General features: G+C 61.3%; 44 protein-coding genes and 1 pseudogene. 24 read left to right on the top strand and 21 right to left on the bottom strand.

The annotated features are described in order from the left end of the window. Window positions 1-127: 127 nt before the first annotated feature. Together OXR00_RS19040 and OXR00_RS19035 are read right to left on the bottom strand one after the other, a co-directional pair. A pseudogene (locus OXR00_RS19040) lies at window positions 128-421 on the bottom strand (Tn3 family transposase); the annotation flags it as partial. Continuing rightward, on the bottom strand, window positions 405-959 hold the full coding sequence (locus tag OXR00_RS19035; RefSeq protein ID WP_267389802.1) for a hypothetical protein: 555 nt from the start codon (window positions 957-959) through the stop codon (window positions 405-407). The pseudogene OXR00_RS19040 and the gene OXR00_RS19035, both read right to left, overlap by 17 nt. A 137-nt stretch (window positions 960-1,096) precedes the next feature. Between OXR00_RS19035 and OXR00_RS19030 the strand changes: the two genes are divergently transcribed. The 3 genes from OXR00_RS19030 to OXR00_RS19020 are packed head-to-tail and all read left to right on the top strand — an operon-like array spanning window position 1,097 to window position 3,434. After that, window positions 1,097-1,729 carry a recombinase family protein gene (locus OXR00_RS19030; protein WP_267389801.1) on the top strand — a complete coding sequence of 211 codons (633 nt, stop codon included), beginning with the start codon at window positions 1,097-1,099 and terminating at the stop codon, window positions 1,727-1,729. Continuing rightward, window positions 1,726-2,709: a hypothetical protein gene (locus tag OXR00_RS19025; protein ID WP_267389800.1), complete on the top strand. Its 984-nt coding sequence runs from the start codon at window positions 1,726-1,728 to the stop codon at window positions 2,707-2,709. The genes OXR00_RS19030 and OXR00_RS19025 overlap by 4 nt, the downstream gene beginning before the upstream one ends. After that, window positions 2,706-3,434, top strand: coding sequence for an ABC transporter ATP-binding protein (locus tag OXR00_RS19020; protein WP_267389799.1), 729 nt, complete (start codon window positions 2,706-2,708; stop codon window positions 3,432-3,434). The genes OXR00_RS19025 and OXR00_RS19020 overlap by 4 nt, the downstream gene beginning before the upstream one ends. Window positions 3,435-3,449: 15 nt before the next feature. Here the strand turns inward: OXR00_RS19020 and OXR00_RS19015 are convergent, their stop codons facing one another. Next, window positions 3,450-4,268, bottom strand: a complete 819-nt coding sequence (locus OXR00_RS19015) for an AAA family ATPase (RefSeq protein WP_267389798.1) — start codon at window positions 4,266-4,268, stop codon at window positions 3,450-3,452. Between the two features lie 112 nt (window positions 4,269-4,380). Here OXR00_RS19015 and OXR00_RS19010 point away from each other — a divergent pair, with 112 nt between their 5' ends. From OXR00_RS19010 to OXR00_RS19000, 3 genes are all read left to right on the top strand, one after another. After that, entirely contained in the window at window positions 4,381-5,577 is a 1,197-nt protein-coding gene (locus tag OXR00_RS19010) for an AAA family ATPase (RefSeq protein ID WP_267389797.1), read from the top strand. Between the two features lie 62 nt (window positions 5,578-5,639). Then, window positions 5,640-6,680, top strand: a complete 1,041-nt coding sequence (locus OXR00_RS19005) for a ParB/RepB/Spo0J family partition protein (RefSeq protein WP_267389796.1) — start codon at window positions 5,640-5,642, stop codon at window positions 6,678-6,680. 37 nt (window positions 6,681-6,717) lie between these two features. Further along, window positions 6,718-7,917: a replication initiator protein A gene (locus OXR00_RS19000; RefSeq protein WP_267389795.1), complete on the top strand. Its 1,200-nt coding sequence runs from the start codon at window positions 6,718-6,720 to the stop codon at window positions 7,915-7,917. Between the two features lie 1,258 nt (window positions 7,918-9,175). Here OXR00_RS19000 and OXR00_RS18995 read toward each other — a convergent pair. Both OXR00_RS18995 and OXR00_RS18990 read right to left on the bottom strand, forming a co-directional pair. Then, window positions 9,176-9,415: a hypothetical protein gene (locus OXR00_RS18995; protein ID WP_267389794.1), complete on the bottom strand. Its 240-nt coding sequence runs from the start codon at window positions 9,413-9,415 to the stop codon at window positions 9,176-9,178. 57 nt (window positions 9,416-9,472) lie between these two features. Beyond that, complete coding sequence (locus OXR00_RS18990; RefSeq protein ID WP_267389793.1) at window positions 9,473-9,739, bottom strand: mobilization protein; 267 nt, start codon at window positions 9,737-9,739, stop codon at window positions 9,473-9,475. 217 nt (window positions 9,740-9,956) lie between these two features. On the opposite strand from OXR00_RS18990, the gene mobQ reads away from it, so the two are divergent. After that, window positions 9,957-11,105 (top strand): MobQ family relaxase, encoded by a 1,149-nt coding sequence (mobQ, locus tag OXR00_RS18985; RefSeq protein ID WP_346732017.1) that lies wholly within the window; start codon window positions 9,957-9,959, stop codon window positions 11,103-11,105. Window positions 11,106-11,109: 4 nt separating this feature from the next. Next, window positions 11,110-12,762, top strand: coding sequence for a type IV secretion system DNA-binding domain-containing protein (locus OXR00_RS18980; protein WP_267389792.1), 1,653 nt, complete (start codon window positions 11,110-11,112; stop codon window positions 12,760-12,762). A 92-nt stretch (window positions 12,763-12,854) separates the two neighbouring features. On the opposite strand, the gene OXR00_RS18975 is transcribed toward OXR00_RS18980, so the two are convergent. The 5 genes from OXR00_RS18975 to OXR00_RS19860 all read right to left on the bottom strand — a co-directional run bounded on the left by OXR00_RS18975 (window position 12,855) and on the right by OXR00_RS19860 (window position 18,709). Further along, window positions 12,855-13,760: a hypothetical protein gene (locus OXR00_RS18975; protein WP_267389791.1), complete on the bottom strand. Its 906-nt coding sequence runs from the start codon at window positions 13,758-13,760 to the stop codon at window positions 12,855-12,857. Next, the gene (locus tag OXR00_RS18970) at window positions 13,702-14,052 is read right to left on the bottom strand and encodes a hypothetical protein (protein WP_267389790.1); all 351 of its coding nucleotides are present in this window, start codon (window positions 14,050-14,052) and stop codon (window positions 13,702-13,704) included. The genes OXR00_RS18975 and OXR00_RS18970 overlap by 59 nt, the downstream gene beginning before the upstream one ends. A 437-nt stretch (window positions 14,053-14,489) precedes the next feature. Continuing rightward, window positions 14,490-16,079 carry an anti-phage dCTP deaminase gene (locus OXR00_RS18965; protein WP_267389789.1) on the bottom strand — a complete coding sequence of 530 codons (1,590 nt, stop codon included), beginning with the start codon at window positions 16,077-16,079 and terminating at the stop codon, window positions 14,490-14,492. Between the two features lie 381 nt (window positions 16,080-16,460). Beyond that, the gene (locus OXR00_RS18960) at window positions 16,461-16,952 is read right to left on the bottom strand and encodes a Mov34/MPN/PAD-1 family protein (protein WP_267389788.1); all 492 of its coding nucleotides are present in this window, start codon (window positions 16,950-16,952) and stop codon (window positions 16,461-16,463) included. Continuing rightward, window positions 16,949-18,709 (bottom strand): ThiF family adenylyltransferase, encoded by a 1,761-nt coding sequence (locus OXR00_RS19860; RefSeq protein ID WP_267389787.1) that lies wholly within the window; start codon window positions 18,707-18,709, stop codon window positions 16,949-16,951. Before OXR00_RS19860 ends, OXR00_RS18960 begins: the two co-directional genes overlap by 4 nt. Window positions 18,710-18,768: 59 nt before the next feature. Here OXR00_RS19860 and OXR00_RS18950 point away from each other — a divergent pair, with 59 nt between their 5' ends. Together OXR00_RS18950 and OXR00_RS18945 are read left to right on the top strand one after the other, a co-directional pair. Beyond that, window positions 18,769-19,086 carry a hypothetical protein gene (locus OXR00_RS18950; protein WP_267389786.1) on the top strand — a complete coding sequence of 106 codons (318 nt, stop codon included), beginning with the start codon at window positions 18,769-18,771 and terminating at the stop codon, window positions 19,084-19,086. Window positions 19,087-19,561: 475 nt separating this feature from the next. Continuing rightward, complete coding sequence (locus OXR00_RS18945; RefSeq protein ID WP_267389785.1) at window positions 19,562-20,092, top strand: ImmA/IrrE family metallo-endopeptidase; 531 nt, start codon at window positions 19,562-19,564, stop codon at window positions 20,090-20,092. A gap of 48 nt (window positions 20,093-20,140) precedes the next feature. On the opposite strand, the gene OXR00_RS18940 is transcribed toward OXR00_RS18945, so the two are convergent. Then, window positions 20,141-20,695 carry a GNAT family N-acetyltransferase gene (locus OXR00_RS18940; RefSeq protein ID WP_267389784.1) on the bottom strand — a complete coding sequence of 185 codons (555 nt, stop codon included), beginning with the start codon at window positions 20,693-20,695 and terminating at the stop codon, window positions 20,141-20,143. Then, entirely contained in the window at window positions 20,692-21,105 is a 414-nt protein-coding gene (locus OXR00_RS18935) for a DUF1778 domain-containing protein (protein WP_267389782.1), read from the bottom strand. The genes OXR00_RS18940 and OXR00_RS18935 overlap by 4 nt, the downstream gene beginning before the upstream one ends. Window positions 21,106-21,226: 121 nt before the next feature. Between OXR00_RS18935 and OXR00_RS18930 the strand changes: the two genes are divergently transcribed. The 4 genes from OXR00_RS18930 (at window position 21,227) to OXR00_RS18915 (ending at window position 25,901) form a co-directional block, all read left to right on the top strand. Then, window positions 21,227-22,123 carry a S1/P1 nuclease gene (locus OXR00_RS18930; RefSeq protein WP_267389781.1) on the top strand — a complete coding sequence of 299 codons (897 nt, stop codon included), beginning with the start codon at window positions 21,227-21,229 and terminating at the stop codon, window positions 22,121-22,123. A gap of 281 nt (window positions 22,124-22,404) precedes the next feature. Further along, window positions 22,405-24,321 carry a S53 family peptidase gene (locus tag OXR00_RS18925; RefSeq protein ID WP_267389780.1) on the top strand — a complete coding sequence of 639 codons (1,917 nt, stop codon included), beginning with the start codon at window positions 22,405-22,407 and terminating at the stop codon, window positions 24,319-24,321. Between the two features lie 19 nt (window positions 24,322-24,340). After that, complete coding sequence (locus OXR00_RS18920) at window positions 24,341-24,643, top strand: hypothetical protein (RefSeq protein WP_267389779.1); 303 nt, start codon at window positions 24,341-24,343, stop codon at window positions 24,641-24,643. Window positions 24,644-25,034: 391 nt separating this feature from the next. Continuing rightward, a complete protein-coding gene (locus OXR00_RS18915; protein WP_267389778.1) occupies window positions 25,035-25,901 on the top strand; it encodes a sterol desaturase family protein in 867 nt (288 codons plus the stop codon). 525 nt (window positions 25,902-26,426) lie between these two features. On the opposite strand, the gene OXR00_RS18910 is transcribed toward OXR00_RS18915, so the two are convergent. The 8 genes from OXR00_RS18910 to OXR00_RS18875 form a co-directional block, all read right to left on the bottom strand. Next, window positions 26,427-27,716 carry a HAMP domain-containing sensor histidine kinase gene (locus tag OXR00_RS18910; protein ID WP_267389777.1) on the bottom strand — a complete coding sequence of 430 codons (1,290 nt, stop codon included), beginning with the start codon at window positions 27,714-27,716 and terminating at the stop codon, window positions 26,427-26,429. A gap of 2 nt (window positions 27,717-27,718) precedes the next feature. After that, complete coding sequence (locus OXR00_RS18905; RefSeq protein WP_267389776.1) at window positions 27,719-28,459, bottom strand: response regulator transcription factor; 741 nt, start codon at window positions 28,457-28,459, stop codon at window positions 27,719-27,721. A 240-nt stretch (window positions 28,460-28,699) separates the two neighbouring features. Continuing rightward, window positions 28,700-30,511, bottom strand: coding sequence for a DUF6065 family protein (locus OXR00_RS18900; RefSeq protein ID WP_267389775.1), 1,812 nt, complete (start codon window positions 30,509-30,511; stop codon window positions 28,700-28,702). Window positions 30,512-30,514: 3 nt separating this feature from the next. Further along, complete coding sequence (locus OXR00_RS18895; RefSeq protein WP_267389774.1) at window positions 30,515-32,581, bottom strand: TonB-dependent receptor; 2,067 nt, start codon at window positions 32,579-32,581, stop codon at window positions 30,515-30,517. Continuing rightward, complete coding sequence (locus OXR00_RS18890; protein WP_267389773.1) at window positions 32,578-33,723, bottom strand: HupE/UreJ family protein; 1,146 nt, start codon at window positions 33,721-33,723, stop codon at window positions 32,578-32,580. Before OXR00_RS18890 ends, OXR00_RS18895 begins: the two co-directional genes overlap by 4 nt. Before the next feature lie 132 nt (window positions 33,724-33,855). Beyond that, entirely contained in the window at window positions 33,856-35,151 is a 1,296-nt protein-coding gene (locus tag OXR00_RS18885) for a DUF3500 domain-containing protein (protein WP_267389772.1), read from the bottom strand. Between the two features lie 121 nt (window positions 35,152-35,272). Further along, on the bottom strand, window positions 35,273-35,995 hold the full coding sequence (locus OXR00_RS18880) for a response regulator (protein ID WP_267389771.1): 723 nt from the start codon (window positions 35,993-35,995) through the stop codon (window positions 35,273-35,275). 71 nt (window positions 35,996-36,066) lie between these two features. After that, window positions 36,067-37,464: a HAMP domain-containing sensor histidine kinase gene (locus OXR00_RS18875; protein ID WP_267389770.1), complete on the bottom strand. Its 1,398-nt coding sequence runs from the start codon at window positions 37,462-37,464 to the stop codon at window positions 36,067-36,069. Window positions 37,465-37,786: 322 nt separating this feature from the next. Here OXR00_RS18875 and OXR00_RS18870 point away from each other — a divergent pair, with 322 nt between their 5' ends. Continuing rightward, window positions 37,787-38,716 carry an intradiol ring-cleavage dioxygenase gene (locus OXR00_RS18870; protein WP_267389769.1) on the top strand — a complete coding sequence of 310 codons (930 nt, stop codon included), beginning with the start codon at window positions 37,787-37,789 and terminating at the stop codon, window positions 38,714-38,716. A 446-nt stretch (window positions 38,717-39,162) separates the two neighbouring features. Here the strand turns inward: OXR00_RS18870 and OXR00_RS18865 are convergent, their stop codons facing one another. Next, window positions 39,163-39,924 (bottom strand): response regulator, encoded by a 762-nt coding sequence (locus OXR00_RS18865; RefSeq protein ID WP_267389768.1) that lies wholly within the window; start codon window positions 39,922-39,924, stop codon window positions 39,163-39,165. Between the two features lie 164 nt (window positions 39,925-40,088). On the opposite strand from OXR00_RS18865, the gene OXR00_RS18860 reads away from it, so the two are divergent. The 9 genes from OXR00_RS18860 to OXR00_RS19855 all read left to right on the top strand — a co-directional run bounded on the left by OXR00_RS18860 (window position 40,089) and on the right by OXR00_RS19855 (window position 50,337). Next, complete coding sequence (locus OXR00_RS18860; protein ID WP_267389767.1) at window positions 40,089-40,703, top strand: lytic transglycosylase domain-containing protein; 615 nt, start codon at window positions 40,089-40,091, stop codon at window positions 40,701-40,703. Next, the gene (locus OXR00_RS18855; RefSeq protein ID WP_267389766.1) at window positions 40,700-41,014 is read left to right on the top strand and encodes a TrbC/VirB2 family protein; all 315 of its coding nucleotides are present in this window, start codon (window positions 40,700-40,702) and stop codon (window positions 41,012-41,014) included. Before OXR00_RS18860 ends, OXR00_RS18855 begins: the two co-directional genes overlap by 4 nt. Before the next feature lie 3 nt (window positions 41,015-41,017). Further along, the gene (locus OXR00_RS18850) at window positions 41,018-41,302 is read left to right on the top strand and encodes a type IV secretion system protein VirB3 (RefSeq protein WP_267389765.1); all 285 of its coding nucleotides are present in this window, start codon (window positions 41,018-41,020) and stop codon (window positions 41,300-41,302) included. 12 nt (window positions 41,303-41,314) lie between these two features. Next, window positions 41,315-43,720, top strand: a complete 2,406-nt coding sequence (locus tag OXR00_RS18845) for a VirB4 family type IV secretion/conjugal transfer ATPase (RefSeq protein WP_267389764.1) — start codon at window positions 41,315-41,317, stop codon at window positions 43,718-43,720. Next, window positions 43,717-44,883 carry a type IV secretion system protein gene (locus OXR00_RS18840; protein WP_267389763.1) on the top strand — a complete coding sequence of 389 codons (1,167 nt, stop codon included), beginning with the start codon at window positions 43,717-43,719 and terminating at the stop codon, window positions 44,881-44,883. The genes OXR00_RS18845 and OXR00_RS18840 overlap by 4 nt, the downstream gene beginning before the upstream one ends. A gap of 195 nt (window positions 44,884-45,078) precedes the next feature. Next, on the top strand, window positions 45,079-45,828 hold the full coding sequence (locus OXR00_RS18835; RefSeq protein WP_267389762.1) for a TrbG/VirB9 family P-type conjugative transfer protein: 750 nt from the start codon (window positions 45,079-45,081) through the stop codon (window positions 45,826-45,828). Between the two features lie 2 nt (window positions 45,829-45,830). Continuing rightward, window positions 45,831-46,949 carry a TrbI/VirB10 family protein gene (locus OXR00_RS18830; protein WP_267389761.1) on the top strand — a complete coding sequence of 373 codons (1,119 nt, stop codon included), beginning with the start codon at window positions 45,831-45,833 and terminating at the stop codon, window positions 46,947-46,949. Then, entirely contained in the window at window positions 46,946-47,956 is a 1,011-nt protein-coding gene (virB11, locus tag OXR00_RS18825; protein ID WP_267389760.1) for a P-type DNA transfer ATPase VirB11, read from the top strand. Before OXR00_RS18830 ends, virB11 begins: the two co-directional genes overlap by 4 nt. Window positions 47,957-49,479: 1,523 nt before the next feature. Further along, window positions 49,480-50,337 (top strand): ATP-binding protein, encoded by an 858-nt coding sequence (locus OXR00_RS19855; RefSeq protein ID WP_267389759.1) that lies wholly within the window; start codon window positions 49,480-49,482, stop codon window positions 50,335-50,337. The last annotated feature ends 1,140 nt before the right edge of the window (window positions 50,338-51,477 follow it).

Here is a 51,477-nt window from a genome sequence, read left to right as displayed (position 1 = left end):
TGTCCAAAACTCAACTTTCTAGGGGAAGTTTCGGACAGTGCTCATCGCGTTTGCCCGCGTTGCTACCCACGTCCAGGACCCCCGCCTTCAGGTTGGGGTCATCACAGAATGTCTTTCCGAGCGTACGTTAAGGGCAATTGGCTGATCCCGTGGTTCGCAGCGGCCTGAACCGCTCGCGGGGTTTGTCAATCTCGCTCCACAGATAGTCGCCGGTGAGGCTGATATGCTCCCAGGCCAACGGCGCGACATGGGCAAGCAGGGTGTCGGGCACGCCGAAGCCGCGGTCGCGTAGGTGACGGACGGCGCGATCCAGATAGACGGTGTTCCACAGAATGATGGCCGACACGATGAGGTTGAGACCGGAGGCGCGGTGCCGCTGGTTCTCGAAGGTGCGGTCGCGCAACTCACCAAGCCGGTTGAACGGGCGCTTTGCGTGGCAGGATGGTGCGACCTTTCGCGTAGAACGAGCGCAGCAACTCGACGGCGCCGAGCAGCGGATCACCCGCGCGTGCGGTCCGGAAGCGGAACGCCGCGACGAAGGTCGGCAGGAAGCGGCGGACCGCCGGATAGCGCTCCAGCACCTCGTCCAGACCGTCCTCACCAGGGCGGGTCAGTTCCTCCGCCGCGCGCACGCTCTGTTCGAGTGCCGGCCACCCGATCAGCTCATCGACCAGCGTCAGTGCATTGCTGCCTGAGCTCCGCGCATCGAGCAACGTCCGCCCGAGGCAGATATGCAGGCGGGCGGTGTCACGGAACAGCCGCGCCTGGTCGATCAGTCGTTCCGACCGGGTGCGATCGGCGCGCCGGAACATCGCGCCTACCAGTTTCTCGACCATCAGGATGGCGGCATCGGTCAGCGCCACCTCCATCTCGATCGCGAAGGCGACCAGCGTGGCGGGGTCCGATGGCGGGTGGAACAGCGCGGCGCGTTGCACTGGCGACAGGATAGGCACGACCATCTTGACCCTGTTCCTCCTTGCGTCACATAACGGCGCCAAGATGACGTTGATGCGACATAGCCGGAGTGACCGGTTAAGTGACATGAAGGAGCTGCTTTGCGGCGCTGCCGTCATCTGTCACGTGAACGCTCGTTAAAGTGACGGCGCTGATCGGCTATGTGCGGGTGTCGAAGGCGGACGGCAGCCAGGTCATCGATCTCCAGCGCGATGCCTTGGCGAAGGCCGGCGTCGATCTGGAACATCACCTTTATACCGATGCGGCATCGGGCAAGCGCGACGACCGGCCGGGACTGGAGGCGTGCATCAAGGCGCTGCGCCACGGCGATACGTTGGTGGTGTGGAAGCTCGACCGCCTGGGGCGCGACCTGCGCCATCTTGTCAATCTGGTCGGCGACCTGACTAGGCGCGATATCGGGCTGAAGGTGCTCGCCGGCGAGGGCGCTTCGATCGACACTACCACCGCCAACGGTCGGCTCGTCTTTGCGATCTTCGCAGGGCTCGCCGAGTTCGAGCGTGAGCTGATCGTCGAGCGTACCAAAGCCGGCCTTGCCGCGGCCCGTGCCCGCGGGCGGACCGGCGGTCGCCCGTTCAAGATGACGCCCGCCAAACTGCGCCTTGCCCAGGCCGCGATGGGCAAACCAGAAACCAAGGTCGCCGAGCTGTGCGTCGAACTCGGGATCACCCGCCAGACGCTCTATCGCTTCGTCGGGCCGAAGGGCGAACTGCGCAGTGACGGACAACGGCTTCTTGATCGGCAAAAGGCAAAATGAACCGACTGTTCCGCCAAGATCAGCTGATCGCCTGGAATACGATCCGCGCGACGTTCGCGAGTTGGCACGACCGCGCGATCGCCGCGCTGATGGTGCTTGCGGCGTTGGCGGTCGCCCGCGCGTGGTTCGTCGACCACCCTTGGACGGTTGCGGCATGGGCGGCGCTCGCTGCGGGCACGGTGATCGGCATCGGGGCGGAACGCCTCGTCCGGGCGCGCCTCGCCTTCCATGCTTTCGACGGATTGCTCGCGGCCGATGCCCTGCATCCGCAAATGCGCAGCCGCTACATGGCAGCATGGCATGGCGTCGGACTGGCGCTGCTGGCCGTAGTGTCCCTGATCGCCCGCCCTTCGCTGCTGGTCGTCAGCGTGCCTGCCTATCTCGCCGGCGTGCTGGTCGCCGGACTGACGGGTGGCGTCAGGATGCCGAAGCGGATCGCTGGTACGGCGCGACCGGGATGGACGCTTCGGGCATGGTCGCACCGCCCGATCGCCGGGGTGGCGGCCGCGACGGTGCTGCTACTGGCGCTGTTGCCGGCACGCACGCTGGGCACGAATGCGCTGATGGCGGTCGTCGGCATCGGGACGGTGTTGCTCGCACTGATCCTGACCAGCGTCGATGACGCTATCGTCCGCTTCATGACCATCGCCGGACAAGGATCACGGCACATCATCGCTCGCCACATCAGGGGATTGGCGTCATTCCTAGCCGTGGCGGTGTCGGCATGCTGGGTCATGCTCGGCCCGATCGCGGCTGGCATCGTTGCTGCCGTGTGCGCCGCGATGATGCTGCTCGTGAGCCTGCGCGTACTTGCCTACCGGCTGCACGCCAAGCGGTTCGCAGATCTCCTCGTCTCCCTTCTCGCAGGACTGCTCATGCTGGTCGCATACTCGATGCCCGTGGTTTTGCCCGTCATCGCTCTCGCCATGTTCTGGCAGTTGCAACGCCGGGGGCGGGCAAAAACGTGGCTGCTAACATGAACCCCGACGTCGATCTCGCGGGGGCAGCCGTCGAGCGAAGTGGACAGCGCGTCGTGCAGGATGTCGATCTGACGATCTCGCGCGGATCGTGGTTCGGCCTGATCGGCGCCAACGGATCGGGCAAGACCAGCCTGCTGAGAGCGCTTGCCGGTAGACTGCCCTTCGCGGGCGGATCGTGCCGCGTGGACGGCGAGGAATTGGCCGGGGATCGCGTCGGGCGGGCACTGCGCTTTGGCTTCTCTCCTCCCGCCGACAAGCTGCCGGATGCGCTGCGTGGATGCGACGTCCTCAAACTCGTCGGCGGGAGCATCGACGATGTCCGCTCGCGTTTGGGTAAACTGCATGAAGCGCTGGGTCTGGCTTCACTGCTCGACCGCTGGATCGGTGACTGCTCAGCCGGGCTGCGACAGCGGATCGCGGTCGCCGCAGCATTTGCGGGCGGTCACCCGCTCGTGATCCTCGACGAACCGTTTAACTGGCTCGATCCCGTCGCGATCTTCGATCTGCGCGAGGCCTTGCGAGACATGGTCGCTGGCGGCCTGACGCTTATCACCGCCCTCCATGACCTCGGTACGCTCGCGTCCGCATGCGACGCCGGTCTCATGCTCGCTGGTGGCGAGGTCGCGCTAGCCCTGGACGAGGACATGTTGCGGGCAGCCGCCCAGAACCCGCAGGCGTTCGAACGGCAGACAATCGACCGCCTGCGATCCGGGTCAGCCACATAGCTTGACGCTCAGGCCTTATCGTACGCTCCAGAAGAGATTCTGCGATGACCCCAACTCGGCGCGAATGGCGTCCGTCAGCCGCTGCCGCCCCTCGCGGGTCGGGTCGAGCACAAGGGTCCCGGCGCGTTCTTCGGGTGACAGCTTCGCGAAATCCCGTGCGATGGCGGTAACGCGGGCGTCGGGATCAGGCTGCTCGACGACGCGCCCGCCTCCGCGATCGAGCGCGTCGAACGCAGCGGCTGCGTCGCCTGTGAGCATCGCCTCGACCGCCTCGCGGGTGTGGGCGTTGGTCTGGCGGACGATCTGGTCGAGGACGAATGTCGGCATGCCCGCGTCCTGCAACTGGCCGAACGCCCTTCCGGCTTGGACCGAGCCGAGCTGAGCCACGTCGCCGACCAGCACGACCCGCGCCCCGGTTTCTTGGGCCTGGGCGAACAGCCGGTCGGTGTCGCGCGCGGACATCATGCTGGCCTCGTCCACGATCCAGGCCTCGCGGCCGTGCTTGATATCGGGGTTGGTGCCCATCAGCATCAGCGCGACGGTCATCGGCTTGGCGTCGATCGCGTCGGCCAGCGTGGCGGCTGCAGTCGCGGTCGGCGCGATAGCGCGGACGGTCAGTCCCCGCGCCCGCGCCGCGCGCGCATACTCCTTTAGAACGGTTGTGATCTTGGCGGTGCCGGCCGATCCCTGCACGCCGATCGTCGCGGCGCTCGACATCAACAGGCTCTTGGTGGCGGCGCGCTGACCTTCGGTCCACGCATGACCGTGCTCGGCCGATCGCAGCTCGGCCGTAATCGACATGGAAGCGAACGGCTTGCTCGCGACCGTCGACACGCTGGCACCCTTTAGCGGGTCGCTCTGACGAGGTTTGCTAATCCCTTTCAGTTTGAAGCTAAAGCGCCTATAAAGCAGACACCAAGCTTCAATCACGCGATCGGACCAGGTGATGAATGCAATTGTCAATCATGTCGGCGAGCTTGCGGATGCGGGCGAACGGATGATCGAACGCCTGCGGCGTAAGGCGTTCCTCCCCGAAAGCCGCAAGGGACTCAACGTCCGCTTCGGGATCGCCGAGGCCGCGCAATTGCTCGGCTGCTCGACCAACCGGATCCGCATGGCGGAAGGCGACGGTCGCCTGCGCCCTGCCCCGGCGGGCGAAAACGGGCGCCGGCTCGGCTATTCCGTCAAGGACATGCTCCAGATGCGCGAAGTGCTCGGTGCCTCCCCGCAACGCGCACCGCTCGATATCCCTGCGATCATCGCGGTGCAGAATTTCAAGGGCGGGGTCGGCAAATCAACCGTCACCTGCCACCTCGCGCATTATTTCGCGGTGCAAGGGTACCGCGTGCTGGTCGTCGATTGCGACAGCCAGGCGACTACGACGACGCTGTTCGGGTTTAACCCGCATTTTAACATCACGCGCGAAGAGACGCTCTACCCCTATCTGTCGATCGACCCGACTCAGGCCGACCTGCTCTATGCGGTCAAATCGACCCCCTGGCCCAACGTCGATTTGATCCCCTCCAACCTCGAACTGTTCGACGTCGAATATGAATTGGCCGCAGCGGGATCGGACGGGCAGTCGGTGCTCGCCGCTCGGTTCCGCAAGCTGAAACAGGGACTTGCCGATCTTGCGCGGAATTATGACGTTGTGCTGCTCGATCCACCGCCCGCATTGGGCACGATTAGCCTCGCGGTGATGCAGGCTGCAAATGCGCTGCTGGTCCCGCTCGCTGCGACTACTCCCGATTTCTGCTCGACCGTGCAATTTCTGTCGATGATGAACCAGGTGCTCCAGCAGCTCAGCCAGGCTGGAATCGAGGTCGAATACAGCTTCCTGCGGCTGATTTGCTCAAAGTTCGACGGCAACGATCCGAGCCACGCGATGGTCCGCACGATCATGGAACAGAGCTTTGGTCCTGCGCTGCTCCCGGTCCCGATTCTCGAATCCGCCGAAATCAGCCACGCCGCGATGCGGATGATGACGATCTACGAACTCGAGCGCCCGATCGGCACGCCCAAAACGCACAAACGCTGCCGCGCCAATCTCGACGAGGCGATGGGGCAGATCGAGCAGCTCGTTCGCCAGGGCTGGGGCCGGGTCGAGCCCGCGCGCGAGGAGGATGTGCTGCATGTCGCCTGAGCCAAAATTCTCGCTGTCCAACATGCCAGAGTTCCTGGTATGTACCGTTCGGGAGGTGCCACATGGCGCGTAGGCAGTCCGATTACCTTGCGGCCTTGCTGGCCGGGGACCCGGCCGAGACCGATGCGGGCGCGCCCCCTGCCCCACCCGCACCCGAACGGACGCGCGGCTCGACACTGCTCAACCGCGAGACCGCGCTGGCGCGCGTGACCAGTGGTGAAGTCCGGCAGGTCACGCAGTTGCTGCTCGACCCCGCGCGCGTGCGGGTCTGGCCGGGGAATGCGCGCAGCTACCGGCATCTCACCGAAGAGGGCTGCCGCGAGCTGATCGATTCAATTATTGCCGAGGGCGGGCAGAAGGTCCCTGCCGTGGTGCGCCGCGTGGATGGCGATCCGGCGCATGATTTCGAAGTAATCGCGGGCACCAGGCGGCACTGGTCGATCAGCTGGCTGCGCGCGCATTCGTATCCCGAAATGCAATTCGTCGCCCAGATCGCCAATCTCGACGACGAGGCGGCGTTCCGGCTGGCGGATCTCGAGAACCGCGCGCGCAAGGACGTGTCCGATCTAGAGCGCGCGCGCAATTATGCCGAGGCGCTTAAGACGCATTACGGCAACCATCTGACGCGAATGGCGGAGCGACTCAAAGTTTCGAAGGGCTGGCTGTCGAAGATGGTGAAGGTTGCACAGATCCCCGATGCGGTGATCGCCGCCTTCTCCTCACCCGCCGATGTCCAGCTCAAGCCCGCTTATACGCTGGCGCAGGCACTCGACGACAAGACTGCGGCCAAGGCGATCCAGGGTGCAGCGCGCGAACTCGCGCGCGAACAAGGCGCGCGTCGCGATCGGGATGCGGCTCCCTACCCTGCCGCGGACGTATTGCGGCGGTTGCTCAACGCGCCGAACGATCCCGCCGACAGCGCGCCTCCGTTCACCTGGGCTACGCCGCATGGCCGCCCCGGGCTCAGCGTCCAGTCGAGCAACCGGCAGGGCGTGACGATCCGGCTCCACGCCGGGTCGGGTGCCGGGACGGACGAGCTGGTCGACGCGCTGCGCCAGGCGCTCGCCCATCTGGAGGCGCAAGGCCGCGGGCTAAAACGGTGAGCGTGTTTCCCCGGGGAAACACCCGGAGTGTGTCGGCTTGACCCGCGGCGACCGTCAGAGCGTGTCCGGGCAGTTCGACCTTTTTCTCCCCTATCTCGTCGACCTGCCGCTACGAGACCAGCGCGAGATGATGGAGCGCCCGTTCTTCAGCCTCGCCAAGTCGAAGCGGGTTAAGCCGATCGATTACCGGAGCCCCGACGGCAAGCTGTGGGTCCATGTCTCGGGCAATCCCGACTACGGGATGGCGACAATCTGGGATGCCGATATCCTGATCTATTGCGCGAGCGTGCTCGCCGACATGGCGCGGCGCGGCGTCAACGACGTCCCGCACAGGCTCCATCTGATGCCCTACGACTTGCTCCGCGCGATCGGACGCCCGACGACCGGCCGCGCCTATGAGCTGCTCGGGCAAGCGCTCGACCGATTGGTGTCGACCACGATCAAGACCAACATCCGCGCCGAGAACCGCCGCGAGGCGACCTTTAGTTGGCTCGACGGCTGGACCCAGCTGGTCGACGAGAAAACCGAGCGGTCGCGCGGGATGACTATCGAGGTGTCGAACTGGTTCTGGGAGGGCGTGATGATGCAAGGCGGGGTGCTGTCGATCGATCGCGCCTATTTCGACCTTACCGGTGGGCGCGAGCGCTGGCTCTACCGCGTCGCGCGCAAACATGCCGGGGGGGCAGGGGAGGTCGGCTTCGCGATCGCCATGCCGACGCTGTTCGAGAAATCGGGTGCGGAGGGGCAGTACCGGCGCTTCAAGTTCGAGATTGCCAAGATCGTCGAACGCAACGCGCTCCCGGGCTACGCGCTCGCGCTCGAGGCTCCGGCGGGGAAGCGGGAGCCGTCGCTCCGGATGCAACGTCGCAGCGATGTCGAGCGGCCGATCAAGACCGTTGCGGCGCATGGGGCAGGGGGCGCGACACCAGCTGCGAAACCCGCGCCGGCGAAGCCTGCCCTCGCGGCGACCGACGACACGGAAACGATCGATGTTGCAGCACTGTTGAGGCGCTCTCGGGTCAGCCTTGCGACGCGGTCGACCGCCGGTGAAGTCACCGACGCGACGATGGCGACGCTGCGCGCCGAATGCCCGGGGTGGGACTATCAGACGCTCCACGCCGAATTCCGCAGCTGGGTCGAGGCAGACAGCGCGCGCACCCCGGTCAGCTATCAGGCGGCGTTCATCGGGTTCGTCCGGCGCTATCATGAAAGACATCGCCACGAACTCGGACGCTGATCGGCGTTTCGCGACCGTCGTTATCATTCCGCGCGGGAAGGGGGGTCGCGGCGTTGTGCCGGCACGGAGAGCTAATCCGTTCCCGATGTGTCGGGCGTTGCTCTCGTGGCCGTACATAGTGCCGCAGCCCGCGCGCAATTGAACAACCTTGGCAATCCCGTCGCGTGAAGTAATTCAATTATGAGTTGAAAAGTCACGCATTCTTCTGATTCATCGACACTACGGGAACGGGCCTCGCCCTTTCGGGAACGTCCCGTCGGTCTTTCGGGAACGACACGTTCGATCTTCCGGGAACCAAGAACCGACATTTCGGGAACAACGCTTACTAACCGACTCGCGCAATCCGGCGGTCGGTGGACCAAAAATGACCGCTTAACTCTCTAACCTAAAGTATAAACCGTCTAACCTTATGAGATGTCTATTCTTTGGAAATTAGAGAAGTATCGCTCATTTGAAAGACAGGTGCATCTGAGCTCACTTTGTACGATTACGTGGCGAAGCAAAGGGCGTTCGCCATGCAGACGAGGCAAGATGGGGAAATTACCTGCGTTTTTCGATACCACGCAGCAGCATAAGGCGTGCTTGTGCTGGTAAGAAGATCACAGGCCCACAGGCGCGCATGCGCCGCTCCAGGGTACCCCGGATAGCCGGGGTGACTCTGTCGGGATGACGGCGGTCCAGCTCGCCCAACACCGTTACCGGGCGCAGGCCAAGGGCCGTTGGGAGCATCGAAACGACGACTTCGTCCCAAGCCCCTCCAGTGGATTGATGCGGGTGCGGTACTGGCGCGCCTCCTTGCCCGCCGACGGCGGTCGCGGGTCGCCTTCAATGCGGCGGCCGATCGTGACGGAGATGCCACCCATGGCGGCAGCGGTGGTTCGTGGACGGGTCAGACGAGCATTCATGTATAGCCTCACTTGCTGGTCGATGATGTGTCTACCCGGCATCGCTCGCTCCCTCGCAAGGGGTAAAACTTGCCGGGGCCGACCCGCAGGTGAAGCTCATCGTAACTGTCGCTGGGTACGAAACAACAGCGGGATGAACGGCAGCACATTCACTACGTCCCGACGACGTGCCTGCTGCCGACGGGCCGCATAATGGCGTTCCGCATCGTAGGATGCCGCCAAAAGCCTCGCGCAGCCGCAGATCGTGGATGCGCGTTATGTGCAGCTTCTCGCGCCACAGCCGCGCCTCTCCTTCTCCGAGCAGCGCATCCAGTCGGGCCTGAAACGGACCCAGATTCGGTAGCGGCTGCACCTCACGCCGGTAGCACATGTCCGCCTCCGGAGAGTGGATCGCCTTGCGCATCACTTTGCGAGATAAACAGGTCTCGCATAATTGCCTTGATGTCTTTTACCGCCGCGTGCTCGCGACGGATCCATAACATCGTCTCCAATATCAAGATCTCGATCTCGCCGCCTGCCAGACCGCCAAAGCGAACAGCCAAGAGAACAGCCAAGATCACCGAGATGAGTGGTTCTTTTTCGACACAGACCACCCCGCTACCGGGATCCCTTTTCCACTCCGATCCCCAGTTCGAAGAACGGGAGTTTCATTACGCAATTCCCGCATCTTCACGTTTGGAAACATCGTGAAGCTTCTCCACCAGATCCGCGACCACTTTCTGGTCATGATCGCGCAAAGGTTCGGCTTCGAGGATTGCGAGGAGCCGACCAGCAAGGCTGGACGAGCGCAACGCCTGCGAGATAACGGCAGCACCAACGACAATCTTCTGCCGGGTATCCGCAGAACGGGCCTTGTCCTTTAAACGAGCGAGGTTATCCTGTGCCTGAGCGATCTTCTGTTCGAGTGTAAGCGCCATGTGCCACCTCCAGAACGAGAGCCTCCCATAAAACCGCAAACGGCGTCAACGGTCCCAAGCGAAGAATGAGTGAAGGGCACGCTTATACATTGACGAATGTCAACGTGCGTGGTCTCAAGGGGCTGTGCCCCGCCGACGGCTCCCGATGCGCTTGCGCGCAATGAGGCTCCCGCCTCACACTCCGGCCAGCGTCATGGCGCTGAACCCCGTTTCGTAAGTGGCGATCTTCCGCTTTTCGGCAACCGTGATCTCGCGCTCGAAGGGGCGCTCGTCGGTTGCGGCTGCGGCGTATCGCGCAGGGGCAGAATTGGTAGATGAGCGGACCGGCGCGGTGCATGATTACACGCGCAAGTCCGACATCCAGCACAGCGAAATCCTCGCGCCGGAAGGATCGCCGGATTGGTCGCTGGACCGCGCGGAATTGTGGAACGCGGTCGAGGCGGCGGAGCGGCGCAAGGACGCGCAGGTTGCTCGCGAAGTGCAGATCGCCTTGCCGCGTGAGCTCGACGCGTCCGCGCAGGTGTCGTTGGTCCGTGCGTTCGTACGGGAAGAGTTCGTCGCGCGGGGGATGGTGGCCGACTTCTCCTTGCACGATCACACCGCGCGCGATGGCGGTGAGCAGCCACACGCGCATGTGATGCTGACGATGCGCTCGATCGACGGCGACGGGTTTGGGCTGAAGGTACGCGACTGGAACAGTGACGAGCTGCTGGTGCACTGGCGCGAACGGTGGGCGGAGGTGACCAACGAGGTGTTGGCCGAGGTCGGGGTCGATGCGCGGATCGATCACCGGACGCTGGCGGCGCAGCATGCGGAGGCGAAGGCGCTGGCGGCTTTGGAACCGGAGCCCGAGCGGCGCGAGGCGCTGGAGGGACGGGCGGTGGAGACAGACCGGGCACCGTCGCCGTATATGCGGGCCTCCTGGTACATGGAGCAGAAGGAACGGGCATCGGCCGAGGCGTCGGGACGCGACTATGCACCGGTGACGGATCGCGGGCAGTGGTTCGAGGCGGTGCGCGAAGCCGCAGAGGAACGGCTGGCGCAGGTTCGTGAGCTGGTGGTGCATGCCTGGGAGAAGACGGTTGCGCTGACCCACAGGCTGCTCGGCACCGAGCCGCGTCCCGAGCCCCATGTGGAGCCGGCAAGCCCACGTGAGCAGGCGGAGGATGCCGTGCGGCAGTGGCAGGAAGCCAAGGAGCGCACGGCCGAGCAGGATGCCAGCCCCGCCGTCAGTCCACAGGACCGGGCGGCAGAGGCGGTGCAGCGATGGCGCGAGCAGGCGGCGGAACGCCAGGCCTCGGCGCAGGTCGCGCAGCCCGGGCCGACACCGCTACCGTCGCCCGAACCCGATATCTCACCAGGATAGCCGCATGGATGCGATACAGAAGATCGATGCCTTTGCTAACCGGTGGGTGCTGCTGCTCGGGCTCAGCTTGGCAGCGGCGCTGCTGGCGGCGTTGTTCCACGCCTTCAACGGCAAACGGACGGGCGGCATCCATGCCGTCGTGCTGGTGGTCGGTGTCTTCCTGTCGGGTATCGCCGGCTTCGTCCTTCAGCAGTGGCTGCGCGGGTATCTCCTGATCAGCAACGCGCAGGCAGTGCAGGTCGGGCGGTTCTCTCGCCAGCTTTACGGCTTATGCGATATCGCCTCGATCGTGGCGCTGCTGGCGGCGAGTGTGCTGGGCGGCACCGTGACGGCGTTTGTCAGTACCCGACGCCTTGGAGCTGGGCAGGTGACGCGTGGCACACAGGTCGTCTCGTCGAAGCGCTGGCAGGCCACCACGCGCAAGGGGCGTGGCAAGCAGGGACCGGTGATCACGATCGCGGGATGTGGTCTGGAGCGGGCCGACGAGATCAAGCATTTCTCGGTGTTCGGGACGACCGGCACTGGCAAGTCGGTGGCGATCCGCGAGATGCTGATGGGTGCGCAGGCGCGGGGCGACCGCGCGTTCATCGCCGACCCGGACGGCGGCTTCCTGGCGCGGTTCTACAATCCCGCGCGCGGCGATGTGATCCTCAACCCGTTCGACGCGCGGACGGCCGCGTGGGATATGATGGCGGAGGTGCCGTCCGACTTCGCGGCCGACCAGCTCGCGGAATCGCTGATCCCCGATCCGGGCGGTTCGGCTGATACGACATGGTCGGGGCGTGCCCGCATCCTGCTCGGCGCGATCCTGCGGCGCGGGCGGCTTGCCGGCCTCGATATCGCCGAGGTCTACCGGCTGTTCGCCGTCGCGCCGCGCGAAGAGCTGCAAATCCTGCTCGCCGGCACGTCGGCCGAGCCGTTCCTGGCCGAAGGTGCCGCCAAGTTGTTCGATAACGTGCGCTCCTCGACTGGTGCCGCGCTCAACGCGCTGGAATATGTCGCGCATGCCGGCAAGCAGCCGTTTTCGATCAGCACGTGGGCGGCGTCGGATTCCAAGGCGTGGGTGTTCCTGCCCTATCGCGCCGATCAGATCGCGGCGCTCAAATCGCTGATCGGGCCGTGGATGCGGCTCGCCATCTTCGCGACGATGAGCCGCCCCGAAGGCGACGAGCGCCCGACCTGGTTTGTCGCCGACGAGCTGGACGCGATCGGGAAGATGCAGGGGCTAGACGATGCGCTCCAGCGCGTCCGCAAGTTCGGCGGGCGCTGCGTGCTGGGGTTCCAGACGATCGGGAAGGTGAGGGCGATCTACGGCGATGGTATCGCCGCTGCGCTGGTCGAGAATTGCGGGACGCGGCTGGTGCTGCGTTGTGCTGGCGGCGACCGCAACAGCACCGCCGCGTTCGCCTCTTCGCTGATCGGTCAGCAGAGCTATCTGAAGGAAAGCACCAACCAGGGCCAGCACAGCAAGGGTAGCAGCAGTTCGGGCTCGTCGCTCACGACCGTCACCGAGGATGCCGTGCTGCCCTCACAGATCGAGCAGCTTGCCGATCTCAACGGCTATCTCAAGGTGCCGTCAGTCACAGCGTGGCATACGGTCAAAGTGCCGTTCGTCGATATGCCGAAGCGGTGGCAATCGTTCGTGGCCGTGCCTTAGCGGTGCTCAATTGCCAGCTCAGAAAGTGGTTTACACAGCCTCCGCCAATGTCGGTCATTCGGCATCCGGCCACGCCGATCTTTGAATCTTGATCATGTGTTTGCGTCGTCGTCGAATGTGCCCCAGTCGGCGAGACCGCCGTGCAGCCAATTGGGCCTGACCGCAGCCGGCACACATCCAACGCTTGACCACTCTGCTACTGAGATCGGCTTGCCGCGATTAAGCGGTGCGCGCAATTCCACGCGGTTGAACGACTCCTTGATAAATTCAGATGGCGGATTGTACGTGTAGAAGGTGATTGGAGGGAGCTTCTTGGCAAAGAACCAGCGCCGCTCCATCCACTGGCTCACTCGCTGGCGCAAGAACTCCTCAATGAGCATCTCGCGTGCGTTTATGGCGCCGATCGAGCGTCGAGCCGTTTGCATGGCGACATGCATGCCGTCGTCCGCTTCATCAATGGTGTAGTGAGCATGGATGTCAGATGCGGTCCGATAATGGTGTGAGGGAATGGTGACTTCCAATGTCGAGCAGTCCGCAAACGTAAAAAACGGCGAAAAACTATCAGTGTCCGATAGATCGAGCATGTTGCGCTCGATGCTCTTCATCTCCAAGCGTCGGCTGTGGATCCGATAAGCTGCCTTAATCAGCTGCCGGACGTCGCTGAATGCATGCAGATCGGCGACGCTTACTGGAGCGGTCGAACAAAACGTTTGGTTCAGCCATGTCATCGCTTCCTCAAAGGTGCGGTGCTGGTAGGTGTCCAGGCAAAGCATACAAAGCTGGTGTGCGGCTTCCCACTCCACCTCGGCCTTAGCCAAGTCGGCCCGGTCGGTGTCGGTAAGATCCGAAAGGTGACTCATCAGTCTGGCTTTCACTGCCCAGGCAGCTTCCCGGCGCGCGTTTGCGTCGCCGTGCAGCTGCTCCCAGTCTGCGTGATAATCAGGGTTGAGTTTTATCGGCGGGTGGGGTGGCGGCGCGGAGGCGTTCGTCGTGTGCATTGAGGGTCCTATGTGCTTCGTTGAGGACAAGGGATTTGATGACGTTGCTAGGATCGCTGCCGAACAGGGCCATGAAGCGGTCGAGCAAAAGCTTTTCGGTAAGCTCCAGCGGAATGGCTGGAATGCAGTGATGGTAGGCTGTGCCGTGCGATATGCCTGATGCTACAAGCTGCCGAATGACGTCGGAGGGGGTTTCGCCAGTATCTATGCGGCGTTGGATGACGTCGTCATCCTTGTAGGGAAAGCGAACCTGTCGCGGCACGCCAAAATACTCATCCCGTTCCTTGGTCATGGCCGATTATTTTATGCCAGCAGAGCGCTTTCAACTGCTAACTTGTATACAGGTCTGCAATAGGTGGAGGCGGTATGTGATTAGCAACCACGACATGCCCCTCGTCGAGGGAGTGGCAACCTGTTGCGCGATCTTAGCCTGCCCGACTCAGATGCCGATCAGACCGAGACTCTGCTGGCGGCAGCGATCATCAAGACGCTGGGGGGTGCAAGCTCAGTGTCCATGGTGCCACGGTGTTGCTGGCGTTCCAGCGGGCGACTTCGTGCACATTAGCAACGGCAATTTGCGGCGGTTCATCATCGATCGGCTTGTCTCGATCCTCTCGCGGCTGGATCACTTTTTATCTAAGCGATGCTGCAATTACGATTTTATCGATTAATGGTACGATTATACATTACTATAGATCATTACATATCAAGTCGAATGATCATTCGTGATTATTGAAAATCTGGTCCAGTAGATGTTTGTCTAATGGGTTGAATTTTGAAGTCAAGTTTGTGAAGTTCGAAGCTCTCAAGATCGGTGTATGTCGGGGCAGAAAGGTCGATCATGGGCTTCGGCTCGCCGCTGATCCACTTGATCGCATGGCCTTCGGCCTTCCGTCGACCTTTCTCGAATATGTCCCGGTACCTGAACGGAGAAATACCAATAAATGGCATGAAGCTCACGCGTTCGCCAGAGAGCCTCTCCAACTCTACTTCGTTTTCATGGAGCTCCTTAGCTTTGCTTTTAGGATACGGCTCGACATAGACAACTTGCTGTATTCCCGCCGCGAGCAGGTGCTTCGTGCAATTGTGACAGGGGAATGTTGTGCAATAGAGTATCGAGCCCTTAACGGCGCGCCCGAGACGAGCGGCATCGCAAATTGCGCCCATCTCTGCATGGACCACCCGCCCGTACTCCGTCAGGTCTGTAACGGCGGCTTCCGCGAGGCAGCCGTGCCCTTCGGGATCACCCTTCACTGGTTTTTTGAGCAGTGCGTCGACAATCGCCGCCGCCGGTCCTATTGCCACCGCCCGCTCGGACAGCATGCCGCCCGTGGAAAGCCGTTCTAGAAGATCCCTTACGACCTCTTTCTTCAAAACATCGTTCGGATCGTAGCCGAGCTTAACATCCCGGAAGTCCGGCTCCTCTCCGTCCCAGTAAGTGCCTCCAAACGCCTTTGGGACTTCGTTGCAGCCTTGCGCAATGACCTCCCCTTCGCGGCTAAAGATGGCGGCTCCGACTTGTCTAGAAAGATCTGTTGAGCGCAGCGAGGCGGACTTAGCCGCGTAGATGCCGTACTCAGCCTTCGTTGGAGCAACATCGGTGCGGCCGAAAAATGCGTGTACGAAGCGGTTGATGGTCGCTTGCATGGAGGACTTGGTGATGCCGTCGACGAACACGTCGGCGAGGTGGAAGGTGTCCCGCAGATGCTGGCCCGTCTTTTCTGAACCCTCACTCTGGTCTCTGTGTAGAAGTTCTTCGGCATGGCAATTGATAACAAAGTTCGGTGTGTTGAGGGGAAGGCTGCGTTTTAATTTTGTCTCTATAGCCGATCGGCGGCTTTCCTCGGAGCCATATGCGGAGACGAGAATAAACTGCTTGCCGTAGACCTTGCGTAGGAGCTGGACCTCCTCAGGGCGCTTCAGTTGCCTGATGATATAGGCTGTTCGCGGGATTACCTGTTCCTCCGCTAGAGTTTCGTCCCCCAGCTGGTCGTCTACCGCCTGATCCGCCCGATGTCCGCGAATAGCCCTCATTGCAAATCGCATCAGAGTGTCCGCACTGCCGTACTTGCGGCAGACCTCGTTAGCGTGATCCATTTTATAATTGGCTTCGGTCAGAAAGTCCGTGCCGGGAGGGCGCGGCAGATTCGTTACTTCTGCTTCAATCTCTTTGGTAACATGGATCGTGACGGACCGATAAGACACGGCGCCAAGCGCGTCGGAAAGCGATGCGACGATCTCTTCCATAGAGACGCCTAAGGCTCCCGCTATGCCGATAACGAGTTCCGGAAAGCGGACCGCACTAATTCCGTTCTCCATACGTTCTCCGTTGTTGTATCTACCGCAATGAACGTATATGCCATCAAATGCGTTTGGCGAAGGAGGAGGAAGCCCGTGAAAGACGACCGTCTTGGATCATCCGCTCGCCGAGGTGCAGACGAAACGACGTGGGCCGCCGAGCGGCTTGCGCGGCGGATGGGAGCTGAGTTTGTACCGATCTCGCCTTCTGTCAGCGGGTCTAGCGACGTCCGAGAATTGGATCGTAAGCACGTCCTGCCGATGCCCCTCCGGTAATTCAGACGACGGTTAAGGGCTAGGTGTTGAGCTTTAAGTCGTGACTTTTTGAAGCCTAAGCTGCCTCGGCTGAATTGTTGGTTGTACCTACTACGGCCAAGGTAAAGGTGTCTTCTTTCATACGGATCAGGTCAGGATGGTCTCAGGCCATTCTAGAGGTACGCGCAGGTGTTTTACCTCATGCTTTGTCGGTGTGGCACGGCGAAGCAATTGTCCCCCAGACCAAACCCATGCTGTTGCCACCCATTTGCCTGGTCCACCAGCGGCAATCAGCATAGCTGGTTTTCGTACCTGTTTGGCGATGCAGCGAAAGGTTTTATGATCTAAAGCACTCATCGCGGCGATTCCGTCCGGGTGAGTGTGCCAATCGCCAAGATAGTCAAGGTCACCTGCTGTCGTTTGGAAGGCTTCTCGAAGCTGCTTTATTTGCCAATCATGGTCTGGAAGAAACGCAAATCGCCCGTGCTTTGCTGCGGGGCCAGCGCCTACCATGCCAGTGACAACACGATCCTCGCCGTCACGCCACCCGAGTAGCATGCCTCCGGTTTCGAGTGGGTGAAGTCTCTCCCCCTCTTTTCGCATTGCATCCCATACCGCCTCTGAAATCCAAATAGTCATGCTGCCGCTGCGCATCCGCAACGAGGATGAAGGGGGATCGCATCTGCGTGCCAGATGGGCAGCACGCGCCGATCCCCGTCGCGGAGCGTCAGGGTCGCCAATTGCCAACCCCCCTTATCGTAAGCGTCAGGGGCGACCATTCCTACAGCGCTTCTTACGATTTCCAGAGACACCTCTTGGAGATCGAATGCGCCGCCGGTGAAGGTCGGTGCGTTGCAACCGACCGGAAGAACTGTTCCCGCCTCATCCACTGCCGGTTTGGGTAGAGTGCCGTCTGCCCAGTGTTCGTGCAGGCAGACCAAGCAAGCCGGCGAGCCCACCGGAAAACGTGCTACCACTCCGCCCGCAACGCCCTCAGTCGCGTAGCCGACTACGAGTGGCCTGCCCAGATCGCGGGCCAGGAAAGCGAGAGCCTGTTGGCATTCGGTGGCTGCTGATGCGTCGATGATAACGTCTGCGTCCAAAATCGCCTGCCTTAGATCGACAATCGGATTGCGTGTCGCTTTTGCAGCTAAATCCACGTCAGTTGTTGCCGCGCCCACTTGCCCGTTCATGGCGATCGCCTTCGTGAAGGGATAGTTCCTGACCAAGAACTCGTGGAGTGCTGTAACCTTCGGCAACCCCCACGCGGCTCGTCCTAGCGGCCAACGAACCGTGTTGCCTGGTTCAACGCGATCGTAGTCGAGGAAGGTGACCTGTCCCCAGCCGGCCCGTGCCAGCTCCAACAGAGCGGGCGCTCCTATCGCGCCGCAGCCGACCAGTAGAGCCTTCTTATCACGCAAGGCGCCGGCGATAGGCAGGCGGGAGAACATATCTTCGGAGACGCGATGTCCGGCAATGATCGCTACTTCATGGCGCTTTCCGGGCCGGCCTCGGCTTGCCAAGAATAGCCAGCCGTCACCCGTGCGGTCCGGTCCATAGCCGGTTTCTTCCTGCACCAAGATGCCGGTTATCGACAGTTGCTGGTCAGCGATGGCAGCAAAATCGGTTCGCATGCCGGCTGATGGACCAATGAGGCGATCGATTTCGGCATCGGCGAGCTCGAGGAGGCGCTTAGGGTGGTTCGGAAGTGGCAGTGGAAGACGTACCCAGCGCCCTGTGATCGCTGCTGCTTGGCCCAAGCGCTGGGGTAAATCGTATGCATTACTAAGCCAAGTTCCGGTTGCAGGGGACACCTTGCTTAGCACCGCTTCGAATGGCTGCGGGTCGCCTAAGATAGAACGGTTTTGGCACAAAAAGTTAGCTTTGCCGAACGACGCTGTGGGCGTCCGCAGGTCACCGGGGAAGAAGATTGCGGAGTGAGCTTCCGCTTGGTCGAGGTAGTAAGTGGTGATCGGGTCAGGCGCCTGTTCCTCGACGGCACCGGCCTCTTCCCACTCGCCTCGTTTGCGAGCGCCAATCGCACGACCTATGCTGGGAAATTGCACGTCGATCAGATCGGCTACGTGTTCGCGCCCCGTCCATTGCCCGCTGTCTTGTGTCAGCAGGCAGAGTGCGCGTGAGAACGGATTTTGATGACGATCAAGAGATAGATCGGGCGCGGCCACCGCGGGCCGACAAAACGGATGGAGCGGGGAGTAGCCGACCCGCAGCCGAACGGTGCTGCCATCAACGGGCCAGTCCACTTCAAGGAGGACCAGCCCGTTGCGCTTCGTCTGCTTAATAACTGACGCCCCTCGGCGTTCGAACGCCGCCAGTTCATCCCGGTAGCGATCAGGCCAGCGTATCCACCAGTCGGGTGAAGGAAGGGTGGTCACGCAGGTTAGCCCACCGGGCGGTGAGGAGGAGGACTAGATGGGAGCGGTGGGTTCGGCGATTGACCAGGCGACTGGCTCGGCGGACCACCCGGATGCCCGCCACTAGGTGGGTTAGACGGGCCACCAGTGCCCTGTCCGTTGCCCAGAGCATCGCGCATGTCTCGATCCGCATCCGCGATGCGGTGCTCATCCTGCACAATGGCTTCGTGCGCCTTGTCGCGTGTAGCCGCAGCTTCATCGCGCTCGTGCGCAAGCTTCGCGATTTCAGCTTCGATCGACTTCACCTTGGAGCCTGCGCCAAGTTCAGTCTCACGCTGTTCACGCGCGTCCGCTGCCGCGCGCGCAATCTCCTCCGCGTCACGTTCGATACGGTCTGAGGGTGTTGGGTCTTCCATATATGTTCTCCGATTCGGTGGAGGGCTGAATATGGCTTCGGCAATCCGCAAGGTCAACCAAGGAAACAAATAATTAATATGTTTGTGATACCAACATGTTAGTGAGATTGACATTCGTGCTGTTGAGGATATTTTACGCGAAAGGAGTCGGAATGGCGGCAGATCAATTGAGCGAGGCGTTGGGCGCGTCCATACGCCGCCATAGGTTGGCGGTGGGCTTGTCCCAGGCTGCGTTAGCGGAGGCCCTCTCTCTGTCTCGGACTTCGGTTACCAACATCGAATGTGGACGACAGCCGCTCTCGGTTTCGAGCCTTTATGAGGTTGCCCGAGTGGTTGGTGTCGCGGCAGCCGAATTGTTGCCTGAGGATACTGATCGACCAAATGCGCGGGGACGTCGCAGCAAAGGCGTGAAGTCGCTGATCGGCCTTCTTGATCCTGCTGAGGATGCTTCAGCGACATGAGCACGAAACGTGTCCGTTACGCGGGAATAAAGCAGTTAGTCGGCACACTGCTGACACGATTTGAAGTAACAACCCCTCCAGTGCCCGTGCGAGATATGATTAGGGGGTTTGGGATCGAGCTACGTCAGGGTGATTTAGGAGAAGTTTCTGGGCTGATGGCCCGGAAGGCAGGTGGTGCTATCATTGGGGTAAATAGAAATCACGCTCCCACGCGACAGCGTTTCACATTAGCGCATGAGCTGGGACATTTTCTTCTTCATAGAGACTTGGAAAGTCACTCTGATATTGATTTCAGAGTAAAGTACCGAGACAGAAGGTCATCTGAAGCAACCGATGTGGAAGAGGTTGAAGCGAACTTCTTTGCAGCTTGCCTGCTTATGCCGACATCATTTCTAAATGCTTTAAATGCAAGCGCAGCGCTAAGCAACGATGAGATGGTTGCGGATTTGGCTAGAACGTTCGATGTTAGTTCTCATGCGATGTCTTTGAGATTATCGAATGAATATTCGAGATTTCGTCCGTTTTGAGCTATAAATGCCCAACAATCTCTAAATAGCTTCTATGTCCGAACGCTATCAGTCTCGGTCATTAGTGAGCATCCGAATTGTTGCTATCGGCAGAAACAGCCGTAAGCCGTTGGACGGCAGCAGCTCAAAGCCATAGCTGGTGTAGAGGGCTAAGCGCCTCGCCACCCTCTCAGGATCGCCGCAGTCGAGCACGTCGAGCATGACGACGGCGATGCCCAGCGCATTGGCCGCGCTGGCCAAGCGCGTCAGGCAATCCACCAGCAGATCGCCACCGTAGCCCTGCCTTTGGAACCGGCTATCAACGCCAATCATCGAGATATAGGCCGCCGGGATGCTGCCATGGGCAGGGCGGTTACGGGCGAACCGCTCCGGCAGCTCGGTGTAATCAATCGCGTGGGCGTTGGTGGCGTAGAAGCCGATCAGCTCACCGGTCGGGCTGACCATCACGAACGTGCGAACGTTGTCGGCTTTGGCAAGCTTGTTTGCGGTCCGACGGAAGAAGTTATCAACCTGCGTGATGCCACAGGAAAAGGCCGCTCGATCGTGCTTTGTGGGATCGAGCGGCTCTATGATGTTGGGCTTTGCGTCCTCGGCCGTTGTCACCTGTTGGTGATCGTCTCGCGATGGCGCGCGAAGGCGGTCCGCAGCCGATCGGTGGGTGCCGGCGGCGTATCGAGCGCGGCAAAGAAGCTAGCATGGTCGACCGGCAGCAAGCTGGTACGCTCATGCGCCGCGATTGTCTCCATTGCTGACCGATAGGCCGCGTTCATCGTGAAGACGGAATCGTCCACACCCGACAGGGCGGCGGCCTGTTGAATGGCGTGTTTGATGCGCGGCTTAGTGCGGAAGTTCATCCGCTCACTGCTACGCTCTTCAACGGCGCCGACCTGATCCTGAAAGCCTAGCATGGCACACCTCATCAATCTGTTTCCTATGTACGCCTTAGTGGCGTACAATTCAACAAAAGGTTGAAAGCCGTTCAATCCGGTCGCTACCGGCCCTTCCCCTGCCATCTATGTATGATAATGTGCTTTACCTCGCTTATACGCGGATAGGTGTCGTACCCTCCAAAACGAGTCAAAGGCCGACGCCGCTTGTCTTAAGCCTGTCATAGCGGGCTGGCATGCACGGCCTATGAAGCACCTCGTCTCCGTGTTCGTCGCTTCTGCCACGCTGCTGCCACAGTCGGCACTCGCCTGGGGCTTTGAGGGGCACCAGGTCGTGGCTGACATCGCCCGCGCCGAGCTGACTCCGGACGTGCGCGGCAAGGTTGACGCGCTGCTCGCCACCGACGCCGACCCGCTGACCGGACACGACATGGCAAGCGAAGCGACCTGGGCGGACGTTTACCGCAGCCATGGACACCGTGAGACGGCGCAGTGGCATTTCGTCGATACCGAACTCGACCACCCGGATCTCGATGCCGCCTGTTTCAGTCACCCCGCCCCTGACCAACCAGCGAGTGCTGGTCCGGCTCAGGATTGCGTCGTCGACAAGGTGCAGGAGTTTGCGGCCGAGCTTTCAGCATCCGGCACCGCTCCGGCTGAGCGGCTGCTCGCGCTCAAGTATCTGCTCCACTTTGTCGGCGACCTCCACCAGCCGCTGCACGCGTCGGACAATCACGACAGGGGCGGCAACTGCGTGCTCCTCAATTTAGGCGGACAGCGCACGCAAAACCTTCACGCCTATTGGGACACAGCCGTCGTTGAAGAGTTAGGGACAGATCCAGCGCAGGTCGCGATAGAACTTCGTGCAAATGTCACGCCGGCACAGCGCCAACAGTGGCAGCAAGGTTCGCCGTCAGATTGGGCGCAGGAGGCGTTTCAGGTTGCCCGCTCGACGGCGTACACGATTGGCGCGCCGCCTAGCTGTCAGCAGGACGCTGCGCCAATTCCCCTGCCGTCCGGCTATGCCGAACGCGCGAAAGCGGCCGCAGCCGTACAACTCGAGCGGGCAGGCGTGCGGCTTGGAGTGGTACTAAACCGGGCACTGGCGGCCGTGCCGGTCACGGTTGCATCATACGTGCCGTGATGAACACGGCGACCGGTAACGGCAGTACATGAGTGAAAATAACGCTTTCAATGTTGGAACATATAGAGAACAAGATTGGCTCTGAAAGGAGTCGGTCTATGATCGTGTTGTCTGAATCCGCTCTGCTCGGCGTCGCTGCCGTAGTCACCAGCCTGTCGGCGCTGATCTGGTCGATCCGCCGCAAGGCGTGAAGATCCGCTGGCCGTTTCATGTGCGAGCGGCAAGCATCAAATGATGTCCCGCAGGCGTTGACCGCCTGCAATCCAATGAGAGGAAATGCCATGCCTGACAATCGTCAGATCTTAGCCGGCAGCGAGCGCATGGCGCCGCGGGATATGCAGTCGACCGGTCGCGTTACCGGCGACGATCCAATCACGATCAGCGTATATCTCCGCCCTAATGAGGATGGGTCCCTTGCGGCCGGACCAGTGCACTCGCGTGCGACTCTGCGACAGCTACGAAAAGAAGCTCAGGCGGAGAATATTGCTGCCGTTACTGCCTTTGCTATCCAGGCAGGGCTCGAGATCGTCGAAACCGATGCTACGCAACGGCTGATAAAACTGCGCGGTCCTGCGTCGGTGCTGGAAGCGGCGTTCGGGACGGAGCTGCATCAGTACGAACGCGACGGCGTGAGCTATCGCGGACGGGAAGGCACGCTAAGCCTGCCCGGCGAGCTTGCATCTGCCGTTTTGGCCGTGCTCGGCCTGGATACCACCCCGATCGCAACACCCAAGTTCGTGCCACACCGTGGGACGAACTTGCCACACGGCTTCCTGCCAACGGAGGTGGCGGCCGTCTATGGTCTCGGTAACTGGAAAGCGACGGACCAGTGCATCGGCATCATTGAGCTTGGCGGCGGCTATACCGATGCTGACAACCAAGCTGCGTTCCAAGCGATGGGCCTTGCTGTGCCGGACATCGTCGCAATTGGAGTTGATGGAGCATCCAACAACCCTGTCGACGCAAGTGGCGCGAACGGCGAGGTGGCGCTCGACATCCAGGTAGCGGGCGGTGTCGCACCAGGTGCCAAAATCGCCGTCTATTTTGCGCCAAACACCAACCAAGGCTTCGTCGACGCGATCAGTCAGGCGGTGCACGACGAGACGAACAGGCCCTCGGTTCTATCGATCAGCTGGGGTGGGCCCGAGAGCGGTTGGACCGGTCAGGGGATCGCGGCAATGTCGGCGGCGTTCCGGGATGCGGCAATGCTTGGCGTTACTGTCACTGCGGCATCCGGTGACTCACTGGCCACCGATGGCGTGAGCGACGGAAAGGCGCACGTCGACTACCCGGCCTCCGATCCCCTGGTCCTCGGCTGCGGCGGTACGCACCTGACCGCAACGGCGGGCAAGCGTCGTGGCGAGACGGTGTGGAAAAGCAACGGGGGCGGCACCGGTGGGGGCGTCAGCGCCCTGTTTCCCAAGCCCGACTATCAGGCCAGCGCCGAGGTGCCTGCGTCCAGCACGTCCAAGGGCGGACGCGGGGTGCCTGATGTCGCAGGCGATGCTGATCCCGACAGTGGCTATCGCATCGTGACCGGCGGACAGACGGGCCTGATCGGTGGAACCAGCGCTGTTGCCCCGCTGTGGGCAGGCATCATTGCGGGGCTGAATGCGCGCCGCAGCGCGCCGGTAGGCACCATTCAGACCGCGCTCTACGGAACGCCCTCCGCTTGTCACGACGTTACCAATGGCGATAACCGGTCAGGCTCTGTCGGCTACGAAGCAGCGCGAGGCTGGGATCCGTGCACGGGGCTCGGCTCGCCCAACGGGCAGCAACTCGAGAAGCTGTTTGGCGTAACGGTGCAACCGCCAGTTGCGGTTGCCTACCCACTTGCCGGCAGTCTATTTAGAATTATCGGCCTGGACAGCAGTGCGGTGCTGATTTCGGTCGGCTCTATCTACCGCATTCGAGCATCCGTCGCCGACGGGGAACCCGATGCGACTAAAGTGGAATATGGTGCCGGGTACCTGTTCACGCAGGAGACAATCGCGCGTTTGCTCGATCGGATCGGACCTGCGGAGCGGTTCATCGAGCTGACCAGTCGCAGCGGCACGGCTGTGTACCTGAACGCTGCAGCCATCGTCTCTGTGCGGGCGGCGCTCCCGCAGAATGCGCCAGGTACCGAGATTGTCGTTGCCGGCCAGTACCAGCACGTGGTGGAGACCGTCGATCAGGTTGCAGCCTTGTTGCGGTGACGATGGGAGGGAGCGCTCAATGATTCACACCGTCGTGATCTTCGCGCTGGTGCTCAGTGCAGCTAACTGGGTACTATTCTTGGCCGTCGTGGTGGTAAGCAACATCGCGATGATCCGACAGGCCTTCAGCCCATTGTCTCCAAAAAAAGAGGACAAGGATGGGTCATTTCAATTGCGGCAGGCGCCGCTCGACAAGCTGATTGACTCGACAGGAACCCTGGCAACATCGTTCAACATAGCTGGACCAGGAAGCTCGGCAGCTGCCATGTCACTAGTCTGCCTCCTGATCGCCGCTGTAGCCGCCGGTATCGATCGCTTTTGACGTTCTTGGAATATCTTCACAGCAATCACCGGCCAAGACTACTCACATCAGGTCACCAAACGGTTTGGCGATCATCGGCAGCCGGTCGACAGACTAGTCGCGTTGCGCATCCACTTCGGCAGCGCATCTCGTATAGAAGGGTCTGGCACCCAGCTTGGCATGGCCGGGCAGTACTTGGATGGGCGGCGAAGGGGCCAGCCTAAGATCCTGACAATCTGCGTGTCGCAGAACTGCACCAAAATTATCCTATTTAGAAACAGACTTTTGCGACATAAGCTCAAGAGGAGCGAGATGCATCTGCACCCATTGTCGCAAAACTTAGAATTTCTGCGTCACGTGGGGAAAAGCAGCCGTTCGGTAGTCGACTCGCGACCTTTTCGGGTGGACAACGGTGCTGACGATCCTCACAATATGTGAAATTTTGAACTCCCGCGAAGAGCAATCACTGCGCGGACGTTGGATCGGGGTAGCTTACTGGATAGTTCTGGTTGTTACAGGAGCTCTTTTCTCGACGGCACTTGAGCTGACATGGAACTACTTTCATGTATATCCCATGTATACCCTTCCAGTATTAGCAGCATCCTCATGGTCTCGGATTTTTACTGTTCCATTGGTGATTTTAGTAGGTGCGCTGTTTCAATACCTCATCTTCTATTTGTATCATCGTGCACAGCATTGTTGGTTCTGGAGATGGCACGCGGTTCACCACTCAATACAAGAATTGAACGCGGTGAACTCCTACCACCATGTCAGCGAAGGGTTTATGTCGTTGATACTTGTGCAGATACCAATGAGCTTGGTTGTAGTGGATACGGGTCCACAGATACCTTTCGTTAATCTTGTGCTATGGCTACATACTGTCTGGATTCATTCCCCGACGCGGTTCAACTTCGGACCGCTGCGGATGTTTTTTGCAGACAATCGATTCCACCGCATCCATCATTCTCTAGAACCCCAACATTTCGATAAAAATTTCGGAGCGTTCACGACATTGTGGGATCAGTTATTTGGAACCTGCCGTTTTCCAGAAGCTAACGATTGGCCAGCGGTCGGCCTAGCCGAGGTTTTGCAGCCGAACACCCTGCGCGAGTGGTGGGATCTGCCTGCTCGGTATCAAAGAGCGACGAAACCAGCCAGTTCAAATATTGGAAGCGCAGCCGATTTGCCTGGACCCTCAACCGCTTCGCTCGCCGGCTATACTGGTCGGGGCGGTCTATCCAGTGCGGCATCGTGGGAAAAGGTCGATGCCTCTGCGTGATGATCCCGACCTGACGCTTACAGTGATGCTGAGGTAACGGCCGTGCAAACAGCCCGTAAGCACCGTCCGCTATCAAAATGAGAAGCAGCCGGACGGCAGTCCACCACCTCAAGACAAAGACGTTCTGGTGAAATCGGCGGTACCGCCAAGCGCGCGAAAAGCGAACGACCTCTGCATTGCCGCTTCGAACGGTGTGACTTGGGACGAAGCCGTTAATTTCGAGAATGCGCAGCAACAGCGGCTGCCGTAGAAGCAGTCGGAACGACCTCGGGCAGGTTCGGTACGACACATGTAACGCTGGTCGTGAGCGGAAAGGCAGCTTGGTAGCGCAAGCGTCTTCGAAGTCGATACGGCCAGGGCCGTCACATAAGGCATCATTGAAATGACCGGGAAGACCGTAGTGTCCGTATGTCGGACATTCGGCGCTTCCCGGCAATCTCGGCATTCGGTCAAGATACAAGGCAGCAACTTGACCGGGTGCCGGCTACGGCAACGCGACTGTATTCACCCCGCTAAGTTGCAACGCTATTTCGAAATATTTCCGTCGGAAAGCGCAAACGAAACAATCACCCGCCCACCTCCATCATAATTGAGCAAGGCAACGGTTCCCCCATGCGCCTCTGCGATCGAGCGCACGATCGCCAAGCCAAGGCCGGTGCCGCCAGTCGCGCGATTACGGGATGGATCACCGCGCACGAACGGCTCGAACAGGCGGTCCGCACTCGCGGGATCAAAGCCAGGGCCATGATCGTCAATCGTAACCTCCACCCGCGTTGGCGACGTCTCCCAGCGCAGCAGGGCGCATTCGCCGAAGCGCAGCGCGTTTTCGATCAGGTTCGTAAAAAGACGACGAAGAGCCCGTGGATCCCCGCGCATCACCGCACGTGGACCGACCATGAGAGATACGGCAGCACCAGCTACCGCCATATCCTCTACAAGACTATCAAGCAGGCTACCAAGATCAATCCGGACGTCGACGCTGCTAGCGGCTTCGTCGCGGGCAAGCCGCAGGACGGCTGCGATCATCGCCCGCATCTCCTCGATATCTGCGACCGCTCTCATACGAGCGGCGTCCGGAAGTTGTTCGACCCAGAAGGCGAGCCGCGACAAAGGCGTGCCAAGATCGTGCGCGATGGCGGCCAACATGATCGTACGTCCTTCAGCGTACCGGGTCAGGCGGTCGTGCATGCGGATTACCGCCCGGGAGAGCTGGCGCACCTCAATTGGGCCAGCCGCCGGCAAGGTCGTGAGCGGCACGCCGGGACGGGCTGTTGCGGCACGTTCAGCAATTTCGCGTAAAGGGCGTGAGATTGCCCGCGCGAACCACCATGTCGGGAGCGCCAACAAAGCGACCGCGATGAGCATCGCGCCGAGCGTCAGCCAATGCCAGTGCGTCAGGAACCGCGGAGGTTGATCCTCAACAACCCGCCATCGATCTCCGATCCGCCATGCAGCGACAAACCTGAGGGTCAACGTGTTCTGGAACAGGTGTGGACCAGGATCAACCAGAACCACGATGCGCTCGGCAGAGGTGTCGAGCAAACCAGCAAGCCGGCCGGCGAGCGCTGCGTCTTCTCGCAGGTCCGGTGAAGCAGGCGGTGTTGCGCGCGCCGAAATCTGTAATGCAGGCCCAGGATCGGCAGGCTGATGGCCGGTACGCAGGGCAGCCGCGATGCTCTCCAACCCGCGCGACCTATCCTTGGGGGGCGGTCCGCTGAACGTGATCGCGAAGCAGATCATAGCGGCCACAAGCACCGCGCCGATCACAAGAGCGAAGATTGAAACCGCAATGGGACTACCACCGTTCCCGCGCAACCTCATCGCGAAGTCACCTCGGCTGCGAAGAGGTAGCCTTCATTGCGCACGGTACGGATCAGATCCTCGGCCCCGTCACGTTGCAGCTTTTTACGCAGGCGGCTGATCTGAACGTCGATCGCGCGGTCAAAATGCTCGGCGTTGCTTCCGCGCGAAAGGTCAAGCAGCTGATCGCGCGTCAGCACCCGACGCGATCGTTCGACCAACACGATCAGCAAGCGAAACTCGCCGTCCGAGAGGTTTATCATTACGTCGTCGGGGTCGATGAGCTCACGGCCAATCGGGTCGAAGCGCCAACCCGCGAACCGTTGCCAGGTGCGAGTGGATTCTTGTGTTACCGGGCCTGAACGTACCGCCTCTCGGCGTAGGACCGAGCGGATGCGAGCCAGCAACTCGCGCGGGTTAGCCGGTTTGGCGATGTAGTCGTCCGCCCCGAGTTCGAGGCCAACGATGCGGTCAATGTCTTGCCCGATCACGGATAAAATAATCACGGGAGGGCTGCTCGCGCGATCCAGCGAGCGCAGTATGGTAAGCCCATCCTCATCGGGCATCATCACGTCCAGGACGATCAAAGCATAGCTATTCAGCGCGAGAGCGCGGCGCATGTCAGCTCCACTCTCTGCGGTGTCGACGCGGTAACCGTGCCCGCTCAGGAATGCGGCGGTGAGTTCCCGAATACCGGGATCGTCATCCACGATGAGCAGGCGGGTGTGGGGATCCATAAATTCGGCGAGCTGAAGCATCTCGACTTGGTATCAGCGGTGCGTATCCGTCATATTTCACCGATGCAACCTATCTCGATAGACGATGTCGCACTGCAACGCGGATCGAATGAGCTGAGATTCGGCACGAAGCGATTAAAATGACCCTGACGCGTAGAAGGGTCATATCCGAGGATTGCTTTCTCGGATGTGAAGTCCAGAGCCATAGATTTTGACCGGCGGCTAGGATTGTCGCTTCAATATCCAAGCGACAGGTAAGTTCTATTCGTTGGGAAAATCGATGTGCGCGTCGTTGGGCCAGAGGAAATCGGTGTAGGTCAGCATCACACTGAAGCTCAGCGAGCGGACCTGATGCCACCATCCAACCGGGATGTAGAGCGCATCGCCGGGTCCGATGTCAGCGACGAGTGCGCGCGCCTGCCGCGCTGCCGGATAGCGCGTCAGATAGGCTTCATCCTCGATGTCGTGGACGTCGCTGAACACGTGCCGGGTGTTTGCCAGGCGATACGTCTCCTCCGGCGCGAGCAGATAAAGCCGCTTACGACCGACGATTTGAACTAGAAGGTTGTTGGTGAGATCGTGATGAAGGGGCGTGAACGTGCCCTCAGGGCCGATCCACATCATACCCTCGCCACCCTGAAGGTATGGGACAGGGGCGAGATCGCGCATCAGCGGCCCCAGCGCAGCGCGGTTGGCGTCGCTGTTGTAGGCGGTGATATAGGCGTCATTGCCGCCCGCACCTTCGGTGACGGAAGCAATGTAACGATCAAACGGGGTCGTACGGGTATGCCGATCCTTTGCCAGTTCGAAGTCAGGCGCATCGGCTCGTCCGCCCTGATAGGTAATCGCGGTCGAGCCGACGATTTTGGCGAGACGCGCCGGCGTCCAGTTTCGAGTGGCCGGCCAGTCCGCCGCCAAACCTTCGATCACGACCGGACGCCGCGCTGCATAGGCCAGATCAAGGAAGGCCTCCGCCGACACATCGCGCAGCCGGGGTACTGAGGTCGGCACAGGGCTCAGCGCCCGCTGACGTGCACCGACACGCGCCAGCCAAGCCTTTCGCCCGACGGCGCGTTCATCAACGGGCAGCGGCTTCAAAACCGGCGATGCCGGACGGCTTGCGGACAAGCTCGGAAGTCCAGGCAGGGATGGCGCTTTAGGTTGGGCCGCGTCAAAACCGAGATTGCGGAGGGTGAAGGCAAGCGTTTCCGCGTCGACCGCCGGCTTCTTGCCGATTTTCGGCGTCGCGAGCGCAACCGGGATGGGCTTGCTGTCAGGTCGTATCAACGCGTCAGGTTTGCCGGAATGGGAAACCGGGCACTGGCCTGCCTCAGCGTCCTGGAAAGGTGCGAGCCTGAGCTTGGATTGATGGTCTGGCGGTCCATCCGAGCCATCGGGGCCAACGCCTCGGTAGTACAGCTTCTGCCACTTGTCGGCAGGGGCAGATGGATTGGTGCGCCGCACATGCTCCTGAAATGCGTCGCGTGATGCACTCCATGATGCAAACGCGTCGTCGAGATCTGGCGCTTCTGACAGCGGGCGGATGACTGGGACGACCTCGTCGAGTACGCCGCGCTGCACCGGAAATAGGAAGCAGAAAGGCTCGTCTTCCTCGAAGCGTACCCACTCGCCGGGCTTTGTGAAACGCCAGTTCATCGTGAAGGTATAAGGCGACCAATCGGTCTCGATTACACCTGCCAGCGGCGCCAAGCCATGCTTGGCGGCGTTGGGCGGACCGCTGACCCAGAGGTTCCAGCCTGGCGATGTCCGGAATAGCGCTTCAACGTGAAAGGTGATGGTGCCAGCGCCGAACAGGGACACCGGACGGTGATTGGGGCTCGCGTCCTTGTCGAACTCGAGCTGGACTGCCTCGGCGCCCTTGCCGCCGTTCCAGCGCGCGCGAAAGCCGCAGGGACTACCGATCTCCCAGCCGTGCGCGTTCGCGATCGCAAGCGGCAGGCAGCGATAGGCATAGCGTTCCGGTGTCGCATCCATCCAGTCACGTTTCGATCCTGCCGGCCGGAGCCGTGGCGCCCAGGATGGATGCACATAACATGTCAGATCCATGGTCATTCCCTAGAAGCTGTACCTGAGAGAGGCGCGGACCTGCCGCGGCTCGACCGGGTGGAGATGATAATCCTCGACGCCTTCGCTCGGCTCTCCGGGTAGGCGGGAGGCATAGTAATAGGTGATGTCGGCGTCACGGCTGTTGAAGACGTTGAGCAGGTCTAGCCCAAGACGCACGTGGCCTATCGTAAAATAGCCACCGGCATTGACCAGCGTCGTAGGATTGGAGCGCGCGCTGTTGTCCTCGACGAGCGGTGCGGCGCCGAAGTGACGCAGTCGCGCCGTCAGACTGAGTGCCGGAACGGGCGTCCACGTTGCACCACCCGACAGGACGTTGGCGACCGAGTTGGGGATACGACTCTCGCCTGAGGCAACGCCGCGGAAGCGGGCATTCGTCAGCGCGCCTTGCGCGTCCAGCACCAGCGTCGGAGCCACGCGCCAGAACAACGTCGCTTCCGTGCCATATCGACGCGAGGCGGCGTTCGGCTCGGTTATTCCAGCATCGCCGACGAACACGAGTTCGGACCCCAGCGTCAGGTGATAAGCGACGAGGGTCACACTGATCGCACCGGTTTCAATACGGGCGCCTATCTCCTGGCCGCGTGCACGGACAAGCAGTTGCACCGGGTCCGTTGCAGCCCCGGTCGCGGGGTCAATCGTCGTCGTCGCGCCGCGCGCGTCATTGGAATGATAACTCTCGCCATAATTGGCGTAGAGCTCGAGCTGCGATGCGACCCGCCAGGCCAGCGCCGCTTTGGGAGCGAGCAATGCGTCGCTGCCCGAACCGCTATTTGCGCCAAGGCTCGAGCGCACGTCGTAGCCGTAGAGCGCGGCATTGGCGCCGAGCGTCAGCCGCAGCGAGGGCGTAAGCTTCGTTTCAACCTCTGCCCAGATGTTGCCGCTCGCCTCGTCGACACGGTCCTGCCTAACCGTCCCGGTGCGGACGCCGGCCGTACTGGTGTAAAGACCGACCTTGCCGATCAGGTCGTAGCGAAGATCTACGCCAACGGTGACGGTTGCGGGCAAGCCGAGTAGCTTCGTCTCGTTGAACGCATGACGCAGTGAGCCCCCGAAAATCCCGCGCCGATCAGCTTGCTGGAACTGATCGCCATTGACCGGATCGTTCAGGAAATAGGTGAAGTTTGAGGTCAGACCGAAGTCGTAGTAGGTCGCATAGGCGCTTCCCCGTGTACCCCCATCATGCCACTCGCCGGTCAGGTCGAGGCGGGTGGTCCGACCGCCAAGGTCCGGATCGATATAGCCGTACCGCGAAATTGCGCCGCTTTCGATCGAGCGCAGCGGCACCTGATCCGTCGAATTCCAGGTGGCATGATAACCGCTGACCTTCATGCTCCAGCCGGATGCGTCCGTGCCTCGCGAGTATTTGGCGAGGGCGTTGATCTTGCGTAGGTTCTCGTCAAGCACCCATGGGCCGTTCGACGCCGTACCGTCGAGGCCGAGCAGCAGCGTGCCATCACCGACCGCGCGGCTGCCGGCTGCCAGCGCACGCGCATAGCCGTAACTACCGACCGTCGCCTCGGCGATCGGATGCGGCAGCGCATCGGTCGTCTTGAAGCGCACCGTGCCCGCCGCCGAGAAGTCACCCGCCTCGGCGCTGTAAGGCCCCTTGGCATAATCGATCCGCTCGACCAGTTCCGGGATCAGGAAATTGAGGTCGAGATAGCCCTGACCGTGGCCATGGCTGCGCATGTTGATCGGCACGCCGTCGGCATAGCCTGCGAGGTCGGTGCCGTGATCAAGGTTGAAACCGCGCAGGAAATATTGGTTGGCCTTGCCAGTGCCGGAATGCTGGGTGGCAATCAGCCCGGGCACATTCTCGGCCAGCTCGCCAACGCGCGACACAGGTCGGTTGGCGAAGTCCTCATAGCCGACCGTACCTTCCGACCCGCTCTTGGCGGTGCCAATCTGCGGCAGGGCACGGCCGTAGACGACGATGTCACCGTCACCCCGTGCATCTTGACGTTCATCGCGTGTGGGATCGGTTTCCTGCGCCGCTGCCTGTCCGGCGACCAGCAGCGAGGAGACGGCGAACGCCTCCATCACCCGGTTCATCATGCAGCGGCGCTGCCCTGCCGCTCAAAATAGGTTCGCCCAGCGAAAATGACGGCTGCAATGGCAATGATCGCCAGCAGCCAAGGTGCAGCAGGCCGGATCATCTCTAACGCAGGGGAGATGAAGGTCGGCGTTCCGGTTATCCGCTCGATCGCCCAGCCCAGCGATGCGACACCCGCAAACACCGCTCCCGCGAGCCGGATCGGCGTGTACCGCCCTGACCAGGCAAGGAGCATCAACCATGGCACGACCACTGCAACGACGAGAAGCTGCACTACCTCGATACCGAGATTGAAGCCCAGAACGGCTGCCGCCTTGTTCCATCCTTCCAGGCCGCCTCCGGCGATCACCTGGCTGAAGGCAAGACCGTGGACCAGCCCGAAGCCTGCGGCGACCCACGCTTCACGGCCATGCAGCAGCGGCCGCCACGCATGCAGCGCCGATACGAAAATCGACAGGGCGATCGCCACTTCCACGGGTGTGGTCGGGATCGCGATGTTGCCGAAAGCGCCGATGATTAGCGTCAGGGAATGTCCAAGCGTAAAGGCGGTAACCAGCTTGGTCAGCCGGATGAAAGTTGGTTTGATGCCAATGTAACTGCCCCAGCGTCGACCGCCTTCGCGCAACAATGGAGCTGGCAGCAGCAAGGCTAACAGGAACAGGAGGTGATCGGTGCCATCGGCGATGTGGGCCATCCCGAGCCGGAATACGGCACCGAAGCCGTTCCAGAACGAACCCTCGTTGCGGTTGACGTCGATATAGGTGGTTAGCCACCGTACCGTTCCAAGAAGCTGGGGATCGCCGCCGAACACGCCGTTCGACCAGTCCGAGCGGGCGAAGACCAGCACGGTGTGCGTCATAACCTCATGGTTAATGACCGAATAGTTGAACCGAAACTTGCGGACTGGCGCGCCGGGTGGAGGCGTCATTATCAGGTGTGCGACGAGATCGATATGCTGCACGTCCGCGCCGTTTTCGACGTGCATAGACTGGACGCGCACCGTCCAGGGGCGCCCGTCAGGAGCGACCGGATTTACGTGCTCCGCAATATATGCAGGCAACTCCTTAGGGTAACGCGCGACCGTATCGAACGGCCGGTCCATTACCGGATGTTTGAAACCCAGCTCGAAGGTATCGAGCGGCATGTCGAGTTCGAGCCCAACATCTGTGCGGTGGAAATCGAGCAGCGCTGCCGTGCCGGGCAACGCGTGCGCAAGCGCCGCCGCCCCTGTGACCAGGAGCAGCAGCGCCGCACACCAGCGCAAGAGACAAGTCATTTAGGATCCGCTGAAGTTGCTCGATCCGTTGCCGAACTGGCCACCGTAATCAGCGACCTTGTCACGCCAGATGCTGTGATAATGGACCTGCGCGTTGTAGATGACACCCTGTTGGACGACGAACTCGATCCAGATACGCGGGCCATCGATGCGGAGGTAGGAATGCTGGCTCGTCGTGCCCGATGGATAAGGTCCGAAATCCGCCGTACCGCCGGTACCTTTGGCATAGCCCACGTACGTGGTCGCGAGCGGCGTTGCGCCTTCATAGAACCCCAACAGCGCACTTGCCCGATCGGACGGTTGGGTGTTCACATACGCTTCGATCAACGCCTTGACCAAATTCTGGGTGGTGGAATCGAGACTCGAGTAAAGCAGTCCCCGATTGCTGGTCGGATAGGCGAGCGAACCGAAATTGCTGTCGGTATTGTTGTTCGCTCCAGCAACGACGTCATTATACGTTCCGCTTAGCAGAGCGCCAGATGCATAGGTGCTGTTGTTCTGAAGTGCCTGAGCAAGGTTGTACACCGCCACCCGCTGCGTTTCGAGTGGCGCATGCTGCGTCCCGGCGGTCGAGGACGACACCGAGCCGTTGACCAGCACCGATCCGGTCGAAGTGACGACCCAGTTCGGCGGTTCCACACCAAGAAACGCTGGCGAGCCAGAAACGTAGGTCGAGTTATACATGATGTTGTAGGCAAGGTGGTGGCCAGCGATCTGCAACATCCAGGGCGACGTCGTCGAAGGTGCGCCTAGGATGGCGATCGAATACAGACTCGAACCATAGCCGCTCTGACTGCTCGAAAGCACATCGTCGGCACGGCGAATTTCATCCTGCGTTGTTTTGCCGGCTGTGCTGAGCGCAGTCGCCATCAGATTCTCGGCGGCAGTCAGCTGCGCGGTGGTCAACGTCGATGTATTAAGACGCAACCCTTGGCGATTGCCCGGCAGGTTCGTCCACTGGATAGCGTTAGCTCGCGTGAGGGTAAACCGCACGGTGCTCGTCGAGCCAGCAGTGTCGGTTTCGGTCGTTTGCGTCGAACTGAGCGTGCCGAGGAAAGTGTTGGCCGCCGCGACGACCGCAGCTGTGCCAGTGCCTTGGCTGACACCGGTACCGACACCGTTGGTCGACGTTGTGGGTGTCGGTGTCGGGGTGGGTGTCGGGGTGGGAGTAGGCGTCGGCGTAGGCGTTGGGGTGGGCGTTGGAGTCGTCGTACTGCTTGAGTCATCGCCGCAGGCCCCGAGCATGAGGAACGATGCTAAAATCAGGTGCGACGCGGTTGTCTTTAAAACACGCATAATATCCTCCCTATTCGCCCTGGGGCCATAGATCGCTTTACCGTCTCGGTTGGCTCTAAGTATGTCAATGCTTGCAACAATCGCATACAGTGCCACTCAGATAAGCTGATCACTGGCGTAATCATTGCGTTACCGCTGAAGCGAACGAATAGCCTTCGCTGCGCACAGTTCGTATCAGCTCGAGGCTACCGACCCTACCAGCCATCTTCCGACGCAACCTGCTGATCAGCACGTCCACCGCGCGGTCAAAGTGCTCTTTGTCGCTGCCAAGCGCGTAATCCAGCAGCTGGTCACGGGTAAGAACCCGCTGCGGTCGTTCGACGAATGCCAGCAGCATCCGGAACTCACCATCGGACAGGTTGACGATCGCGTCGCTCGGATCGAACAATACACGCGTGGTGGCGTCCAACGACCAGCCTGCAAATCTGAATATTTTTCGCTGGAGCACAGCCGCAGCAGAAATCGCTGAAACCGGTTCTGTAACGGCACGCACGCGATCCCGCCGTCGCAACACAGCCCGTATTCGGGCGAGCAGCTCTCGTGGATTGCAGGGTTTCTGGACGAAGTCCTCTGCACCGATTTCCAAACCGGCAATCCGATCGACGTCGGTGCCGAAGGCAGACAGCATGATGACCAGAGGTGCGTCCGGCCCCTGAAGGCTGCGGAGCGCCGTAATGCCATCTTCGCCCGGCATCATCAGGTCTAGAACGATCAGATCGACTGGATCACGAGCGAGCGTTTCGCGCATATCGGCTGCACTTGCAGCCGTGGCTGCGGCATATCCATGCTGTGCAAGAAAGTCGGCAAGCAGTTTTCGGATACCGTCATCGTCATCGACGATCAAGATGCGGGCTTGGTCGGATGTATGTGCAGCCAGCCCAGGATCGCGACCGGGATCTGTGGCGCGGCTGTTGCTCATAGCGGCAGAGTGACCGTTGCCAATAACCCGCCGCTGACGCGGTTCAACAGAATAATATCGCCGCCATGTGCTCTGGCGACAGCGCGCGCACTGGCAAGGCCGAGGCCAGTGCCCCCGGTGTGCCGGTTGCGGGATTGCTCGACCCGGTAGAAGGGATCGAAAACCCGATCGAGCTCCGCTGGCGGCACACCGGGTCCATCGTCCTCCACCTCGACGATTGCTGCAAGTTCTGTCACGGTTAGGCGTACGCGCGCGTTACCGGCGTAGGCGACGGCGTTGCCAATGATGTTCGTGACCATCCGCTTGATACCGTTCAACTCCGCATAAACAGTTGCATCATCCCCGGCGTCGATCACCACGTTCGCCTCGCGGTCGATAAATTCGTCAACGACCGTTTCGATAAGGGAACGAAGAGCGAGGCGATGCCGGTCAGTGCGCACGGAAATATCCCGAACGAATGAGAGCGCCGCTGTCGCCATTGCTTGCATCTCCGCGATATCCTGCTCGCTCTCCTTGCGAATATCATCTGGTACCTTCTGTAATCGGAGAGATAGACGCATGAGCGGCGTGCGTAGATCGTGAGCGATCGCACCAACCATCATGGTGCGGTCCTCGACGTAGCGGGAAAGTTGCCGCTGCATGTCGGTCAGAGCAATAGAAGCTTCGACGATCTCGGGCGGGCCGCGCAACGGCATAGGCACTGTCGTTGGGTTACGGCCAACCTCCCGGGCAACAGCGCCGAATGCAGCAATGGGATTGGCTATTCGCTTGGCGAAAAACCACGCGAACGGCGCGATCACTGCTGTCGACCCAAAAAGCCAAAGTAACACCTCCCACTGCCACGCCTGAATCCGCAATCGTTTAAGCGATACGCGGCGCCAGTGCCCGTCTTCGAGGCGTATGGCCGCCTCGAACTGACCCGTTACAGCACCCGTTTCTGCAATCATCAAGTTTGCGCGTGGAGTTTCTTTATCGACGTCTTCTGTAACTCCGGTGGAGAGCGGAAGCAGGACATGGTCCGGCTCAGGCTTGCCCGAGTGGGTAGGCGGACCACCAAAAAAAGATCTGAGCGAAACGACGCGGACCCGATCGTTCGGTACGTGCATCAACGCGGCCACACGCGTGCTCATCCGCCGTTCCGACGGATCTACCCAATTGTCGGCCGGCATTTTACCGGTTGTGATGCGCAATTGGTCGTTGCCGGTCACTCCGGTTCGTAACGCCTGGACGATATCGGAAAGTGCCGTGTTTGATGGGGTTGGAGCGGGCATTGCCAGCACCAAGGCAAAGGTGACAGCCTGCGCCGAAAGCACCGTTGCAAACAGAAAGATCAGAAGACGAACGAAGAGGCTTGCTGATCCCAATTTGTTCCTCAACGCCGAGGATACATTCATTTGGAAGCTCCCTCGGCTTGATCGTCGTTTGGCGCTGCATATCACCGCCTGTCCGCCGAAGGATGTCACCCGCTGCTACAACGGCATTAAGCTGCGCGGAGCAAAAAAATCAATCGGCGGCTCCGCCGGATTTGGTTCAAAGCCAATTGGCTTTCGTCGATAAACGCCCATCACATATGTTGGTCAATTCCATCCAGATCGTCGTTCACCGATGTAGATTAAGTCACGCTCTGACTCCGGCAGACACAACATTTCTGTTGGTGGGACAATTTCGAGACAAGCGTGGCGCTGAAGCAGGGTCGTCGGATCACAGGAGGATGCCATGACCCATCAGCACAACGACCAAAGCGACCATGGCCACGGCATGGCCGAGGATTTGCCGCGCTTTAACGCCCTGATTGCGCGCCGTCGCGCTCTGCAGTGGTTCGCGGGCGCAGGCACTGCGGCCCTCGTGGCAGGTTGTGGTGGTGGAAGCGGCTCGAGCAGCAGCGACACGACCGGATCTACCACTACTGCCGCGACTACGACCGCGACCACGACCACGACAGCAACGCCAACACCGACCGCAACCGCGACGACTACGACCACGTCGAGCGGGTGCATCGCCGATCCCAGCGAGACCGCCGGCCCCTATCCAGCGGACGGTACCAACTCAGCGAGCGGCTCAACGTCCAACGCGCTTCTGGCTAGTGGGATTGTGCGCAGCGACATTCGCAAGAGCTTCATCAGCACCACGACTGATGCGGGCGGCGTTCTGGTGACGCTCACACTTACGGTCGTTAACGCCAACGCGGCTTGCGCGCCGCTTGTCGGCTACGCCGTTTACCTTTGGCATGCCGATCGACAGGGTCACTACTCGCTTTATTCAGCTCCCACTGAGAGTTATCTGCGAGGCGTGCAGGTCACAGATGCGAACGGGCAAGTGACATTCACTACGTACTTCCCGCCTGCCTATGATGGTCGTTGGCCACACTACCACTTCGAGATATTTTCATCGCTGGCGAACGCGACCGGCGGTAAATACGCTGTTCTTACGTCACAACTCTGCATGCCAGCGGCGCTCTGCACAACGATCTTCGCCGACACGACAACGTATCCAAGCGCCCAGTCCGTGTTCTCTAAGGTATCCCTGTCGACGGACAACGTTTTCGGCGACAACACGGCGGCTCAGATCGCTCAGCAGACCCCCACGTTTACGGGAAGCGTCAGCGCTGGGTATGTCGCCACCGCAACAATCGGCATCGCGGTATAGCTCAAACTCAAGAGATGCGCGGCGCCCCTCTGTCTTCGCGCTGCCTAGGCTAGCTCGCCACCAATCGAAATCCCGGAGGTCACGGCGCTCCCCCTCGTCGCCTGGTCGCCCCGGCTGAGCATGTGCTCAGCCGGGGTTTCGGCGACTGCTAGCCCATCAAATTATCTGCGGTAAACATAACAGGCTCATGCGCTTCGCCGCCCGCTTAACATTCGGCCGACATGCGATGCTGATTCCAATCTATGCCCGGCGGTTGTGTGAAGCGTAGCTACCCGGACCTGATAACCGGCCCACAGGTATCCTACCAAGAGATGCATCCATTGGATCACAGCGTCTCGGTCGGGTCCGTAGTGATATCCGGATCGAGTTCACCGCCAGCCACTCCGAACCTGCCGCTTTGGAGCGGGCCAAGGCCAAGCCACCGCGCCCTGGCGACGCGTTAGACCTCAGCGTCTGACTACAGACGCCGTGAACATGTAGCCTTCATTCCGAACGGTGCGGATTAGCTCCTGACCATCCTTCGTGGCGAGCTTACGACGGATGCGGCTGACCTGAACGTCGACGGCGCGGTCGAAGCTGTCGCTGTCACCACCGCGAGCGTATTCAATTAGCTGGTCGCGCGTCAGGACGCGTCGCGGATGCTCTACCAGTGCACGCATCACCTGGAACTCGCCTTCGGTGAGTGGGACTACCGCCCCATCGGGCGCGTAGAGCGAAAAGCCTTCCGCATCGAGCGACCAATCGCCAAACCGCAACAGCGGGCGCCCCTCGCCGATCGGTTCGGTCACAACGAGCGTTGGCACTTGGCCGGCTTGCGGAACCACGGTTGCAGCCTCACGCTGGCGTCGTCGTAACACAGTGCGGATGCGAGCGAGAAGCTCGCGTGGATTGCACGGTTTCGCGAGGTAGTCCTCGGCTCCGATCTCCAGCCCTATAATCCGGTCGATGTCGCTTCCTACAGCCGACAGCATGATAACCGGCGGGGTGCCAGCCGTTTGGAGGCTGCGTAACGCGGTGAGACCATCTTCTCCGGGCATCATCACGTCCAGGACGATCAGATCAGGTCGCTGCTTAGCCATCACCGCGCGCATTTCCATGGGATCTCCCGCGACGGCTGTGACAAAGCCGTTCTTCTCCAAGAAAGAAGAGATCAGCTTCCGAATGCCTTCGTCGTCATCGACGATCAGAATGCGGGTAGCGAGGTCCATGCGAAGTACATTGGCGAGCATGACGGACGATTGCCAGCCCTACCTTGCTTCGACATGTCCGGATTATGTCTAGCAAGGCCGCCGCGCTGACCGAACCTTAGACAGGCGCGGGACATTCGCCGGCAATGGAAGCCGACGATCAAGTCAGCACTGGAGTGACTGACATGAAGATCCGCTTCGACCATCCCATCCTGCTTGCCGCTGCCGGCTTCGTCGCGACGGCAGGTGTACTTGCCGCCACACGTGCCAACGCGCAGGTCATGCTGGTCGCGGACGACGGCTCCGTTCGTACCCGTAGCGGGGCAGGCGTCGTCGACTGGAACACCGAGGACCTGTCCGACTCCACGATTGAGCAGGCCACCACTGATCTCGCCCTGCCCGCCATCCCTATAGCCTATGCAAACACCGTGACACGGGTGTCGGCTGCTCAAGGGATCAGCCCTGCTCTGCTTGAGGCCTTGATCTGGCAGGAAAGTCGTTGGCGCGCTGATGCGGTATCGCGGGTCGGGGCGCGCGGGTTGACCCAGCTTATGCCTAGTACCGCTCGCGCGCTCGGTGTCGACCCACACGATCCTGTCGCCGCGATTGAAGGTGGAGCGCGCTACCTGCGCCAGCAACTCGACCGCTTCGACGGCAACGTCGAGCACGCGCTCGCTGCCTACAACGCCGGCCCCGGCCGCGTAGTGCGCGCTCACGGCGTCCCCGCCATCGCCGAGACCCGCGCCTATGTCGCGGCGATCCTCACCCGCCTGTCTAATCCAACGGAGAAGAATCCATGAAGAAGCTGTTTCTCACGTCTGCCGCCATCATGGCTGTCGCGTCGCCCACCGTCGCCTTTGCACAAACCACCGGTGCCGATCCACAAGGTTCCGGTCCTATCGTTGCAGCACTAGGCTGGCTTCAGGGCACGTTGCTCGGCCATGTTGCAACCGCAGTGGCCGTTATCGCGGTCGCCATGGTCGGCTTCATGATGCTGACGGGTCGGCTCAACTGGCGTTTTGGTGGCACGGTCATCATCGGCTGCTTTGTGCTGTTCGGCTCGGCCGCAATCGTGGCGGGCATCCAGTCCACCGCCGGTATGGTTGGCTGACACATGGCCGGCCTTTCCCGCGCGCCAGTATTCCGCTCTCTCACACGCCCACAGATGTTCGGCGGTGTTACCTTCTCCTTTTTCATCGTCAACATGGCGGTCACAACGGAGGCGTTCCTGGTGACCGGTAGCTTTTGGGCGCTGCCGATAGCGTTGGCGGTGCACGGGGTCGGCTACCTCGTGTGCCTGCGCGAACCCCGCGTCTTTGACCTCTGGCTGACCAAGGTCAGCCGCACCCCTCGCGTCCGCAATTGGAAGCGATGGGGATGCAATTCCTACGAACCTTAAAGGACAATCGTCATGGCTAAGTGGATCGGCCCTGCCGCCTGGGGCAAGCAAGAGGCTAGGGCTGGAGACCGATTGCCCTATGCCCGTCTGCTCGACGAGCAAACGCTGGCGTTGCGCGATGGCGGCCTGATGCGCGTCCTGGCAGTGCCGGGCATCGCGTTCGAAACGGAAGAGACCGAGCAGCTCGATCATATGCTGAGCGTACGCGAGACGCTGCTGCGCAGCGCGCTCGACGCGCGTTTCGCCGTGTACCACCACGTTGTGCGACGACGTGTGGAAGCGGCGCTCCCTAACGCCGGCGAGGACGCATTCTCGCACGAGTTGGACCGGCGCTGGACAGACGCACTTTCCGCGCGACGGTTGTATGTCAACGACCAGTATCTGACGGTGCTGCGACGACCGGCACGCGGGAAGACGGGATGGGTCGAGAAACTGTCGCGCCGACTGAACGCGCAGGGCGAAGTCGATCCAGCAACAATCCGTGAACTCGACGGCGCGGTCACCGCTCTTGCCGCCGGTCTCACACCTTACGGCGCACGCGTGCTGGGCGGGTACGATGGTGCGGGAGGGCGCTGCTCGGAGCCTCTTGAACTGCTCTCCGCTTTGTATAATGGCGAAACCCGGTCCGTGCTCGCGCCGGCGTCCGATGTCGATTGCGGCCACCACATTCCTTACGCTCGGGTCAGCTTTGGCCTGGACGCAATCGAAAGCCGGATGCCGGGTGAGCGGCAGTTCTCCGCGATCTTGTCGGTCAAGGAATACCCGGATGCGACCCGCGCCGGTCTGATCGACAATCTTCTACGCTTGCCCCACGAGTTGGTGCTGACCGAAAGCTTCGCACCTGCCGATCGCCAGGTCGCTCGCGAACGCATTGATCTCGCGATCCGACGGTTAAAATCTGCTGACACAGAGGCAGCCGCCGAGCGCGCCGAGATGATGGCGGCGCGCGATGGATTGGGCGCGGGCCAAGTCGGCTTTGGCGATCACCATCTCTCAGTGCTGGTTCGCGCCGAAACGCTTGACGCTCTGGAACGCGCTGCGGCGCAGGTGGGCGCTGCCCTCGCCGATATGGGCGCAGTCGCCGTTCGTGAAGATACCGGCATGGAACCTGCGTTTTGGGGCCAGTTTCCGGGCAACGAGGCTTATGTCGTCCGCCGGTCATTGATTTCGACTGCGAACGCAGCAGGTTTCTTGTCGCTGCACGGCTTTCCGCAGGGGCGCGCAGCCGGCAATCACTGGGGCGATGCGGTCGCTGTGCTGGAAACGACCAGCGCCACGCCGTACTTCTTTAACTTCCATGAGGGAGATTTGGGCAACTTCACGGTGATCGGACCGTCCGGATCGGGCAAGACCGTCGCGCTAAACTTTCTCACCGCGCAGGCGCAGCGTTTCGGCCCGCGGCTTGTGTTCTTCGACAAGGACCGTGGCGCGGAAATCTTCTTGCGAGCGGTCGGCGGTCATTATGCTCGGCTCGTTCCCGGCGAACCGACGGGCATGAACCCGCTGGCGCTGCCGGACACGCCCACCAATCAGGCATTTCTACGTGATTGGCTGGCAGTTCTGTTACAAGCCGATGGGCCAGAGGAACTCGCGACGATCGCAGGTGCGGTCGCTGCGGCCTACGACCACGACCCTGCATTTCGACAGCTGCGTTTCTTAGGCGAGCTGCTCGGCGGTGCGCGTCGGCCGGAAATGGGCGACCTCGTTCATCGGCTGCAGCCCTGGATCGGTATTGGTGAACATGCCTGGCTGTTCGACAACGCGGTTGACCGGCTGGAACTCAACGCCCGAACGCTGGGCTTCGATATGACCCAACTGCTCGACAGTCCACGGCTGCGTACGCCAGCGATGATGTATCTGTTCCATCGCATAGATGAGCGGCTCAACGGTGAGCCAACGATGATTTTGATCGACGAAGGCTGGAAGGCACTTGATGATCCGTTATTCGCGCAGCGGATCCGTGACTGGTTAAAGACGCTCCGCAAACGCAATGCGCTGGTAGGCTTCGCTACACAGTCGGCTGGTGACGCGCTCGGCAGCAGCATCGCGTCCGCGATCGTGGAACAGACCGCGACGATGATCTTCATGCCAAACGCGAAGGCAAAGGCAGAGGATTATTGCACCGGCTTTGGACTTTCCGACCATGAACTGGCTTTGATCAGAGCCCTTCCGGCGGCAAGCCGCTGCTTCCTGGTCCGCCACGCCAACCATTCGGTGGTGGTGCGGCTCGATCTATCAGGCGCAAGTGAGATGCTTGCGGTTCTGTCGGGCCGCGAGGCAAGCGTTCGACGGCTGGATACGATCCGTGCCCAAGTCGGCGATGATCCGGCGCGCTGGTATCCGATCCTGACCGGTGCCGCTTGGCCCGGTCGCGCTGCGGAGGACGATCACCCTTGGTATATGGAGGCAGCGGAATGAGCGGCTGTACATCGTTTGGGGCTGACGGCCCCGCTGGCATCGGCGCCGCGCTGCGCAGCGTCGATTGCCAAACGGCGCAGGGGACTGCTCACGCGTTCGAGCGGCTGTTCGGCGCTCACGGTGGGCTGCTGCCCGCGCTGACGATCCTGCTCACTCTATATGTTGCGTGGACGGCCGTAGGGCTACTTACGGGGCGAGCGCGGATCGGAGTGGCAGGTCTGACTCCACGGATGCTGACGCTAGGGGCAGCGCTGACCTTCGCCACATCCTGGGCCGCGTACCAAGGTGTGGTGTGGAATCTGCTGGTCGGCGCGCCCGATCAGGTCGCCGGACTGCTGCTTGGTACCCATGGGTCGGCGACCACCCTGTTCGCTGACCGGCTCGACCGGTTGTTCGGCGCAGTCTCGGATGCAGCCCAAGCAGCGCAGGCGGCGCAGGCGGTCGATGCCAAGGGGTGGCACCCGGCCGACGTGTTGTGGGCGGCAATCATGCTGCTGTTGCTCGGCACCGCAGGCGTACTCATTACTGCGCGGATCGCGCTCGCGGCACTGCTGGCGCTCGGGCCTGTGTTCCTAGTGTTGTCGATTTTCAGAGGGACCCGCGGGTTGTTTGAGGGCTGGTTAAAGGCGGCCGTGCTGTTCGCGGTAGTACCCTTGTTTTCAGTCCTGATCGGCGGTGGAGCGATCGTCATCCTGACCCCAATTGCCGAAAACCTGGGGTCGGAACCGACCATGCAGCAAGCCGCGACCGTCTTTATGGGGGCTGCTGTGTACTGCGCGCTGATGGCAATGGTGCTCAAAGTCGCTAGCCAACTGGTTGCGGGTTGGCGGCCGGGGGGAGTGGGCGAACAGACCTTCGCCGATGGGCGATCAGCGTCGTTCAGCCTGCCTGCAGCCGGACCGACCACCTTCGTGCCACAGCTTAGGAAGGAGGTGCCAGCAGGCACGGGTGAAGATCGGGTCCGTGCGCTCGCTGCGGCTGTTACGCCGGGTGTTGTCACGATGCCGACCCCAATGGCAGCGGTTGATCGTGCGTACCCTGGACGGGACCAGATCCCTGTTGCAGCGCAATCCCGCACGGCCAACGTTGTCCCGTTCCAACCGGTGGTTGCCACACGTGGACGCGCCGTAGCGTTCGGACGGGCACTCGACAGCAGCCGCTGACTGGATCTGCAACAAGCAAGTAACGTCGAGGAACAGCGCCCGGTCCTCTCTTGAGAGGGCCGGGCGCTGTTTGTTTGAGATCGATACGGCAGACACAACATTTCTGGGGCGCGGCAATGCGCCGGACAAGGGTGTGCGGGACGAAAGCCGTTCAACACGGGGCACGTCGCCCATGTCCAAGATGGAGTCGTTCGAATGAAGACGATCCTGTTCGCGCTGGCGGCCAGCGCTTCGGTCCCGGCACTGGCGTCAGACCCGCGTATCGCGACACGCTTCTATGACGATTCACGCGTCGTCCAGTTCGAAGGTCGCGCTAACCTGCAATCTACGATCGCCTTCGAGGCTGGCGAGCGCATCGAGAACATCGCGATCGGCGACTCCGCCCGCTGGCAGGTCACACCCAACAAGCGGGCGAACCTTCTATTCATCAAGCCAGTGACGGCAACCGCTCGCACCAACATGACGGTCGTTACCGATCGCCGGACGTATTTGTTCGATCTGGTGGCAAGTCCAAAGGCCCCGTCTACTTTCCTGCTGCGCTTTACCTACCCCACCCCGCCGCCTGCTCCCGCAGCGCCGCCGCCTAAAGCGGAGGCTGTTTCGACTACGATCACAGCAGCCAGTTCGGCGCCCCTACCCCAACTCAACTTTGCCTGGACAGCCAAGGGCGACCGGACGTTGATGCCGGAGCGCAGCTTCGACGACGGAACCTCGCTTTACCTGTCCTGGCCGCATGACCGTCCGGTGCCTGCGGTGTTAACGGTCGGTCCGGACGGCAGCGAGGGACCAACCAACTTCGCCGTACGCGGTGAGTACATCGTAGTGGACGGTCTACCTACTAAGGTCGTGCTTCGGTCCGGAAAGGCCGCACTGACCCTCACTGCCGCAGCCCGTCCAGGACCGGTCACCCCTTCAAAGACCATTACTCAGATTGCGGAGCGCTGATCATGAGCACCGATACCCTGATCCGGTCCGCCGGCCTGGTTCCCTTCGCGAATGCTCAGGATCCACGCCGCTCGCTTGATGACAATGCACTGGTCGCGGCCAGCACTAACGGCTTTCCCGTCGTCGCAACCCGCGTTGCGCGTCGCGACCGCGGCGGGCTGGCCGCGGGCGCAGCGGGCGCGATGCTGCTTGGGGGCATCACCTTCTGGTCGATGACCGGGTCGGTTCCACAGTCCCCACGCCCTGCGGTCCGGCCAACACCCACGATCAAGGCTGCCCTTCCAGTCGCGCAGCCGGTGGTGACGGCCTCACCGGCGACGCCGGCTCAGGAGACGGCGATCGCGCGGGCGTTGCAGCCTGCGCCGGGAGTGAACCAAGCAGCAGATACTGCGCACTCGCCCGTAATGGTGTGGGACACATCAGGCGCTTCGGAGATTGCATCGACAAAACCGGCAATGCCTCCTGGTGGTGTTCCGGCCAAGGTCTCTGCGCCGCAACCCTTGTCGGAGAACGAATCCTTCGCTTCCCGCATGGGCGATGCTGGCAATGACGTCGCCAGCGCCACGCGTATCGTCGATCCGGGAAATACCGTTACTCAAGGAACGCTGATCCCGGCGGTGCTGGAAACCGCTATCGACAGCGATCTGCCCGGCTATGCCCGCGCGGTGGTAAGCCAGGACGTGCGATCCTTCGACGGGGCTCATGTGCTGGTACCCCGTTCATCGCGGCTGATCGGTCAATATAAAAGCGGCCTCGCTGCCGGCCAAACCCGCGCTTATGTCATGTGGACGCGGTTGATCCGGCCGGATGGCGTAACCGTTCAGCTCTCCTCGCCGGCCGTCGAATTCTCCGGTGCGTCGGGCTTGTCGGGCGAGGTCAGCAGTCATTTCATGAAGCGTTTCGGGGCGGCCGGCCTCCTCTCCGTGCTCAGCGGACTCGGGGCTTTGGCTTCCGGCGGTACCTCTCTGGTTCTTTCGAGCGGAAACAGCGCTGCGGCTGTCGCGGCGCAGCGTGACGCGCAGATACCCCCCACCATCCGGGTGCCGGTTGGCCAGCCAATCCGCGTGTTTACCGCGCGCGACCTCGACTTCTCCACCATCATCGGGAGCATTCAACCATGACGCAGATCGCCAAGTCTGAAACGCTGCACCAGCCCAAATTTGGGGGCGATGTGGTGCCGCTCAGGAATACAACCGACGTCTACCTTTCCGCCTACCTCGCGCCGTTCGCCACTTGGCTCCGCGACGAGACCGTCACCGAGCTTCTTGTCAACGGACCCGGTGAGCTATGGGTAGAAGCAGGCGGCACCATGTACCGCGAGAGCGTCCCGGAGATCGACGATCAGCTGATCCGTCGGCTGGCCGAACAGGTTGCGCGCGTCAGCCATCAGGGAATCAATCGCGAGCGTCCATTACTGGCCGCGACCCTACCGGACGGAACGCGCGTTCAGTTCGCCGGGCCTCCCGCGACGAGGGGTCACTGGGCGATGGCTATGCGTCGGCACCGGCTCGTGGATACCACGCTCGATGCATATTCACGGCCGCCCGGCACGGCACAGCTAGCGGTGATCGAGCCGGATCCAGAGGCGGATCCGATCGAATATCTACGTTTTTGCGTCGCGATGCGCCGCACCGTGTTGATCAGCGGCGGCACTTCGTCCGGGAAGACCACATTCCTGAATGCTTTGCTGCGTGAGGTGCCGTCTGACCAGCGCATCGTGGTAGTCGAGGACACGCCCGAGATCCGGCTAGGTAGCGGAAACGCTGTTGGCCTGCTTGGAGTAAAAGGGGAGACGGGAGAAGCCCGCGTTACCACCGACGATCTGCTCCAGGCATCGCTGCGTCTCAGGCCAGACCGCATTGTGTTGGGCGAGTTGCGGGGCGCCGAGACAGTCAGTTTTTTGCGCGCGATCAACACGGGTCATCCGGGTTCGTTCTCAACCATCCACGCAAACAGCCCCGCCGGCGCGTTGGAGCAATTGGCTCTGATGGTAATGCAGGCCGGGCTCGGCCTCAGCAGGACCGATACGCTGAGCTATGCGCGCTCGGTGATCGACGTCGTCGTCCAGCTCGACAGGCAAGGCGGCCAGCGCGGCATCGCCGCGGTGACGCCGACCCGCATACTCTGACAAGGTATAAGTCGGAATTTGAAAGAGGAGAAACACGATGGGTTCGATGAGTATGTTGCACTGGGGTGTTATGATCGCTGTCGTGGCGCTGTTGTTCGGGGGCGGTCGCATCGCCAATAGCTTGGGCGATCTCGGCAGGGGGTTGAAAACGTTTCGCCGCGAAATGGCCGACGCAGAAGCTGCTCCGCCTCGGCTAGAAGCGCCGAGCGAGCGCTGATAACATCTTGGTTATGACCAAGCATGCGGGATCGAAAAAGCGGCGATTTGGAAGCGGCCCGAACCGGTTTTCCGGACCGCCGCTTATTGTGCAGCTAATCGTGTTGTTGATCGGCGCGTTGGTCGCGGCTCAGTTAGTCACGCTGTTACTGACCTTGATCATCCCCCCTGGCCCACCGCGTGAATATGCGCTTGCAGACATCGCCGCTGCTTTGCGCGGCTCAACCGACGGAAAGGCACGTTTCGATCGGACGCTCCAGTCGGGGCCACCTGACTTATCGGCGCAGGGCTGGTTCGTGTCCGAGACATCGCGCGGTAAACTGGCAGGCCTACTTGGTCTTCCCATCAACAAAGTTGCGCTCGGTTTCTTTACACAATTGCCGGTGGGCGGCGCCGTAGCGCCTGTCGCCGCGCCCAACAGCCTTCCTGGAGATGCTGAACGACAGCAATCTCCCCGCACCGGTGCGGCTAAACCCGTTGGTACGGTTCCCAAGCTCACGCTCATACCAGCGTCTTTCGATGTCGAGGCGGTAGAACAACCGCACCTGATGACGGCCGCGTTGTTCCAGCAGATGCCTGGTGGGCCGCCAGGTGGCGGGTTTCCCGGTGGAGGCCCCCCGGGGGGCGGTTTTCCTGGCGCGGGACTCCCGGGGGGGGGCTTTCCCCAGTCGCTGCCGAGACCGACGATTTCGCAGCCGCAGCCGCAGCCGCAAACTCCGACGCAGCAAACCGCCCCCGCGTCTCCTCAGAATCAGGTTCAAGGGCCACCGCCGACAGAGAGCAACACGTCCCCACCAAGCAGTGCGCAACCGTCAGGCCCGGCGATTCCGGGGCAAGGGTCGCAGCCGTCTACGTTGACCAACCCGACGCCTGGGTCGACTGGTTCACAGCGGCTGGAAGAACAAGTTCAGTTATCAACAGCTCCCCGCCCGGTCCCGGGGCGACATCCTAATGCACCTGCTGCCAACGCTGACCCGGCGTCACACTCGCAATCATTACGATCGCCTGAGAGCAGCGATACGGCTCCCTCCGACACCCCATCCGCGGTCCCCAATGCGCGGGTGGCGGACGGCTCGCCTTCGTTCAACACGACCGACCAGACGTCTTCCCCTAAGGGGGGTGACGGCGCCGCGTCCGCGCCGCTCGGTCGACCCGTACCGATCGTGCGACCGCAAGCCAGTCTCTTCGGTCTAGCGCCCGCACCTTTCGTGGAAGGTGATTTCATAGCAGGTGTCCGCCTTTCCAACGGGCAATGGGCGTTAGTGAGTCCACATGCTGAAGGGTTTCCCAATGCTTGGCAGCGACGCGTGGCGCTTTGGTTTCTGCTCTCGCTTCTAACCGTGGCCCCAGTTGCTTGGCTGTTTGCGCGTCGTATCGTCGGACCGCTCAACGATTTCGCGCATGCTGCTGATGTGCTGGGACGCGACCCTTCCGCAGCGGTGTTGCCGTTGCATGGACCCGCTGAGATCGGACGAGCCGCCCATGCCTTCAATCAGATGCAGAGCCGTCTGAGGAGCTTCGTTGATGACCGCACCGCGATGATCGGTGCAATCAGTCACGACCTTCGGACCCCGCTGACCCGGTTGCGTTTTCGCATCGAGGAAGTACCCGAGGATCAACAGGAGGATCTTCGGGGCGAAGTCGCAGAAATGGAAGAAATGATCTCCTCCGTGATCGCGTTTATGCGCGACGCTTCCATTCCAAACGCTCGAGAACGGCGCGATCTCGCAGAACTCGTTGACGACGTGATCGAAGACGCGACGCTGTTGGGTGACGTCCAAGCAGAACGGGTCGAGAGCGCGATCGTCGACGTCGATCCGCTTGGCGTTCGTCGCGTGCTGAACAATCTGCTGACTAACGCCATGAAATACGGTGGAGGGCATGTGCGGGTCAGGCTGAGTGTCGAGAATGACTGCGCAATGGCTGACATCGTTGATGACGGTCCCGGTGTCCCCGACGCGGAACTCGAACGGATTTTCGAGCCATTCTATCGAAGTGAGGCGGCTCGCGCCTCGGATCGCGAAGGCAGCGGACTGGGTCTCGCTGTGTGCCGCTCAATCGCCCGGGCGCACGGAGGCGACGTTGCACTCTTCCGTTCGCCAGAAGGCTTCACCGCGCGCGTGACGTTACCACTCGCGTTCGACGTGGGTCGCCGACTAGCATGAGGGGAGATACCGGCTTTGGTCTCGCACTGATTGGGTCGGCAGTGACCATGATGAATTGGGCGACCTATGCTGGGGCACACGATCGGCCCGTTGATGAACCCGTAATGGCGCAGGACACCAAGCCGAACGAAGCCCCAATAAGTACGACGCCGCCCGCTCTGAACTGGATCGCGAACCTCTCGACGGGTGTCCTTGCTCGTGACGGTGAAGCTGCCCGCCCCTTCTTGGTTGGCGGTCTTAGTCGCCGTGTCGGTCGAGGATATGTCCGTGTATCAGCCACAGACTTCCACAGCGTAGTTCGGCAAATCGATGCCGTTCTACCATCCCGCTTCGTGATCGCATCGATCGGTGGCGGTGGTACGTTCGGCAAATGGTTCGTCGACGGATCTGCCTCCGCTGGGCGTCAACGCTATGGAGGTGTGACGACCGCTCTCGGCACACGTTCAAGCGAGGTCGGAAACGGCAGTGGAGTCTACGGTGCCGCTTTGAATGCGGGCAGGTTCGTCGCTGTTATGCGCCGGCTTTATCTAACGCCCAGTGCCACTATTCAATATAGCGGCAATAAGACGCTTCGAGCGGTTCTTGGCCCCACTGGACCGCAGGATTATTTGACGAGTGAGCGCGCATGGACGGGCAGCGCCAGTGTGCGGCTAGACCGTTTCTTTGGCGGCTCGAACCAACATCTCGTCGGGATTTCGATCAGCAAGGTGCAGACGAGCAACGGTGCGGTGGTCCTAGCCGGGAGCGCAGCTGGAGGAGGCATACTAAACGACTCCGCAACGAGCGTTGCCGATGGTTGGTATGTTGCTGGAGCTTCCAGCTCAGTGCGCGTGACGAAGCAACTATGGCTAGACGGAGCTGCGACGCGCACCATAGGCGCCCGGTCTGGAGACGTTAACATTGTATCGCTTGGTCTGCGTGTAGGATGGCGCTGACACACTGGTTGAATAGACTTGAATGCTGTTTCGAGCACTGGCGCTCTCCACCTTTCAATATTTTGGCTGAGCCTCAGTTGGCCTGCTTACTGATTTGCCGGCAGGCCATACAAACATCGCGGCGACAATCACGTGCGGACATTGGCGTCCCCTACCCTACTTGTTCGAAACCGATCGGTTTCGGGACACGACAACTAAAAAAATG

Origin of the sequence: Sphingomonas sp. GC_Shp_3, from assembly GCF_026540945.1 — a bacterium.
Taxonomy (GTDB): Bacteria; Pseudomonadota; Alphaproteobacteria; order Sphingomonadales; family Sphingomonadaceae; genus Sphingomonas.
This window is presented reverse-complemented; position numbering and strand designations above follow the sequence as displayed.

Coding starts and splice junctions, on each gene's coding strand:
- OXR00_RS19035 (WP_267389802.1), bottom strand. CDS start 959: ATGGTCGTGCCTATCCTGTCGCCAGTGCAACGCGCCGCGCTGTTCCAC.
- OXR00_RS19025 (WP_267389800.1), top strand. CDS start 1,726: ATGAACCGACTGTTCCGCCAAGATCAGCTGATCGCCTGGAATACGATC.
- OXR00_RS19020 (WP_267389799.1), top strand. CDS start 2,706: ATGAACCCCGACGTCGATCTCGCGGGGGCAGCCGTCGAGCGAAGTGGA.
- OXR00_RS19010 (WP_267389797.1), top strand. CDS start 4,381: ATGAATGCAATTGTCAATCATGTCGGCGAGCTTGCGGATGCGGGCGAA.
- OXR00_RS19005 (WP_267389796.1), top strand. CDS start 5,640: ATGGCGCGTAGGCAGTCCGATTACCTTGCGGCCTTGCTGGCCGGGGAC.
- OXR00_RS18990 (WP_267389793.1), bottom strand. CDS start 9,739: ATGGCGCTTACACTCGAACAGAAGATCGCTCAGGCACAGGATAACCTC.
- OXR00_RS18980 (WP_267389792.1), top strand. CDS start 11,110: ATGGATGCGATACAGAAGATCGATGCCTTTGCTAACCGGTGGGTGCTG.
- OXR00_RS18975 (WP_267389791.1), bottom strand. CDS start 13,760: ATGCACACGACGAACGCCTCCGCGCCGCCACCCCACCCGCCGATAAAA.
- OXR00_RS18970 (WP_267389790.1), bottom strand. CDS start 14,052: ATGACCAAGGAACGGGATGAGTATTTTGGCGTGCCGCGACAGGTTCGC.
- OXR00_RS18965 (WP_267389789.1), bottom strand. CDS start 16,079: ATGGAGAACGGAATTAGTGCGGTCCGCTTTCCGGAACTCGTTATCGGC.
- OXR00_RS18960 (WP_267389788.1), bottom strand. CDS start 16,952: ATGACTATTTGGATTTCAGAGGCGGTATGGGATGCAATGCGAAAAGAG.
- OXR00_RS18945 (WP_267389785.1), top strand. CDS start 19,562: ATGAGCACGAAACGTGTCCGTTACGCGGGAATAAAGCAGTTAGTCGGC.
- OXR00_RS18935 (WP_267389782.1), bottom strand. CDS start 21,105: ATGGCAGGGGAAGGGCCGGTAGCGACCGGATTGAACGGCTTTCAACCT.
- OXR00_RS18930 (WP_267389781.1), top strand. CDS start 21,227: ATGAAGCACCTCGTCTCCGTGTTCGTCGCTTCTGCCACGCTGCTGCCA.
- OXR00_RS18925 (WP_267389780.1), top strand. CDS start 22,405: ATGCCTGACAATCGTCAGATCTTAGCCGGCAGCGAGCGCATGGCGCCG.
- OXR00_RS18920 (WP_267389779.1), top strand. CDS start 24,341: ATGATTCACACCGTCGTGATCTTCGCGCTGGTGCTCAGTGCAGCTAAC.
- OXR00_RS18905 (WP_267389776.1), bottom strand. CDS start 28,459: ATGCTTCAGCTCGCCGAATTTATGGATCCCCACACCCGCCTGCTCATC.
- OXR00_RS18900 (WP_267389775.1), bottom strand. CDS start 30,511: ATGACCATGGATCTGACATGTTATGTGCATCCATCCTGGGCGCCACGG.
- OXR00_RS18895 (WP_267389774.1), bottom strand. CDS start 32,581: ATGATGAACCGGGTGATGGAGGCGTTCGCCGTCTCCTCGCTGCTGGTC.
- OXR00_RS18890 (WP_267389773.1), bottom strand. CDS start 33,723: ATGCCGCTCGATACCTTCGAGCTGGGTTTCAAACATCCGGTAATGGAC.
- OXR00_RS18885 (WP_267389772.1), bottom strand. CDS start 35,151: ATGCGTGTTTTAAAGACAACCGCGTCGCACCTGATTTTAGCATCGTTC.
- OXR00_RS18875 (WP_267389770.1), bottom strand. CDS start 37,464: ATGAATGTATCCTCGGCGTTGAGGAACAAATTGGGATCAGCAAGCCTC.
- OXR00_RS18870 (WP_267389769.1), top strand. CDS start 37,787: ATGACCCATCAGCACAACGACCAAAGCGACCATGGCCACGGCATGGCC.
- OXR00_RS18865 (WP_267389768.1), bottom strand. CDS start 39,924: ATGGACCTCGCTACCCGCATTCTGATCGTCGATGACGACGAAGGCATT.
- OXR00_RS18860 (WP_267389767.1), top strand. CDS start 40,089: ATGAAGATCCGCTTCGACCATCCCATCCTGCTTGCCGCTGCCGGCTTC.
- OXR00_RS18855 (WP_267389766.1), top strand. CDS start 40,700: ATGAAGAAGCTGTTTCTCACGTCTGCCGCCATCATGGCTGTCGCGTCG.
- OXR00_RS18850 (WP_267389765.1), top strand. CDS start 41,018: ATGGCCGGCCTTTCCCGCGCGCCAGTATTCCGCTCTCTCACACGCCCA.
- OXR00_RS18845 (WP_267389764.1), top strand. CDS start 41,315: ATGGCTAAGTGGATCGGCCCTGCCGCCTGGGGCAAGCAAGAGGCTAGG.
- OXR00_RS18840 (WP_267389763.1), top strand. CDS start 43,717: ATGAGCGGCTGTACATCGTTTGGGGCTGACGGCCCCGCTGGCATCGGC.
- OXR00_RS18835 (WP_267389762.1), top strand. CDS start 45,079: ATGAAGACGATCCTGTTCGCGCTGGCGGCCAGCGCTTCGGTCCCGGCA.
- OXR00_RS18830 (WP_267389761.1), top strand. CDS start 45,831: ATGAGCACCGATACCCTGATCCGGTCCGCCGGCCTGGTTCCCTTCGCG.
- virB11 (WP_267389760.1), top strand. CDS start 46,946: ATGACGCAGATCGCCAAGTCTGAAACGCTGCACCAGCCCAAATTTGGG.